Origin of the sequence: Bradyrhizobium sp. STM 3843 (genome assembly GCF_000239815.1) — a bacterium.
Lineage (GTDB): Bacteria > Pseudomonadota > Alphaproteobacteria > Rhizobiales > Xanthobacteraceae > Bradyrhizobium.
On record NZ_CAFK01000011.1, the window covers coordinates 1 to 44,803 of the forward strand.

The window sequence follows — 44,803 nt, forward strand, 5'->3', positions numbered from 1 at the left end:
ACTCATCTAAGTTAAAGGATAGAGAGGCTCGGCCTCATTGGCTTCCAGCCGCCTTGCCGAACCGAGATTTGCTGAAGCGGGGGAAATGGCGGAGACGGAGGGATTCGAACCCTCGATAGGGCTTTACAACCCTATAACGGTTTAGCAAACCGCCGCCTTCAGCCACTCGGCCACGTCTCCGGCTGTGGTCGGTATGCCCGAGGCCGCGCCGCGCCGCAAGCGGCAGATTGTGGACGAGTCGATTTCCTAGGGCCGAGCGAGCGGCAAAGGGCGCAACTTCGCCATTTGCCGCTTGGCGTCCCTATCTCACATCCCGACGGTCTGGCGATGACCTTCGAGATAGACGCGCTCCGACGGGGTGGGCCGATCCAAGCCCCACATGGCGCGGTGCCAGAATGGATACAGCGGGTGCGGACGGCCGGCCGCCTCGATGCGCGCGGCCTGCTCGGGCGAGAGCGTCAGGTCATCGGAGGCGAGATTGTCCGCGAGCTGCTCTGCGGTGCGCGCGCCCAGCACGATCGAGTTGATGCCCGGACGGTCGCGCAGCCAGGCCAGCGTCACCTGCGGGACGGACCGCCCGGTTTCGGCGGCGACCTGCTCGACGGCCTTCAGCACCCGGGCGAAGCGATCCCAGTCGGAGACGAACGGCTCCTTCCAGCCTTCTGCGCCCTGGCGCGTCCCTTGTGGCGCGGCGCCGTCCGCCTTCACCCTGCCGCCGAACAGCCCTTGGCCGAGCGGGCTCCAGATCATCGCGCCGATGCCGAACTCTTCACCGGCCGGGATCAGCTCATATTCGGCCTCGCGCGCCTCCGGCGTGTAATAGATCTGATGCGCGACCGGCGGCACCAGTCCCGGCTGTTTCGCGATCATGGCTGTCTTCGCCAGCGACCAGCCGCTGTAGTTGGAGATGCCCCAGTAGCGGATCTTCCCGGCCTTCACGAAGCCGGACATGGTCTCGACCGTCTCCTCGATCGGCGTCACGCCGTCCCACTGGTGGATGAAATAGAGATCGAGCCAGTCGGTGTTGAGCCGCGCGAGGGTGCCTTCGAGCTGGCGCGTGAGATGGACGCGCGAGGCGCCGCCGCCATTGGGCCCCTCCTCGACTTCCGAACGTCCTTTGCTGAACACGAGCACCTTGTCCCGCTTGCCCGCCAGCGCCGCGCCGAGCACCTTTTCCGCATCGCCCTTCGAGTAGAGATTGGCGGTGTCGAATGCGTTGACGCCGGCGTCGATGGCCATGTCCACCAGCCGTCTGGCATTGGCAACGTCGAGATTGCCCAAGGCTTCGAAGCCGTGGGTGCCCGCAAAGGTCAGCGTGCCCAGAATGTAGCGCGAGACCTTCATGCCGGAGTGACCGAGGGGAACATAGTCCATTTGTGCGCCTTCCGCTGCTCGAGTGATCAGGACATCCAATGCACAGGAGAACGCTCGGTTCGTCGGTTGTCACTCAACGAAAGCTTGAGCGCAGATCGGCCGGCTCGGGTTCCGCCTCTCCTCCCCGGCAAACGGCCTTCGCCATCGCGTGGCGCATGACGTCCCAGATGCGCGGATTGCCGGATTGCGTCACGTTGACGCGAAGGAAGCCAGCGGCGGTCTGCGACACGCTGAAGACATTGCCGGGAGCGAGCACGACGTCCTCAGCGAGTGCCGTTCTGGCCAAGGCCGCGGAGTCGCATCCTTCCGGTAAACGGCACCAGAGATGAAAGCCGCCGCGCGGCATCAGCCAGGGCTCCATCCCGAGCGCCTGCAATGCGCGCGTCGTGTCGCGCATCGCCCGCGCAAGCTTCCGCCGCAGCTCATCCATATGCTTGCGATAGCCGCCGCCGGCCAGCACGTCGGCAATCACGGCTGTCGCGACCGGGCTCGGGCCGCCGAAGCTGGTTGCAAGCTGAAGATCGACCAGTCCCTCGACCCAGTCCGCCCTGGCGGCGATATAGCCACAGCGCACCGATGCAGAGAGCGTCTTGGAAAAGCTGCCGATCCGGATCACCCGGTTGAGGCCGTCGAGCGCGGCAAGCCGCGGCGAAGGCTCCGGCTCGAAATCCGCGAAGATGTCGTCCTCGACGATCGTCAGCTCATGCGCGGCAGCGGCGATCAGGAGCCGATGCGCCGTCGATAGCGACAGCGTTGCGCCGGTGGGGTTATGCAGCGCCGAATTGGTGACGTAGAGCCGCGGCCGTTCGGCCGCAAGGATCGCTTCGAAGCGCGCGATCTCCGGCCCCGATGACGTGTAGGGCACGCCGACGATCGTCACCTGATGCGCACGCAGCAGCGCCCTGAAATTGAAGTAGCAGGGATCGTCGACCAGGACCGTATCGCCGGGCCGAAGCAGGAAGCGGCAGACCAGATCGATCGCCTGCGTGCCCGAGCCCGTCAGCAGCAACTGGTTGGCCGCAACGTCGAGCCCCTCTTCGGCAAAGCGGGCCAACAGCAAGCGGCGGAGCGCCAGTGAGCCGCGCGTGCCACCGTAGTCGACGAGCAGCGCATCCTCGGCGCGCGCGACGGTCCGCAGCGCCCGGCGCAACAGCATGCTCGGCATCAACTCCGCCGGCAGCCAGCCGCAGCCGGGCATCAGAGCGTTGGGCTCCGCCTCGAGCGATTGCCGCGAGACCCAGAACGGATCGACCGCACGATCGCGACGGGGCTCCGCTTCGGCAAGCAGCAGCGGCAGCGCCGCTGCGGTCGCCGAGACATAGAAGCCGGAGCCGCGGCGGGCGCGGATCAACCCTTCCGCGGCCAGGCGCTCATAAGCCTCGACCACGGTCGACGGCGAGATGCCCATGGTCGCGGCAAAGCGGCGGACCGACGGCAGGCGATCGCCGGCACCAAGCGTGCGGGCCGCCACACGGGCGCGGATCACCTTCATCACCTCGAGCGTCCGCGTTCCGCCTCGCCCAGGCCTGTCCATGCGCTCATCCAATTGTATGGGAATCCATATCAATACAGTTTTGCCAGATTGTATTGAATTGTGGCTGGTCGCGCCAGCCGAGAGACCGCAGGATCGTCTTGCAACAGGCGAGGCGACGAGATGACGAGCACTACAGACGGCTGGCGGGATGGGCTCCTCGGGGTCATCATTTTCAGCGCCTCGCTGCCGGCGACGCGCGTCGCCGTTGCCGGCTTCTCACCTCTGTTCCTGACATCGGCGCGCGCGGTCATCGCAGGCTTGCTGGGCGCGATGATGCTGCGATGGCTTCAGCCAACAAGACCGGCGCGGCGCGATATCGCCTCGCTCGCGATCGTCGCGACCGGCGTCGTCATCGGCTTCCCGCTCCTGACTGCACTCGCGCTTCAACACATCACGTCGGCGCACTCGATCATCTTCATCGGCCTGTTGCCGTTATCGACGGCGATCTTTGGTGTGCTGCGCGGCGGCGAGCGACCGAATTGGATGTTCTGGCCGTTCGCTGTGCTCGGCAGCGCTGTCGTGATGGGCTTCGCGCTCGCCGGCGACGACCGGACATCCGTCTCCGGCGATCTCTTGATGCTGGCAGCGATCCTGCTGTGCGGATTGGGCTACGCCGAAGGCGCCAAGCTGTCGCGCCGTCTTGGCGGCTGGCAGGTGATGTCATGGGCGCTGCTGCTTTCGCTGCCGATCACGCTCGCACTCGCCATCGCCGCCCTGCCCGCCTCCTGGGACACGATCGGTGGCGGCGCATGGACCGGGCTCGCTTATGTCTCGGTGTTCAGCTCGCTGATCGGCTTCATGTTCTGGTATCGCGGGCTTGCCGTCGGCGGCACCGCCAGCGTCGGCCAGCTGCAACTGCTGCAGCCGTTCTTCGGCCTCGCACTCGCCGGCCTGCTGCTCGGCGAGCCTGTGGCCTGGACCATGATCCTGACGACAGGTCTCGTCGTCCTCTGTGTCGCCCTGGCCAGGCGCTACGCTTGACGCGCTGGCGCCGTCAACCACGCCAAGCGCGACATCAGTCGAACAGCGTTCGCGTCACATTGACGATGAACGCAGCGGGCACGCCGATGACGGCGCCGATGAAGCCATAGATCAGGCTGCCCCAGACGGATGCAACCCCGCCCGGCCCCATCACCGCACCATACAGGACGCCGATGCCGCAGCAGACCAGCGTGATCGTCAGAAGCCTGCGGTCGTTGGTTGCCTCGGCGCGCAGCTTGCGGCGTTCGCGCGTGTTCTGAATGTACGGGCCGGAAGGTTCGGTCGAGCCGCAATGCGGGCAAGCCACGGCGGAGAAGGAGACCTGCTCCCCGCAATCGTGACAGTCGATCAATTCCCGGCCTTTGACTTGCCCCATCCGCACGACCTCGGTGCCGCCACTCACTTCGACCGACAGATAGGTCATTTGAGGGCGGCCTGCGAGGGCGCTCACCCGCACGCAGGTGTCGAGACGACGACGGAACAACACCGAGAAGCCCCAAGCCGCATCCGCCGGTCGCGCATGCGGCGGACTCGAGGCCCGCTCATCGGCGATGGCAGGCAGCGGTTGGAAACCGAGGCCGCGTCAGTGCGCGGTCATCCAGGTGCGGGCTTCGCGCAGAGCCTGCGCGATCTCAGCGGCCGACATCTGCTCGGCGATCTCGCGTCGCATCGTGATCGCATCGCTCCGGCCCTTCAGCGCGGCGAGATTGAACCATTTATGCGCAGCGATCAGGTCGACCGGACCCAGCCGGCCACTCGCATGCAGCATGCCGAGCTCGAACAGCACATTACCGTCGGCTGCCTGCTCGACCGCGGTCGCATCCTCGAGATTGAGTAGTCCTTGAAACATTGTCGCTCTCCATTTCGGAGGCGTCGCGCCATCGAGCGCGCGGCCCCCGTCCACTGTTCAACGCCGAGCTGGTCGCCCAGCTCATCCCCATGCCGTTTGCCGGCTTATGGGCGGAGCATGACCGATCAAGTTTGAAAGGCAGTTTAAGCATCGTGCTGAACGGGATCTGAATGCGCGGCACGGCGGAGTTCTGCGCCAGCCATCGAAGGCTTTGATCTGATTGGAATTTTCAGATGCGCGCGGCGGCCGATCGACACTGCCGGTTGGCAGACTGGTAACCATCGCGGATGGCAGCCTGACGCGCGCCGGCGAGTCTTGGGAGGCGCAAGCGACCGCGTGCGATCGGACGGAGAGACAAAGATGAAGGAAAGGGAGCACGCCGACAGCGCGGCTGCAAAAAAAACACGAGGGCGTCGGCGAACACGTCAGGACCAGATCACTTGGAGGCCACGCGGCTGAGCCGCGAGGCCATCCATGAGATTGCAGACCGAAACGCGGATCTGCACCGAACGAAGAAAACTCGTTTCTTCTACCGGACCGGCTTGCCGAAGCGACGAGGCTTTCGAAAGTTCGATCCGGCCGTCGACCTGATGTCTCGCCGACACCCTCTTCGTCGTGGACCTTAATGGCCTGAACCACTCATAACGAGCAACCAGGCCGGACGTTCCAACGACGCGCCGGCATCAAGCTGCCGGCTCATCTCGCGATGACCGCGAGATTTACTTCTTCTTGGCGACCTTCTTGGTCTTCTTCGCGGTCTTCTTCGCCGCGGTCTTCGCAGTCTTCTTCACTGCCTTCTTCGCCTTCTTCGCTTTCTTCGCCATGTTGCCCTCCGATGTGAGATGGCTTAGTCGCTGCGTGCACTCGGGAATCGAGATGCACTCCTTCCCGAATACACCAACGCAAAGAAAAAAACAGCTTCCGGCTTAAGGAAGTGTTGACACGCGAACGCGCGCGCGCGCGACGCAGTTCGCGAGACGAGCGGACGAGCAACGCGGGCGACGACGCGGGCCGCACGCGAATGCAAAATCATCGAACTAATAAAGAGCGCAGGAAAGGCCTTCACTGCAGGCATTTTCTGCAAGCCCTGCTGAAGCGGCGACACCGCGCGCAACGGCGTCGCAATCAAGAGACTCAGCCGAAGGAAGCCGCGCCCGAACACCGAGTCGGGAAATTTTGGCAACGAAAAAAATTTTCGTTGATAGGGTCGCGCGCTCGATCCGGACTTGATCCAGGGCTCATCAAAGGTGGCTTTTTTGCGAATCGCGCACGAGCGATTCGCAAAACGCGAGCCGCAACGACGCGATGGGCAACGCACGCGAGGCATTGGAACGAAGACGACGTCGTCATCCGACGCCGGCATTCGCATCCCATCAGGGAGGCGCGTGCACGGGCGTTGGCGTTCAGAGGAACGCTAGCCGGCCCTTCGACGCGGTGGAGCTTGGGGGTTTAACGTTCGCATCGCGACGATCCCGGCGGGCGGGAAGCGAACGTGCATCCGCTTCCCGTGCCGTCGTTTCAGATGCCGAGCTTGCTCTTGAGCAGATCGTTGACGGCCTGCGGATTGGCCTTGCCGCCGGAGGACTTCATCACCTGGCCGACGAACCAGCCGACCAGCTGCGGCTTGGCCTGCGCTTGGGCGACCTTGTCGGGATTGGCGGCGATGATCTCGTCGACCACCTTCTCGATCGCGCCGAGATCGGTCACTTGCTTCATGCCGCGCTGTTCGACGAGGGCGCGCGGATCGCCGCCTTCGGTCCAGACGATCTCGAACAGGTCCTTGGCGATCTTGCCGGAGATCGTGCCCTCGCCGATCAGCGCGATGATATCGGCGAGCTGGCCGGCCGAGACCGGGGAGGACGCGATGTCGCGGCCTTCCTTGTTGAGCCGGCCGAACAGCTCGTTGATCACCCAATTGGCGGCGAGCTTGCCGTCGCGGGCGCGGTCGGCAAGCTCCGAGAGCACGGTTTCATAGAAGGCTGCGCTCTCCCGTTCCGCCACCAGCACACTCGCATCATAGGCCGACAGCCCGAAATCGGCGATGAAGCGCGCCCTCTTCTGGTCCGGCAGCTCTGGCAGATGCGCCTTCAGCTCATCCACGAAGGACTGCGAGAACTCGAGCGGCAACAGGTCGGGATCAGGGAAATACCGGTAGTCATGCGCCTCTTCCTTGGAGCGCATCGAACGCGTCTCGCCCTTGTTGGGGTCGAACAGCCGCGTTTCCTGCTCGATCACCCCGCCGTCCTCGATGATCTCGATCTGGCGCCGCGCCTCGTGCTCGATCGCCTGGCCGATGAAGTTGATCGAGTTCATGTTCTTGATCTCGCAGCGGGTGCCGAGCGGTCCGCCCGGCTTGCGCACGGAGACATTGACGTCGGCGCGCAAGGAACCCTTCTCCATGTCGCCATCGCAGGTGCCGAGGTAGCGCAGGATCGAGCGCAGCTTGGTCACGTAGGCCTTGGCCTGCTCGGCATCGCGGATGTCGGGCTTGGAGACGATCTCCATCAGCGCCACGCCCGAGCGGTTGAGATCGACGAAAGACATCGAGGGCGATTGGTCGTGCAGCAACTTACCTGCATCCTGTTCAAGGTGCAGACGCTCAATGCCGATCGTGGCGGTCCTGCCGCCCTCGAGCTCGACGGTCACCTCGCCCTCGCCCACGACCGGCGACTTGTATTGGCTGATCTGGTAACCCTGCGGTAGGTCGGGGTAGAAATAGTTCTTGCGGTCGAACACCGAGCGCAAATTGATCTTGGCGTTCAGCCCGAGCCCGGTGCGCACCGCCTGGCGGACGCATTCCTCGTTGATGACAGGCAACATGCCTGGCATCGCTGCGTCGACCAGCGAGACATGGGTATTGGGATCGCCGCCGAACGCGGTCGAGGCGCCGGAGAACAGCTTCGACTTCGAGGTGACCTGGGCATGGATCTCCATGCCGATCACGACCTCCCAGTCGCCGGTTGCGCCCTTGATCAGCTTGCCGCTGGTTGCCGTCATGGCTCTCTAACTCCCAAGCAGTGCGGATGTGATCCGCTCCCATTCCACGTCCAGCGCATCCTTTGCGACCGGCTGTCCGGCCTGCCGGTACCAGTAGGATGCATTGCCGAGATCGCCTTCAATCCGATGCAGATGCGCGTGCACCCAGGCGGCCTCGCGCGTGTCATCGTCCTGCACGATCTTGTGCGCGCGATCCCAATCGCCTTTCGCCGCCCACCAGAGTCCGGCAAGCGGCGGCGTAACGTCAGACGCGGGCGCGTCGCCCGCGAGGCTGGCCTTGAATTGCGCGAGGTCTACCACCACCGGACCGGCGTGAAGCGTCCCGCCGCCTGCTCGATCACCTCACCAAGCGAGAACAGCGTCTCCTCATCGAACGGGCGGCCGATCAGCTGCAGGCCGAGCGGCAGACCCTGGCTGTCCTTGCCCGCGGGCACCGCGATGCCGGGCAGACCGGCCATGTTCACGGTCACCGTGAAGATGTCGTTGAGATACATCTCGATCGGATCGGCGCCGCCCTTCTCGCCGATGCCGAAGGCGGCGGACGGCGTCGCGGGGGTGAGGATCGCATGGATGCCCTTGGCGAAGCAGTCCTCGAAATCCTTCTTGATGAGGGTGCGGACCTTCTGCGCACGCAGATAATAAGCGTCGTAATAGCCGGCCGACAGCACATAGGTGCCGATCATGACGCGGCGGCGTACCTCGGCCCCAAAACCTTCGGCGCGGGTGTTCTCGTACAATTCTCCGATCGAGCGCCCGGGCACGCGCAAGCCATAGCGCACGCCGTCGTAGCGCGCGAGGTTGGACGAAGCCTCCGCCGGCGCCACGATGTAATAGGCCGGCAGCGCGTATTTGGTGTGCGGCAGCGACACCTCGACCAGCTCGGCGCCAGCCGCTTTCAGCCAGGCCGCGCCCGCTTCCCACAGCTTCTCGATCTCGGCCGGCATGCCGTCGAGGCGATACTCTTTGGGGATGCCGATCTTCATGCCCTTCACGGATCTGCCGATCGCGGCCTCGTAGTCCGGCACCTCACGATCGACCGAGGTGGTGTCCTTCGGATCGTGGCCGGCCATTGAGCGCAACAGGATCGCGGCATCGCGGGTCGAGCGCGCGATCGGCCCGGCCTGGTCGAGCGACGATGCGAAGGCGACGATGCCCCAGCGCGAGCAGCGGCCATAGGTCGGCTTGATGCCGACGGTCGCGGTGAAGGCCGCCGGCTGACGGATCGAGCCGCCGGTATCGGTCGCGGTCGCGCCCATGCAGAGCAGCGCCGCCACCGCGGATGCCGAGCCACCGGAGGAGCCACCGGGCACCAGCGTGGTGTTCGATCCTTCCCGCCGCCAGGGATTGCCGACCGGGCCAAAGCAGGAGGTCTCGTTCGACGAGCCCATCGCGAACTCGTCATTGTTGAGCTTGCCGAGCATCACCGCACCGTCGCGCCAGAGCTGCGAGGTGATGGTCGATTCATAGGTCGGCACGAAATTGCCGAGGATCTTCGAGCAGGCGGTGGTGCGCACGCCGTTGGTCGCGAACAGATCCTTGATCCCGAGCGGGATGCCGGCGAGCGGGCCGCCCTCACCTTTCGCGATCTTGGCGTCGGCCTCTTGCGCCATCGCGCGCGCCGCATCCGGCGTCTCCAGCACGAAGGCGTTGAGCACGCGCGCGTCCTCCATCGCCTTCAGATGGGCGTCGGTGAGCTCGAGCGAGGTGAAAGTCTTGGCCGCGAGACCCTTGCGGGCCTCGGCGAGCGTCTGCGAAGTCAAATCGGTCATTTATTGATCGGGCTGCAGAAGAATGGAGAAAGCGTCTTGTCGTTGGCAGGATCGTCCTGCTTCGCGCGTGCCTCGGCATTGACCTCAGCGTTGGCCTGGGCCTGAAGCGCATCGAGCACGGCATCGACCGCCTTGTCGGGATCGGCGGCCTTGCCCTGCCGCTCCATCGCGTCGAGGTAATTCATATAGGCCTGGTAGGCCTTTTCGTCGTCGCAGAGCAGACACATGGGTTTGACTCGGGTTTGGCTCGTCGGTTCGTTCCGGCGTTGCGGCTATTCCACGACTTTCGGCACCAGAAAGAAATGGTTTTCAGTCGCCGGCGCGTTCTTGACGATGTCGTCGGCGATCTCGCCGTCGGTCACCACGTCCTGCCGCTTCTTCATCTCCATCGGCGTCACCGAGGTCATCGGCTCGACGCCGTCGATATTGACCTCCGAGAGCTGCTCGACAAACGCCAGCATGGCGTTCAATTCGCCCTGCAGATGCGGAACCTCTGCTTCGGAAACAGCGATCCGCGCCAGTTGGGCAATACGGCGGACGGTGGCGGCATCGACGGACATTATATAAGGGCCTCGAACGGGGATACGAGCCCGCTCGTATAGCAGAGGCCGCTTTCGCGCTGCAACCGCGCGGGCCGCGCGCGGCAGCATCAACATCAGGCCGAGAGAGGAGAGGCTGTCCGTCAGCCCGCCATAAGGCGCAACCGCGCCTGCGCATCATGAGCCAATTTGCGCGTCAATTCGGCCGCCGGGAGCTCACGGCCGAGCGGCAGCGCCTGCCCGGCCCAGAGATTGGTAAAATCGACCTTCCCGAGCTTTTCGGCCGCCGTCTTCAGCGGCCCCAGCGCGGTGGCCGCATGCGGAAAGGCCGGCGCATCCGGCGAAATGGGGCCGACCTCGCGCATGACGCGGTTGGCGACGCCACGCGCGAGCCGCCCGGTCATCACATTGGTGATCACGGTCGATTCGTCGCTGGCCTGAGCCAGCGCGGCGCGCGCCTGTGCACTCACCTTGGACTCCGGACAGCGCAGGAATGCGCTGCCGATCTGCACGCCGGAAGCGCCGAGCGCAAAAGCGGCCGCGATGCCGCGCCCATCGGCGATGCCACCGGCCGCGATCACCGGGATCTTCACCGCGTCGACCACTTGCGGGACCAGCGCGAAGGTGCCGACCTGCTCGGCCAGCTTGTCGGTCAGGAACATGCCGCGATGGCCGCCGGCGTCCGCGCCTTGCGCGATGATGATGTCGGCACCGTTCTGTTCAAGCCACACGGCCTCGCGCACCACCGTCGCCGACGCCAGCACCAGCGCGCCGGTGGCCTTGACGCGCTTGAGCAGCGCCGGCTCCGGCAGGCCGAAATGAAAGCTGATGACCTCCGGCTTTAGCTCTTCGACAACGGCGCACATCGCGGCATCGAACGGCGCGCGGTTGGCGGCAGTGACCGGCGTGGCCGGGTCGAGCCCGAGTTCCTGGTAATACGGCGTCAGCCGCTGCCTCCACCCGGCCTCACGGGCCGGATCCGGTTCGACCGCCTCGTGACAGAAGAAGTTCATGTTGATCGGCGCTGCGACGCGCTGGCGGATGATGTTGACCTGCTCGCGCGCCTTCTCGGCGGTGAGCATCGCGCAAGGCAGCGAGCCGAGCCCGCCGCCTTCGGCGACGGCAATCACCAGTTCGGCGTCCATCACGCCGGCCATCGGCGCCAGCACGATCGGATGCTCGGTCTTGAAGAGATCGAGGAGACGGCGGTCAGGCCACATGCTCTGCTCCTTGGTGCTACTCGGCTGCGGTGAGCGAAGAGTTCCGACGCCCTTGCAGGATTTGATTGGTCTCGTCGGCAATGCGTCCGACGATCTCGGCGGCCGGCGGGATATCATGGATCAGGCCGACCGCCTCGCCTGCGATGATCGCGGCGACATCAAAATTGGCGGAGGCACGTGCGGCCATATAATCGGGCACGATCACGCTCCTTTGTTGTAGCAGGTCGATTTCCCGCCCCATCCAGCGGCGCGCGTGATCGTTGAGCAGACAACGCCCCGTGAACGGAGCCGGCCAGGTAATGTTGCGCGACAGATCGAAGATCACGCTGCGGATGGTCTCGCCCGACTTGGCTGCGCAGATCCGTCGCTTGGCCTCATCAGCACCATCGGCCTCCTGGCTGGCATAGAAGCGGGTGCCGAGCAGCACGCCGCTTGCGCCCAGCATGAGCATCGCCGCAAGGCCGCGGCCGTCGGCAATGCCGCCGGCGGCAACCACCGGCACGCGACCCGCTGCGAGATCGACGATCGCCGGCACGATGTTGAGCGTGGTCCGCGATGCGCCGTGGCCGCCGGCCTCGGTCCCTTGCGCGATCAGAATGTCAGCCCCGGCATCGAGTGCCTGGGTTGCCATCGTCTCGTCCTGGACCTGGCAGATCAGCAGCGCACCGGCCGCCTTGATCGCCGCGGCGAACGGTCCGGGATCGCCGAAGGACAACATGATCGCCCGCGGACGCGCGGCGATGGCGAGGTCGAGCAGTTCGGGTTGCTTCGCGAGCGACCAGGTGATGAAACCGATGCCGAAGGGCATAGAGAATCCCTTCAGCTTCGCGATCTCCCGTTCCAGCCAGCTTCGATCACCATAGCCGCCGCCGAGAATGCCGAACCCGCCAGCGCTGCTGACCGCGCGCACCAACCTTGAGCCGGCCACGATGTCCATCGGCGCCGACAGGATCGGATGGCGGACTCCAAGCTTCGTGGTCAGCGGTGTCGTCAGCGGCATGTGCGTCCTCCTGCGCTGGACGCCAAGACTAGGTCGCGCTAGCATTCTCTGGAAATGAATACTTGAGAACTCAGACATCACGAAATTGAAACGAACCTGATCGTGGAACTCTCCGACCTCGTGACCTTTGCGGCGGTGGCGCGTACCGGCGGTATCACGCGCGCAGCCGAAGCGCTCAATACCGTGCAGTCCAACGTGACCCAGCGCATCAAGGCGCTGGAGGCCGAGATCGGCACGGCGTTATTCGAACGTCACAGCCGCGGCATGACGCTGACGGGCGCCGGCCGCCGCTTGCTGCCCTACGCGCAACGGATGGCCGCATTATCGCGCGAGGCGCTGCTGGCGGCGCGCGACGATGGCGACGCCAAGGGGCCGCTTGCGATCGGCTCGATGGAGACCACCGCCGCGGTGCGGCTGCCTGCCGTGCTCGCAAGCTTCCATCGCCGCTTTCCAGCGGTCAGCTTGACGCTACGCACCGCCACCACGGCCGAGCTCGCGACCGCTGTGCTTGAAGGCTCGCTCGACGGTGCCTTCGTGACCAGCCCGATCGACCATGCCGAGCTGACGGGCATCACCGCTTTCCGCGAGGAATTGGTATTGATCACGGCGCAGCGTTTCGACAGCCTCGCCTCTTTACGCGCGGGCACCGCGGAATCCGGACCGACCGCGCTGGTCTTCAGGGTCGGCTGCACCTACCGTCACCGGCTGGAGAACCTGTTCGCGACGCTCGGCTGGCCATCGGCCGCGCGCTGCGAACTGGGGACGCTCGATGGCATGATCGGCTGCGTCGCGGCCGGGATGGGCGTGGCGCTGCTGCCGCGCACGGTGGTCGAACGCAGCGAGCTTGCTAGTGAGATCAGCATCCTCGCACTGGAGCCGCAGTTCGCCCGCGTCGAGACGTTGTTTATTCACCGGCGCAGCCTGCATCACCCCAGCGCGCTGGCGGCGTTCATCTCCAGTCTCGAGAGCGAAGAGAGCGAGATCGCGGCCTGAGCTTGACGTATCTCGTGTCCACTGTCCACGTGCATTCCCTGGCGGGGACTTTGCCTTGCGGGCATGGCGCGTGTTAAGCGCATCGCCATGCCCGCTCCCATTCTCCCCCTCGTCGAAGCCGCAGTGCACTGGCCTGAGCGCGGCGCGCTGATCGGCCTTGATCTCGGCACCAAGACCATTGGCGTCGCGGTGTCGGATCCGGACCGGAAGCTCGCCACGGGCGTGGAGACGATCCAGCGCAAGGCCTTCAAGGCCGATGCCGCGCGGCTGCTCGCGCTCGCCACTGAGCGCAAGGCGGTCGGTATCGTGCTGGGCCTGCCGATCAACATGGACGGCAGCGAGGGACCGCGGGCGCAATCGACCCGCGCCTTCGCCCGCAATCTCGCCGGCCTCACCGATCTGCCGATCGGCCTGTGGGACGAGCGGCTCTCGACCGCAGCGGTCGAGCGCGAGCTGATCGGCATGGATGTCAGCCGCGCCCGGCGCGCCGAGGTGATCGACACCCATGCGGCGATCTTCATCCTGCAGGGCGCGCTCGACCGGCTCGCCAAGCTGCGTCAGTCCGGGCAATAGAAGATGGGCGTGGTGATCGCGGCCCTGCTGCCGGTATTCCTGCTGATCGTGCTCGGGCTGATGCTCAAGCACAGCCTGATGCGGCTCGACACGCAATGGCACGGCCTGGAACGGCTGACCTATTATGTCCTGTTTCCGGCGCTCTTGGTGCAGACGCTGGTGAAGGCCGATCTCAGCAAGGTCCCGGTCGCAGGCGTCGGCGGCGCGCTGTTCCTCGCTGCGCTGGCGATGTCCCTGCTCTGCCTGGCACTCAGGCCGCTGCTGGCGCGTCTTTCGATCGACGGTCCTGCCTTCAGCTCGATCTTTCAGGGCGCCACGCGCTGGCAGACCTATGTCGCGCTCGGCGTCTCCAGCAGCCTGTATGGCGCCACCGGCCTGGCGCTGGCCTCGGTCGCGATGGTCGCGATCATCCCGATGGTCAACGTCTTCAGCGTTGCCGTGCTCGCCTCCTGCGCCTCATCCGGGAAGCGCTCGTTTGGCGAGATCGCGGCCAGCGTGCTTCGCAACCCGTTGATCTGGGCCTGCGCGATCGGGCTGCTGCTCAATGTCCTGCACGTCCCGTTGCCGAAGCTGTGGCATGATGTGGCTGACGCGCTGGCGCAGGCGTCGCTAGCGATCGGCCTGCTCGTCACCGGCGCCGGGCTGCATTTCGAGGGATTGTGGCGCGCCGGCACCGCGGCGACGGTCGGCGTGGTGCTCAAGCTCGTGGTGATGCCGGCGCTCGCTCTCGCACTTGCAGTCTGGTTCGGACTGTCCGGCCCCAGCCTCGTCATCGTCGCGGTCGCGTCCGCGGTGCCGACCTCGCCCAGCGCCTATGTGCTGGCCCGGCAGATGGGCGGCGATGCGCCGCTGCTCGCGCAGATCATCACCCTGCAGACGGCGCTAGCGGCGATCACGATGCCCGTCTTGATCGCACTGGTGAGCTGATCAGCCGTTTCCGCTCGCGAGCCACATGGTCTGCACGACAGCCGCGAAATTGTTCAGCCCGTGCAGCACGATCGTCACCAGCGTGGAATGGCTGCGATAGCGCAAATATCCGAACCACAGACCGAGCGCGAAGACTTCGAGGAAGAAGTACCAGTTGTATTGCATGTGCAGTGCGGTCCAGACCAGCGATGACAGCACGATCGCGCCCGGCACGCCGAGGCCTGTTTCCGACCAGCCGCGATAGAGGAAGCCGCGGGCGAACAATTCCTCCGAGATCGGCGCGGCAACGCAGAAGGCGATCACGAGCAGCCAGACCGTGCCGTCCCCTTGTGCCGTTTTCAGGACGTCGAGCATGAAGCCGGGCGCGACCTCGCGGCCCGTCACACGCGACATCAGGTCCCAGCCAACGACGATCACGACCATGCCGGCCATGCCGATCCAGACATAGGTCCAGGAGGTCCAGCGCAGCGCGAGATAGTCGACGAATCGCGTGCGCGTGTGCCGGACCGCCAGATAGACCGCGATCAGCACCGCCGGCAGGCCCATGATCACCGAGAGCGAGAGCGTGAGCCCCCGGCTCGCAACCTGGATCAACGCGCTGCTGTCGATCGGACCATCATGCAGCATCAGGAAATAACCGACCACGGCCACCTGCCCCGCGAACAACGCGACGAAGATCGCGATGCCCCACAGCGCAGTCAGCCAGAAGCCGAGCGTGCGCGGCGGACGGTCAGGATGACCGACGATGACGGGCTCATTGGCGGGAGTGAGTGAATCCATGACAGCGCTTTCAGGCGGGTTGATCACGGCAGCGCACGCTCCAGCAGCGCGCGCATGTCGGCGGGCTTGAGATCGACCGCGCCGTACATGCTGGGATGTGTGACGGCAAGGCGCGTCGCCGCGAACAGTTCGGCATGATCGGGCATGACCTCGTTCAGCGCGGCGCTGGCCGCGAGCAGCGCGAGCTTCTCCACCGCGAGCCGTGCGATCCGCTCGCTGTCAGGCCGGCGGAAAGCCTGGCCGATAAAGGCGACAGTTTCAGTGGCGCCCGGAAATCCCTTGGTATCCGCAGCAAGCGACATGAGGATCGCAGACGCAGCTTCAGCTTCCCGCGCGAGCGCCCGTAGCACGTCGAGGCACATCACATTGCCCGAGCCTTCCCAGATCGCGTTCACCGGCGACTCCCGGAAATGCCGCGCCAGAATGCCGTCCTCGACATAGCCATTGCCGCCGAGGCACTCCATGGCCTCGTACAAAAACGCGGGCGCGCTCTTACACACCCAATATTTGATGGCCGGCGTCAGCAGCCGCATATAGGCCGACTCTTTCGTATCAAGGGGCGCGCGATCGAAGGCACGGCACAGCCGCATCACCAGCGCGACGCTTGCCTCGACATGCAGCGCCATGTCCGAAAGCACCGACTGCATCAGCGGCTGGTCAGCGAGATGCTTCTGGAACACGCTGCGATGGCGCGCATGATGCAGCGCATGTGCGAGCCCCGAGCGCATCAGGCCGGCAGAGGAGATCGCGCAATCCTGCCGCGTCAGCTGCACCATCTGGATGATGGTTCTGATGCCCTTGCCCTCGTCGCCGACACGTTCGGCATAGGCGCCGACGAACTCGACTTCGGACGACGCATTGGAGCGGTTGCCGAGCTTGTCCTTCAGCCGCTGGAACTGGATCGCATTGACGGAGCCGTCGGGCGCGAAGCGCGGCGTGAAGAAGCACGTCAGGCCTTCATCCGCCTGCGCCAGCACCAGGAAGGCATCACACATCGGCGCCGACATGAACCATTTGTGCCCGGTGATGCGGTAACCATCGCTCGTGCGCTCGGCGCGCGTCATGTTCGAGCGCACGTCGGTGCCGCCCTGCTTCTCTGTCATGCCCATGCCGAGCGTCATGCCGCGCTTGCCCCACCACGGTGCGAAGCTCGGATCGTAGCTGCGGGTCGCAATCACCGGCATGGTCTTGCTCAGCAAGTCAGGCTGAGACGCGAGCGCGGCGACCGCGGCGCGCGTCATCGTGATCGGGCAGAGATGACCGCTCTCGACTTGCGAGGCGATATAGAATTTCGCCGCGCGCACCACCTCGGACGGTGCGCCGGCCGGCCGCCCGTCGGCCGTCCAGGTCGAGTTGTGCAGGCCGGCATGCGCCGACTGCGCCATCATCTCGTGATAGGCCGGATGAAACTCGACGACGTCGCGGCGAAAGCCCTTGGAATCATAGGTCCGCAGCTTCGGCGTGTTCTCATTGGCGAGCCGGCCACGCTCGGCCATCGCAGCCGAGCCCCAATGACGGCCGAACTCCGACAGCTCCTGCTCGACGCCCCCGCCGCCATTGGCCTTCACCGCCGCGACCAGCGGCTGGTCGGCCGTATACAGATCGACATCCTCGAACGGCGGCGACTGATTGAAGACCTCGTGGGTCGCGAATGCGGGCTGGGTCATGGCCGATGTCCTCAACGTAGGGCAATCAAATAGGGACGAAAAAGGTCTCTGACAGTCTCTCTGCGGTCATCCTTCGAGACGACCGCCTGCGGCGGTCTCCTCAGGATGAGGCTTTCCACGCGGCGAAATCTTAGACCCTCATGGTGAGGGCGCGGCAAAAGCCGCGCGTCTCGAACCATGAGGCCCCGATGGTCTAGTCCATATGCGAAAGCCCTAGTGCTCACCTGCATGATGTCGGCGCGGCTGAATCGGAAAATCATAGGCAATCGCGCCCGCGCCCGGCAGCGAAAAGTGCCACCACTCCTTGGCATAGTTCACAAAGCCTTGCCGCACCATGATGGCAACCAGCTCACTGCGCCAGCGGCGTTGCGCGGGCGTGATACCGTTGGCCGCGGTATGTGCCTTCACATCGGAACAGTCATAACCGGTGCCCATGTCGATGCTGCCTTCGGGCGCACGCTGCGCCACCGGCGCGGTGCAGTCCGCATAGGCCTTGCTCGGATCGAAAACGGCAGAATTGTCGGCCGCGAGATCGACCAGGGTCAGGTCGAGCGCGGCCCCGGTGGAGTGGCCGGAATGGCCGGCAATATAGCCAAGGCGGAACAGATCGGCCTTCGCCAGGGCCGGATTATACCTGCGCTCCGCCGCGGTCTCGACGCCGTTCTGCGCCCAGGCCATCATCTCGGCGACAGCGCGCGACGGCCGGTAACAATCGAGCATCTTCAGCGATAATTTGCGTGGCCGCAGCTCATCCTGGATCGCCTTGAGCCGCCGCGCGACCTCTGACATCACGATGCATTCGCCGGCTTCATAGCCCCGGAGCGGCCGCCCGACGAAATTGTTACTTCCGGCATAGCGGATGTCCTGGATGATGGTGGGATCGATATTGTGCAGATAGACGAAGTCGGCGGGCAGCGCGACGGCGGGAGCAGCGATGACGCCAGCGATCAGGAGCGCCACCGCCGAACCGATCGGGCGGCGAACCGACCGAACGGGGGATAACTCGGAACCCTGGCTTTCGCCCTTGCTCCCCGTGGAAACCGCCCCTATAGCTCTGGCTTTAATGACATCCTCATCGAAATCCACTTTCGTCCTCGGACACCGGCATTTGCTGGGAATCGAGGGCCTTTCCGCTGGCGACATCACCGGTCTCCTCGATCTCTCCGAGGAATATGTCGAGCTGAACCGGCAGGTCGACAAGAAGCGCACCGTGCTGCGCGGCCGCACCCAGGTCAACCTGTTCTTCGAGTCCTCGACCCGGACCCAATCCTCGTTCGAGATCGCCGGTAAGCGCCTCGGCGCCGACGTCATGAACATGTCGGTGTCGTCCTCGTCCATGCGCAAGGGCGAGACCCTGATGGACACCGCGGTCACCTTGAACGCGATGCATCCGGATATCCTGGTGGTGCGTCACCACGCTTCCGGCGCGGTGGAACTGCTGGCGCGCAAGGTTGACGGCTCCGTGATCAATGCCGGCGACGGCGCGCATGAGCATCCGACACAGGCGCTCTTGGACGCACTCACCATCCGCCGCAACAAGGGCCGCATCGAAGGCCTCGTGGTTGCGATCTGCGGTGACGTGCTGCATTCGCGCGTGGCGCGCTCGAACATCCTGTTGCTCAACACCATGGGCGCGCGGGTCCGCGTCGTGGCGCCCTCCACGCTGCTGCCGTCCGGTATCGAGCGAATGGGCGTCGAGGTCGCGCGCGACATGCGCGAGGGACTGAACGGTGCCGATATCGTGATGATGCTGCGGCTGCAGCGCGAGCGCATGAACGGCTCGTTCGTGCCGTCGTCATCGGAATACTTCCAGTATTTCGGGCTGGACCAGCGCAAGCTCGCTTACGCCAAGCCCGACGCACTGGTGATGCATCCCGGTCCCATGAACCGCGGTGTGGAGATCGACTCGATCGTCGCCGACGGCGCGCAATCCTTGATCCGGGAACAGGTGGAAATGGGCGTGGCGGTGCGCATGGCGGTGCTGGAAGCGCTCGCCCGCAACCTGCCCAACGCGTGAAAAGCTCAATCGGACGAAACGCCATGCTGACCGAACGTCGCCCGATCCTGCTCGCCAACGCCCGCGTGATCGATCCGTCACGCGATTTCGATGGTCTCGGCGATGTGCTCATCGCCGACGGCGTGATCCGTGATCTCAAACGCGGCATCGGTGCCGCCGGCGTGCCCGAGGGCACCGATGTCGTGAACTGCGCCGGCAAGATCGTCGCGCCCGGCCTGATCGACATGTGCGCCTTCGTCGGCGAGCCCGGCTACGTGCACCGCGAAACCTTTGCCAGCGCGAGCCAAGCCGCGGCGACCGGCGGGATCACCACCATCATCTGCCAGCCCGGCACCGAGCCGGTGATCGACAATTCCGCAACCGTCGATTTCGTGCTGCGCCGTGCCCGCGACACCGCGATCGTCAACATCCAGCCGATGGCGGCGCTGACCAAGGGCCTGCGCGGCGAAGAAATGACCGAGATCGGCCTGTTGAAGGCGGCCGGCGCGGTCGCCTTCTCCAATGGCGAGTCCAGCGTCACCAACGCGCTGGTGATGCGGCGTGCGCTGGCCTATGCGCGCGATTTCGACGCGTTGATCGTGCATCACGCTGAGGACCCCGACCTGGTCGGCGAAGGCGTGATGAACGAGGGCGAATTCGCCTCGCGCCTTGGCCTCGCCGGCATTCCGGCAGCGGCGGAAGCGGTGATCCTGGAACGCGACATACGCCTGGTCGCGCTGACACGCGGCCGCTACCACGCGGGGTCCTTGAGTTCGAGCGACTCGCTCGACGTGCTCAAGCGGGCGCGCGATGCAGGGCTCGCCGTCAGCGCTTCGGTCTCGATCAACCATGTCACGTTGAACGAGAACGATATCGGCCCTTACCGCACGTTCCTCAAGCTATCGCCACCGCTGCGGACCGAAATGGACCGTCGGGCGTTGGTCGAGGCGCTGGCCTCCGGTCTGATCGACGTCATCATGTCCGACCACAATCCGCAGGACGTCGAGGTGAAGCGACTGCCGTTCGCGGAAGCCGCAAGCGGCGCAATCGGGCTGGAGACCATGCTGCCGGCGGCCTTGCGTCTCGTGCACAATGGCGAGCTGACCTGGACGGCCCTGATCCGCGCGATGTCGACGCGTCCGGCCGAGTTGTTGGGCCTGCCCGGCGGAACCCTGCGCGCGGGCGCGCCGGCGGATATCGTGGTGATTGATCCGGACGTGCCCTGGGTGCTCGATCCGGCCGATCTGAAGTCCTTGTGCAAGAACACGCCGTTCGACGAGGCGCGGTTCACGGGACGCGCGGTGCGCACCATCGTCGGCGGCCGCACCGTGTACGAACACGTCTGACGCGGCGGGCGGGCAACGGAGTAACGTGTCATGGGACCTGAGGCCTTTCTCCCCATCGCCCTCGTCATCGGCTACCTCCTGGGCTCGGTCCCGTTCGGGCTGGTCCTGACCAGGCTGGCCGGAACACAAGACCTGCGCACCATCGGCTCCGGCAATATCGGCGCGACCAATGTGCTGCGCACCGGACGCAAAGGGCTTGCGGCGGCCACGCTGCTTGGCGACGCGTTGAAGGGCACGGCGGCGGTGGTGATCTCAGGCTATTTCGGCGGCCCCAGCGCGGCGATACTTGCCGGCCTCGGCGCTTTCCTCGGCCATCTGTTCCCGGTCTGGCTGAAGTTTCGCGGCGGCAAGGGCGTCGCGGTCTATATCGGCATCCTGCTCGGCCTGTTCTGGCAGGGCGCGATCTTCTTCTGCCTGGTCTGGCTCGCCACCGCCTTTGCGTTCCGCTACTCGTCGCTCGCGGCGCTGGTCGCAAGCGTGCTGACACCGATCATGCTGTGGGCCTTCGGCCATGCGGCGCTGGCTCTGCTGTTCACGCTTCTGACGCTGCTTCTGATCTACATGCATCGCGAGAACATCAAGCGGCTGCGGGCGGGCACCGAGAGCAAGATCGGCGCCAAGAAATAGCATCCGCATTCCTACGGGAAGCGCGCAACTTTTGGCCTTATTTGCCGCGGCAGCGCAGCAACACTTGCCGTCGTTCCTGTGCCAAGATCGCGCGAGACGCTGGTGGGAATCAGCAAGGCCTGCCATTCTGATTCCATGTGGTTACGCAAGAGCAATTCCGGCGGTTCATCGCAGGATGACCCGATCCAGCAGGAGCCGGTGCCGCAGCAGGCGGCCCCCATTCGCTCCAGCGCCAGCGCACTCCTCTCGGCCGCGCAGATCTGGTCGACGGAGGACACGACCACCGCCGCGCCACAGGTGACAGAGCCTGCGGTCACGGTCAGCGCGCCGCCGGTCGTGAAACCATCGCAGCCGGACACGACCGTTGTCGCCGAGATGATTTTGGCGACGGGCGCGAAGCCCGCGACCGCGGCGGAGCCAAGGCCTGCCGCGATCGAAACGCCTGCTGTGACCGAGGTGAAACCTGCGGCCGCGCCGGAAAAATCGCTAGCCGAGACCATCGCGACGCCGCAGCTCCCGCCGGCGCCGCGCGTCTGGCCGCCACGCAAGCTCTCGCTGGCGCTGCAGGGCGGCGGCACGTTGTCAGCCTTCGCCTGGGGCGTGCTGGAGCGCCTGTTGGAAGAGCCGGCCTGCGATTTCGACACGATCAGCGGTGCCAGCGCCGGTGCGATCAACGCTGCGCTGCTCGCCAGCGGCCTCGCCGAAGGCGGTCGCGAGGGCGCGCGCCAACTGCTCGCGCAGTTCTGGAATCGCATGACCAGCGAAGCCTCGTTCCGCTCGGTCATGCTGCTCGGCGGCTTCTCGCCGGCCAGCGCCTCGGTCTCGTTCGGCCCGCATCTGCGTGCCGGACGTTTCAATCCCCTCGACCTCGATCCGCTGCGCGACCTGCTTGCAGGGTCCATCAATTTCGACGCGCTGCAGAGCGCCGCCGCCCCGCGGCTGCTTATCGCGGCGACGCGGGTTCGCGACGGCGGCCAGCAGATGTTCCGCAATGCCGACATCACCCCGGACGTACTGCTGGCGTCGAGCTGTCCGCCCCAGGTCCACTGCGCGGTCGACATCGACGGCGATGCCTATTGGGACGGTGGCTACGGGGCTAATCCTCCGGTCGTGAGCGTGGCGCACGAATCCAGCGCCGCCGACCTGCTGGTGGTGCAGGTGACGCCGGCGCGCGACAACTACATCCCGGTGACGTCGGCTGCGATCGACCGGCGACTCGACCAGATCACCGCCAATGCCGTGCTCAATGCCGAGCTCGCAGCGCTGGAATGGGCCCGCAATGACGGCCTGCATCCGCCGCGGGTTCATCGCCTCGCCGCGGAGGACGAGATCGAAGGTCTCGCCCAGCGCAGCACCGCCGATCTCGGGCGCAGCTTCATCGCGATGCTGCATCAGCGCGGCCGCGACGCCTGCGACCGCTGGCTGCACCAGGCGCCGAACGGCACCACGCTTGTCACCCAGGAGAAGCGCCCGGCGTTCCCCTCGACGGATGCCTTGACCGAGGTGTTGGCCTAACTCCAGGATTGGCGTAGCGCGCTCATCGCGCGATCCCCCTTCCCCACGCGCGCCGGTTGTTCCATGCTGGAGCCAACCGGAGACGCGGACGTGGATGCAGTCAGCACGATCATCGAAATCAGCGAGGCCGAGCGGCTCGACCGACTGCGGCTGATCCGGTCCGACAATGTCGGCCCGCGCACCTTTCGCTCGCTGCTGCTTCATTTCGGTAGCGCGCGGGCTGCGCTGGAGCGGCTGCCGGATCTGGCGCGCCGCGGCGGTGCTCGGGCATCGGCGCGGATCTGCAGTGCTGATGACGCCAAGCGCGAGCTTGCGGCCAGCCGCAAGCTCGGCGTCAGCCTGCTCGCGCCCGGAGAGGCCGGCTACCCGCCGCGGCTCGCGACGCTGGACGATGCGCCGCCACTGCTTGGCGTCCGCGGCCACAGCGACAGCCTGATGCGGCCACTGATTGCCATTGTCGGCTCGCGCAATGCCTCAGCCGCAGGACTGAAATTTGCCGGGCAGCTGGCGCGCGAGCTCAGTGACGCCGGCTTCGTCATCATCTCGGGTCTTGCCCGCGGCATCGACCAGGCGGCGCATCGCGCCAGCCTTACGGGCGGCACGATCGCGGTGCTCGCCGGTGGTCACGATTGCATCTATCCGCCAGAACACGAGGACCTGCTTGCAGCCATCGTCACCGGGCATGGCGCGGCGATCTCCGAAATGCCTCTTGGCCATGAGCCTCGCGCCCGCGACTTCCCCCGGCGCAACCGGCTCATCTCCGGTTCTGCGCTGGGCGTGATCGTGGTCGAGGCGGCGCACCGCTCCGGCTCGCTCATCACCGCGCGGATGGCGGCCGAACAGGGCCGCGAGGTGTTCGCCGTGCCCGGCTCGCCGCTCGATCCGCGCGCGGCCGGCACCAACGATCTGATCAAGCAGGGCGCGACCCTGGTCACCGAAGCCGCCGACATCATCCGCGCCGTGGCGCCGATCATGGGCCGACCGCTGCAGCTGCCGCTGCGCGAAGACGAGGAGGAGCCGTTCGCACCGGATCCGGAGAGCTACGACCGGGATCAGATCATCGGCCTGCTGGGGCCGGCCCCGGTCTCGATCGACGACCTGATCCGGATCAGCGGCTTGGCGCCCGCCGTGCTGCGCACGGTGCTGCTCGAGCTCGAACTCGCCGGCCGGCTCGAACGTCACGGTGGGGGACTGGTGTCACTCGCCTAAAGCGCGATGAGATTAGGATGAATCGTCATCGCGCTTTAGATTATTGTTTGGCATGATCTCCGCGCAAACGCGTTCCGCATTTGTCGCGAGGGAAAACCGCTTCGCACTTTTCCGGATCATGCTCTAAGCGCCATCCCTGTGCGCTCACCGCTTGTCATTGCGCAGATCGAAGCGCAGACGCGCGTCCTCGATCCGGTCCTGGTGCGCGATCGCCCATTCGCCCAGGGCCTTGACCGGACCCGATAAGCCTCGTCCGAGATCGGTCAGCTCATAGTCGACGCGCGGCGGGATGGTCGGAAACACGGTCCGCGTCACCAGCCCGTCGCGCTCCAGGCCACGCAAGGTCAACGTCAGCATCCGCTGCGAGATGCCGCCGACCAGCCGCTTGAGCTCGTTGAAGCGCTTCGGCCCGTCACCCAGCATCATGATGACGAACACGCTCCATTTGTCGCCGACCCGCGCCAGGATCGCGGCGACGCCGCGGCAGTCATGGTGGTCCGGCGACGGTGAATCAGCGGGAACTTGGATGTGCTCAGGTTTCACGGATGTGCCCGGGTTTCAAAATTGTGCGTTCTTGTGCGGTTCGCGAGCAGTCACGCATATAGCGTCGGTTACAAACCTATACCAACCAACCTACACCAAGGTGACTGCGATGACAAAGCTCCTCCACATCGATTCCAGCGTGCTCGGCCCCTATTCCGTCAGCCGGCAGGTATCGGCGGCGATCGCCGAACGGCTTCAGCAGGCGGTTCCCGGCCTTCAAACCACGTACCGCGACCTCGCCACGGCGCCGCTCACCCACTTGTCGGGAGCGCATCTGGCTGCCGCCCAGGGCACGGCGCCGGCCGATCCCACGGTTCAGCAGGATCTTGCGGCGGGTCACGCCGTGCTCGAGGAATTCCTCGCCGCCGATATCGTCGTGATCGGCGCTCCCATGTACAATTTCTCGATCCCGAGCCAGCTCAAGGCCTGGATCGATCGCGTCGTGGTCCGCGGCAAAACCTTTAGCTACGGCCCGAACGGCCCCGAGGGTCTCGCCGGCGGCAAGCGCGTGATTATCGCCGTGTCGCGCGGCGGCTATTACGGCGCGGATACGCCGATGGCGGCACTCGAGCACCTCGAGACCTATCTGCGCGCCGTGTTCGGCTTCATCGGGGTCAAGGATCTGGAGTTCATCGCCGCGGATGGCATCCAGGTCGGGCCCGAGCACCGCGAGAAGGCCGTCAAGAGCGCGCTTGAGGCCGCAGGCAATCTGCAGGCGGCGTGAGCACCCTGGCTGCCGCTTCGCCGAGGCGGCAGCCAGTCCATTCCCGACAGCGGTGAACTCGTCCTACTGCGTCACAAGAGCGACACATCGTCTCTTTCGCCGTCTCTTTCGCCGTCATTCCGGGGCGATGCGCCAGCATCGAACCCGGAATCTCGAGATTCCGGGTTCAGCCCTGACGGGCTGCCCCGGAATGACGGCGCTTGTTACGCAGGTAGGACTAACTCAGTCCCAGATCAGAGGCGCTCCGAGCAACAACAGGCCGAGCGAGACCAAGAGACCGAAGGCGGAAAAAAGCAAAATCGAAAGCAGACTATCCCAATCGGATCGCGCGGCCGCCGCCTGGTTTGAGACCGTGGCGGATACGGGCATTGAGGCAGACACGCGAGCGGCCTTTGCCATAGCAACTCTCCGAAATATTCATGCGTCAAATATCCCAGCCTGCTCGGGGGTCGGTGCGATCGCGATAAAGGTTCAAGTGAGACGCAAATTCAGCAAAGGAAAGCTCAATGTGCACGCGGGCGTGCACACCGAGCGGAGCCTGCGGTGATTCCGATCAGCCGCGATAGATCGGCGCGCCGGCCGGCGCGGCGCTCGCGCCGCCATCGACAAAGAGCTCCTGGCCCTGGATGTGCGCGGCTTCGTCGGAGGCGAGAAACAGCACGGTGTTGGCGATGTGCTCGGGCTCACCGATATGGCCGAGCGGTGTCGAGCGCGCGATCCGCGCTTCGAACGCCTTCTCGGCTTCGGGAGTGGCGATCGCCGCACCCCAGATCGGTGTCCGGATCGCGCCGGGCGCGACCACATTGACCCTGATCCCGCGCGGTGAGAGCTCCGAGACCAGCACCCGCGCGATCGCGCGCACGCCGGCCTTGCTCGCTGCATAGGCGGCATAGCCCGGATGGCCGAGCGCCGAAATCACCGAGCCGTTGAGAATGATCGAGGCGCCGTCGCTCAGATAAGGCAGTGCCGCCTGGACCGTGAAGAAGACGCCGGTGAGATTGGTCCTGATCACTTGCTCGAAGGCCTCAAGCTTGGTGCCACCAAGCGGAGTCTGACCGGGGATGCCGGCATTGGCGAACACGATATCGAGCCTGCCGAATTGAGCCGCCGCTGTCGCGATGGCCTCCTCGGTGGCAGCGATGTCGGTCGCATCGGCAACCAGGGCGAGCGCGCGAGAGCCAAGCTGCTTGGCAGCGGCCGCGAGCCGATCAGCATCTCGACCGGTGATCGCCACAAGTGCGCCTTCCTCGATAAATCGTCTGGCCGTGGCCAGCCCAAGTCCGCTGCTCCCGCCGGTAATCAACGCGGTCTTGTTCGCCAGTCTCATGCTTGGCTCCATCTGGTTGCATTATTAAACTTCTTGAGCCATCTAGGCCTTGCGGTTTAATAATGCAACCACAATATCGTGATGGGCGCCCGCTTGCTGAAACGGCAACGAGCGCTTGGGTCTGGAGAAAGCGGCGTCATGGTCAAACGCACAAGCCTTGAGGGCAATGGCTGCCCGGTCGCCCGGTCGCTGGATGCGATTGGAGATTGGTGGTCGCTTCTCATCATCCGCGACGCGTTCGTCGGCCGTCGTCGCTTCGGCGAGTTCCAGCGCAGCCTGGGCCTGGCCAAGAATATCCTGACCATCCGGCTCCGTGCGCTGGTGGATCGCGGCATCCTGACCACCGAGCCGGCTTCCGACGGCAGCGCCTATCGCGAATACGTGCTCACGCCGAAGGGCCGCGGGCTTTTTCCGATTCTCGTCGCTTTGAGACAATGGAGCGAGGAATTTGACCAACGGCCGGAGGAGATCGCGACTATCCTGGTGGATCGCGAGACAGGACGGCCCGTACAAAAGCTTGCGCTATGCGCGCAGGACGGACGATTGCTCGGTCCCGCCGACACCACGTTGCGGCCCCGCACCGGCTGAAGGACACCCAACCGTCAGGATGGCTTGCGGCCATTGCGCAGCCGCGCGTACTCCTCAGCCTCGAGATGCGCCATGCGTAAGAGGTAGTCGAGCATGCTGAGGCGATGGCGGCGAGCCAAACGCGCCAAGCTCGCGGTCGTCGTCGCAATGAATGCGATCGCCTCGTCCACACTTATCTCGTCCGAGTCGTCATGGGGTCGGGAGCGCCGTCCTGCACCCGCGGATGACGTCTTTCGCTTTCGCGCTGGCTTTGTCAAAAAATTGATCCAAATTCGAGTATCCAGCAAAAATACCCCTAAAAAGAGTGCAACTCCAGGACGGTTCTCTGCAACCCTCTTTATACGTCGTGGGCGTTCTCGCCTCGACTTTCAACATCGTTCGATTTGACAGGAACCGTCTCACCACCCATGTTCGGGTCAACGAGGCCTTTGGCGAATCCGCGAAATTGGCTTCAATCTTTCCCGTAAGCCACTGGAACTACATGAATATCGTCATTGTGGAGTCGCCGGCGAAAGCCAAGACGATCAATAAATATTTGGGCTCCTCCTATGAGGTTCTAGCCTCGTTTGGCCATGTTCGCGACCTCCCGGCGAAAAATGGATCGGTCGATCCGGACCATAATTTCCGAATGATCTGGGAGGTGGATCCCAAGGCCGCCGGCCGGCTGAACGAGATTGCCAAGTCGCTGAAGGGGGCGGACCGGCTAATCCTGGCCACCGACCCTGATCGCGAGGGCGAGGCGATCTCCTGGCACGTCCTGGAGGTGCTGAAGGAAAAACGCGCGCTCAAGGATCAGAAGATCGAGCGGGTGGTCTTCAACGCCATCACCAAGCAGGCGGTCTCGGAGGCGATGAAGCATCCGCGCCAGATCGACGGCGCACTGGTCGACGCCTATATGGCGCGCCGGGCGCTGGACTATCTGGTCGGCTTCACTTTGTCGCCGGTGTTGTGGCGCAAGCTTCCGGGCGCCCGCTCGGCGGGCCGCGTCCAGTCGGTCGCGTTGCGGCTGGTCTGTGACCGCGAGCTCGAGATCGAGAAATTCGTTCCCCGTGAATATTGGTCGCTGATCGCGACGCTGGCCACGCCCCGCGGCGACAGCTTCGAGGCGCGCCTGGTCGGCGCCGATGGCAAGAAGATCCAGCGGCTCGACATCGGCACCGGTGCTGAAGCCGAGGACTTCAAGAAGGCGCTGCAGGCCGCAGCCTTCACGGTCACGACCGTCGATGCCAAGCCGGCGCGCCGCAATCCGCAGGCCCCCTTCACCACCTCGACCCTGCAGCAGGAAGCGAGTCGCAAGCTCGGCTTCGCGCCGGCGCACACCATGCGGATCGCCCAGCGGCTCTATGAGGGCATCGATATCGGCGGCGAGACCACCGGTCTCATTACTTATATGCGAACCGACGGCGTGCAGATCGCGCCCGAGGCGATCACGCAGGCCCGCAAGGTGATCGGCGAGATCTATGGCAACGCCTATGTGCCGGACAGCCCGCGCCAGTACCAGACCAAGGCCAAGAACGCGCAGGAAGCGCACGAAGCCATTCGCCCGACCGATCTGTCGCGGCGGCCGGCCGAGCTGCGCCGACGGCTCGACGACGACCAGGCCAAGCTCTATGAGCTGATCTGGACCCGTACCATCGCCAGCCAAATGGAATCGGCCGAGCTCGAACGCACCACGGTCGACATCACGGCCAAGGCCGGCTCCCGCACGCTGGAGCTGCGCGCCACCGGCCAGGTGGTCAAGTTCGACGGCTTCCTTGCGCTGTACCAGGAAGGCCGCGACGACGAGGAGGACGAGGATAGCCGCCGCCTGCCCCACATGAGTCAGGGCGAGCCGCTGAAGCGGCAGGATCTGTCCGTGACCCAGCATTTCACCGAGCCGCCGCCGCGGTTTTCGGAAGCCTCACTGGTCAAGCGGATGGAGGAGCTCGGCATCGGCCGGCCCTCGACCTACGCCTCGATCCTGCAGGTGTTGAAGGACCGCGGCTATGTGAAGCTGGAGAAGAAGCGTCTGCACGGCGAGGACAAGGGCCGCGTCGTCGTCGCCTTCCTGGAGAACTTCTTCCGCCGCTATGTCGAATACGACTTCACCGCCGATCTCGAGGAGCAGCTCGACCGCATCTCCAACAACGAGATCTCCTGGCAGCAGGTGCTGAAGGATTTCTGGCGCGACTTCATCGGCGCGGTCGACGACATCAAGGACCTGCGCGTCGCGCAGGTGCTGGATGTGCTCGACGAGATGCTCGGCCCGCACATCTATCCGCCGCGCGCCGATGGCGGCGACGTCAGGCAATGTCCGACCTGCGGCACCGGACGGCTGAACCTGAAGGCCGGCAAGTTCGGCGCCTTTGTCGGCTGCTCGAACTATCCGGAATGCCGTTACACGCGGCCGCTGGCGGCCGACAGCGAGGCCGCCGCCGATCGCGTGCTGGGACAGGACCCGGAGTCCGGGCTCGACGTCACCATCAAGGCCGGCCGCTTCGGCCCCTATATCCAGCTCGGCGAGCAGAAGGATTATGCCGAGGGCGAGAAGCCCAAGCGCGCCGGCATCCCGAAGGGCACCCAGCCATCGGATGTCGACCTCGAACTGGCGCTGAAACTGCTGTCGCTGCCACGAGAGATCGGAAGGCACCCGGAGACGGGCCTGCCGATCACGGCCGGCATCGGCCGCTTCGGGCCGTTCGTGCGCCATGACAAGACCTATGCGAGCCTGGAAGCCGGCGACGAGGTGTTCGACGTCGGACTCAACCGCGCGGTGACCTTGATCGCGGAGAAGGTCGCCAAGGGCCCGAGCAAGCGCTTCGGCGCTGATCCGGGCAAGGCGCTCGGCGACCATCCCTCGCTTGGTGCGGTCGCGGTGAAGAGCGGGCGTTACGGCGCCTATGTCACTGCGGGCGGCGTCAACGCTACGATTCCGTCCGACAAGGAAAAGGATACGATCACGCTGCCGGAAGCGATTGCGCTCCTGGATGAGCGAGCCGCAAAGGGCGGCGGCAAGGCGAAAAAGGCCAAGGCGGCAAAGCCTGCCAAGGCAGCCGGCAAGGCCGGCGCCAAGACCAAAACCAAGGCTAAGGTTGAGACCAAGGCTGAGGCCGAAGCCGAGGGGGATGACGGCGACACGCCGAAGCCCGCCAAGAAGGCTGCGGTCAAGAAGGCTGCAGCCAAGCCGAAATCAGACTCCACCAGCAAGGCGCGTGCGCCGGTCGGAAAGGCCGCCAAGACCTCGGCGAAACCGTCCTCCGCCCCGAAAGCGCCTGCGAAGAAGAGCGCCGGCAAGGCCCGCGGATGAGAAAATGACCCAAAAGCGCGACATCGGCTTCCCCCCGCGGGAGGCCATCGTCGCCTTCATCCGCGCCAACCCGGGCAAGGTTGGCACCAAGGAAATTGCGCGCGAATTCGGCCTGAAGAACGCCGATCGCGCCGAGCTGAAGCGGATTCTCCGCGACCTCGTCGACGAGGGTGCGGTCAAGAAGAGCGGCCGCCGCAAGATCACCGAGACCGCCGCCCTGCCCGCGACGCTCATTGCCGATATCACCGGCCGCGACAGCGACGGCGAACTGATCGCAACGCCGGCCGAGTGGGACGAGGCCGAGCAGTCCGAGCCGCCACGCATCCGCATCCACACTCCTCGTCATGCCCGCCCCGGTGCGACCGCCGGCGTCGGTGATCGCGCCTTGGTGCGGGTCGACCCCGTCGAGAGTGCCGACGGCGTGACTTATCGCGGCCGCGTCATCAAGGTGCTCGACCATGCGAAGCATCGCGTGCTCGGCATCTTCCGTGCGATGTCCGGCGGCGGCGGACGGCTGATCCCGGTGGACAAGAAGCAGGCCGGCCGCGAGCTCAGCATTGCGCCCGCCGACAGCCGCGAGGCCAAGGACGGCGATCTCGTCAGCGTCGACCTGCTCCGCGGACGCGGCTTCGGCCTGCCCGCCGGCCGCGTCAAGGAACGCTACGGCTCGATCGCGAGCGAAAAGGCGATCAGCCTGATCGCGATCCATGCGCACGAGATCCCGCTCGATTTCTCATCCGCAGCCCTGCAGGAGGCGGAAGAGGCAGAGCCCGCGACGTTGAAGGGACGCGAGGACTGGCGCGAGCTGCCGCTCGTCACCATCGATCCGCCCGATGCCAAGGATCATGACGACGCGGTTCATGCCGAACCTGATCCCGCTCCCGACAACACGGGCGGCTACGTCGTTCACGTCGCCATCGCCGACGTCGCCTACTACGTGCGGCCCGGCGCGCCGCTCGATCGCGATGCGCTTCGGCGCGGCAATTCGGTGTATTTCCCGGACCGCGTCGTGCCGATGCTGCCCGAGCGGATCTCCAACAATCTCTGCTCGCTGGTGCCGGGTGAGCCGCGCGGCGCGCTGGCGGTGCGGATCGTGCTCGGCGCCGACGGGCGCAAGCGGTCGCACTCCTTCCATCGCGTCCTGATGCGCTCGGCGGCGAAGCTCGCTTATGTGCAGGCGCAAGCTGCGATTGACGGCAAGCCCGACGACATCACCGGTCCCCTGCTCGAGCCTATTCTGAAGCCGCTTTATGCGGCCTATGAGGTTGCCAAGCGCGGCCGTGATGCGCGCGATCCGCTCGACCTCGATCTCCCCGAGCGCAAGATCCTGCTGAAGGCGGACGGCACCGTCGACCGCGTCGTCGTGCCTGAACGGCTGGATGCGCACCGGCTGATCGAGGAGTTCATGATCCTCGCCAATGTCGCAGCCGCGGAGATGCTGGAGAAGAAGGCGCTGCCGCTGATCTACCGTGTGCACGACGAGCCCACGGTGGAGAAGGTCCACGCGCTGCAGGAATTCCTGAAGACGCTCGACGTGCCGTTCGTCAAGTCCGGCGCGCTGCGGCCCTCGCTGTTCAACCGTGTCCTGACCTTGGTCGCCGGCCAGGACTATGAGCAGCTGGTCAATGAGGTCGTGCTGCGCTCGCAGGCGCAGGCCGAATATTCCGCGGAGAATTACGGGCATTTCGGCCTCAATCTGCGCCGCTACGCGCATTTCACCTCGCCAATCCGCCGCTACGCCGACCTGGTCGTCCACCGCGGCCTGATCCGCGCGCTGGGCCTGGGCGACGGGGCCCTGCCCGACAGCGAAACGGCTGAGAATCTTGCCGAAATAGCCGCGCAGATTTCGGTGACCGAGCGCCGCGCCATGAAGGCCGAGCGCGAGACCGCCGACCGCCTGATCGCCCATCATCTCGCCGATCGCATCGGCGCCACCTTCCAGGGGCGCATCTCCGGCGTCACCCGCGCCGGTCTCTTCATCAAGCTCGATGATACCGGCGCCGACGGGCTGGTCCCGATCCGCACGCTCGGCACGGAATATTACGATTACGACGAAACCCGTCATGCGCTGATCGGCCAACGCAGTGGTGCCATGCACCGGCTCGGTGACGTCGTCGACGTGCGTCTGGTAGAAGCTCAGCCTGTGGCGGGCGCCTTGCGCTTCGAACTGTTGACCGAAGCCGATGTGCTGGTCCCGCGCCAACGGCGGCGCGACACCCCCCATGCGCGCGAAAGCGTCAGGGGCAAGCCGAAGCCCAAAGCGAAAAAGACCAAGGACAAAGCGTCGAAGCGTGCGAAGGCCGCCCGCAACAAACGCGGTGAGAAAAGCGCGAAGCCGACGACCAAACGCAAGTCCGGCACATCGAAGAAAGGCAAGTCATGGACGCCATGAGCACGACGCCGACCAGCGTGCGCCCGCAGAATTCAGCGGCGACAACGTGGACCCGCGAGGCGGGTCTCGCCGAGAAGCGCGACCTCTGGAGCGCGATGAAGCGCGGCTGTCGCGGCCGCTGCCCGCGCTGCGGCGAAGGCAAGCTGTTTCGCGCGTTCCTGAAGGTCGCCGACGCTTGCGACAAATGCGGCCAGGATTTCTCGGGCCACCGGGCGGACGACCTGCCCGCCTATCTCGTGATCGTCATCGTCGGCCACATCGTGGTGCCGCTCGCGCTCTATATCGAGACCAACTATTCGCCGCCGGTCGCGCTGCAGCTTTCGATCTATCTGCCGCTGACGCTGTTCGCCTCGCTGGCGCTGCTCCAGCCGGTCAAGGGCGCCGTCGTGGGTCTGCAATGGGCCTTCCACATGCATGGCTTTGACGACAATCCCGCCGAAGGCATTCCGCCGGTTTGAACGACAACCAAGAATGAAAAAGGGATGGAAATGACGGAGGTGGCAGAGGCCGCAGCTTCGGCTAAGCCGGAGCAGAAGGAAGCGGATCACCATCCCTATACCAAGCCGAGGGATGCGGCGACCCTGATCCTGATCGATCGCAGCGGCACTGTGCCGAAGGTTCTGGTCGGCAAGCGCCACGACAAGGTCGTGTTCATGCCCGGCAAGTTCGTCTTTCCTGGCGGCCGGGTCGAGAAGACGGACCATCGGATCCCTGTGGCCGCGCCGATGCCCGAGGCGCTCGAGGCCAACCTGTTCAAGGGCCGACCACAGACCTCAGCCTCGCGCGCCAAGTCGCTGGCGATCGCTGCCATCCGCGAAGCCTGTGAGGAGACCGGGCTGTGCCTGGGCCGCAAGATCGAGGGCAAGGTATCCAACCTCGACGGACCCTGGTCGCCGTTCAGTGCAGCCGGCCTGTTGCCCGATCCGTCCAGCCTGTTCCTGATCGCACGCGCCATCACCCCGCCCGGCCGCATCAAGCGTTTTGACACCCGTTTCTTCACGGCGGATGCGTCGGCGATCACGCATCGCGTCGAGGGCGTGGTGCATCCGGACGCCGAGTTGGTCGAGCTGGTGTGGGTCGAACTCGGTTCGAAGCCACTCGCCGATCTGCACCCGATGACCAGGAATGTGCTGAACGAGCTGGACAAGCGGCTCGCGACCGGTCCGCTCCAGCATGACGCGCCGGTGCCGTTCTTCCATTTCTATGGCGGCCGGATGCATCGGGACGTGCTGGACTGATCAGCCATCGGCGTCGTCATCATCGGGCTCGGTGCCGACATAATCCTTGGCTGGAATTTTGAGCGCGATCGCGAGCTGTTGCGCCAATGCGTTGGCCTCTTCGCGGGACGCGAAGCTCCGGAGATTCAGCGGCTCGACGCCTTTGCCGCCACACAGATTGACGTCATACATCGTTGCGCTGACATCGCCGTCATCGGTGATGCTGATCAGGTTGTAGTTCGACAGCCGGCGCGCACGCCTGACATGCAACGGCCCAAAAGCCTTGGTGATGACGACTTCGCCGGCGCCGGGGCACACGGTGACGAAGCCGCGAAAGGTCGCAACAAGGAGGCCCGGAATGATGACCGCGACCCCAAGAGCGGCAAAGACGGCGATACCCGCCCACTCGTCTCTGGCATCGCCAGGGCTTGCCAGCACATCGCTAAGACCAAGCGCCACGTTCCACAGCAGGTAAGCGCCGGCCGCAATCAGCGGCAACGCCAGCAGCCGGCCCAGCAAAGGGACCGGTAATCCAACGCGAATGATATCGCCCGTCGCTGCACCTGCCATGAAGCCCTCCCTGAAATTCAGGCAGTTTGTCGTCCGGATCTTGGGATCGGTTCGACATCGCTCAGCCGGCGGAGGAATCCGCGGGAAGCAAATTGGAGCTTGCCGAGCGCTCCCAGGTCAGTCCTGAATGACCGCGGTGGCTTCGATCTCGACTCGCGCCGTCGCGGGAATGAGGCCGGCAACCATCACCAATGTGCTCGCCGGCCTGATGGCCGCGAAAGCTTCGCCATGCGCCCGCGCGACGGCGTCGATGTCGGCTCTGTCGGTGATGTAGACCACCGTGCGCACCACGTGGTGCAGGCCGCTTCCCGCCTCTGCCAGCGCGTCCGCGATAATGGCGAGCGCCCCGGCGGCCTGATGATAGGCATCCCGCTCGAGATCGGCCCCGCGCGCCGTCGTTCCTGAAACGAAAACCTGGTCGTCGACGCGAACCGCGCGGGCATAGCCGAAAATGGTCTCGAACGGATAGCCTGACGAAATCGTGAGCTTGTCGGACATTTCAATTCCCACTGACGCGTGCGCCGACGAACAACTTCCTTCGCCGGGCGATCAAATTGCAAAATTCTTACCTGGCCTGGCGATTGGCTGATCCCCGCGCAGTTCCCATCTATTTGCGACAGCAACCACGCGGATGACAGCGATGGCCCCAAGTCGATCGGCTCAACGTCAACTCAAGCTCGGCGCCTTCATGCGCCCGGTCTCGATCCACACCGCCGCCTGGCGCTATCCCGGAGCCTGGCCGGACGCCAATTTCAACTTTCAGCACCTCAAGGACCTGATCCGCAAGCTCGAGGCCGGCAAGTTCGACGCCTTCTTCATGGCCGATCACCTGGCCGTCCTGAACATGCCGATCAATGCGCTCAAGCGCAGCCACACCGTGACCTCGTTCGAGCCGTTCACGCTGCTCTCGGCGTTGTCGGCCGTGACCGAGAATATCGGGCTGATCGCGACCGGCTCGACCACGTTCGACGAGCCCTACCATGTCGCCCGGCGCTTCGCCTCGCTCGACCACATCTCCGGCGGCCGTGCCGGCTGGAATATCGTCACCACCTCCAATCCGGACGCCGCGCTGAACTTCGGTCTCGATGATCACATGGAGCACGCCGAGCGCTACAAGCGCGCGCGTGAGTTCTACGACGTCGTCACGGGCTTATGGGATTCCTTCGCCGACGACGCCTTCGTGCGCGATGTCGAAAGCGGCCTGTTCTTCGATCCCGAGAAGATGCATGTGCTCGACCACAAGGGCAAATATCTCAAGGTCCGCGGTCCCCTCAACATCGCCCGCCCCGTCCAGGGCTGGCCGGTGATCGTGCAGGCCGGAGCGTCCGAAGACGGCAAGCAGCTGGCGGCCGAAACCGCCGAGGCGGTGTTCACCGGCGGTGGCAGCCTGGCCGACGGCCAGAAACTCTATGCCGATATCAAGGGGCGGATGGAGAAGGTCGGCCGCGATCCGGAGCACCTGAAGATCCTGCCCGGCGCTTTCGTCGTGGTCGGCGACAGCGTGGAGGAAGCCAAGGAGAAACGCGCGCTGCTCGACAGCAGGGTGCATTACGACAGCGCGATTGCGTCGCTCTCGGTGATCCTCGGCACCGATGCCTCCGGCTTCGATCCGGACGGACCGTTACCGCCGATTCCGGAGACCAATGCCTCCAAGAGCGGCCGCCAACGTCTCATCGACGTGGCCGCGCGCGACAACCTAACCGTGCGGCAATTGGCCCAGCGCGTGGGCGGCTATGGCGGGCTGTCCTTCGTCGGCACGCCCAAGACCATCGCCGACCAGATGGAGGAATGGCTGACAGGCCGCGGCAGCGACGGCTTCAACATCATGTTCCCGTATCTGCCCCAGGGCCTGACCGATTTCGTCGACAAGGTGGTGCCGGAACTGCAGCGCCGGGGGATTTTCCGCAAAGAGTATGAGGGACGGACTTTGCGGGAGAATCTCGGCCTGCCACGGCCCAAAAACCGATTTTTCGCGGGCTGAGGGGTAAGATTCTGACGCCCCAACCTTGACTTTGGGGCTTGGGCGGGTAGGTTGCGCGCCAACTGCGCCCCCTCTTTGGCCGGCGCCCTCTCCCATCGATCCAAAGGTTTTCACGATATGGCCAAAGCGGTCACCATTAAGGTCAAGCTCGTGTCCTCGGCCGACACCGGCTTCTACTACGTTGCCAAGAAGAACTCGCGCACGATGACCGAGAAGATGGTCAAGAAGAAGTACGACCCGGTCGCGCGCAAGCACGTTGAATTCCGCGAAGCCAAGATCAAGTAAGATCGCGGACGCTGACTGACTTCCTGCGGGGCCTCAACGGCCCCGTTTTTATTTTTGGCTTTGCCTTTGTTCGTTTTGACTTGCCGGGCGCGAGCTTGTGGGTCGCGGCCCGCCACGATCTGCTTTCACCCTTCTCCTCTACCGCGTTCAGATCTCGCCGCGTTCAGGTTCCTGCACCTGCAACCCATTGGAGAAATTTGTTCATTTTCTCCACTTAAGGAAGCGTCAACCAAACATTTGCAATTGGCGCGTACCAAATGGGCAGCCCGGGAAATGGGCTCCCCTGATTGCTTTGGCCGCATGGACGCTCCCGATGAACGACGCAACGACTCTCCAATCCCGACTTGATTTCATCGGTATCGATCGCACCACCCGTGAGGCGCTGCGCGAGCTGCGCCCGCTGATCGGTCGCGTGCTGCCGAGCATCCTCGACCAGTTCTATGCCCACGTCACCAAATACCCGCAGCTCGCCAAGCTGTTTCCGAACCAGGCGGTGATCCGCCACGCCAAGCAGGCGCAGATCGATCACTGGACCTCGCTGGCGAGCGCGAAGTTCGATGACGCCTATGTGAAGTCGGTGACGCGGATCGGCAAGACGCACGAACGGCTCGGCATCGAACCGCGCTGGTACATCGCCGGCTATTCGATGATCATGACCGGTCTGCAAAAGGCGATCGAAGCCGAAATGGCGAAGGGCTGGTTCGCCGGACAGGGCGCGCGGGAGAAGAAGGCGCAGTTGCAGACTGCCATCACCCGCGCAGCGATGCTCGACATGGACCTTGCGATCTCGGTGTATGTCGACGCTGCCAAGCAGGAACAGCATGAGCTGGTCAGCAAGATGGCCGACGAGTTCGAGGCGACCGTCGGGCAGATCATCAACAAGGTCTCCACGGCCTCGCATGAGCTCGAGGCGTCCGCCACGACCTTGAGCAAGACCGCGGAGAACACCCAGGTGCTGTCGACCAGCGTGGCGTCCGCTTCGACCGAGGTCTCGACCAAGGTTCAGTCGGTAGCCTCCGCCACCGAAGAGATGGCATCCTCCGTCAACGAGATCGGGCGTCAGGTCACGGAATCGACCGGGATTGCCGAAGAAGCGGTGCGCCAGATCGAGCAGACCGATGCCGGCATCAGCGAGCTCTCCCGCACCGCCGAGCGCATCGGCGACGTGCTCAAGCTGATCACCTCGATCGCCGCCCAGACCAATCTTCTAGCTTTGAACGCGACCATCGAAGCGGCCCGCGCCGGCGACGCCGGCCGCGGCTTCGCGGTGGTCGCCTCCGAGGTCAAGGCGCTGGCGTCGCAGACGGCCAAGGCCACCGAGGAGATCGGCCAGCAGATCGAGGGCATCCAGAGCGCAACCCAGACGTCGGTCGCCTCGATCAAGCGGATCGGCGGCACCATCAAGCAGATCTCGGAGATCGCGGCCGGCATTGCCGCTGCGGTCGAGCAGCAGGGCGCATCCACCGGGCAGATCTCCCGCAACGTCCAGGACGTCGCCACCGGCACCGCGCGGGTCGCCACCAATATCGGTGATGTCAGCCAGGGTGCGAGCGCGACCGGCAAGGCATCCTCCCAGGTGCTGACCGCAGCCCACTCGCTCTCGCAGGACAGCACTCGCCTCAAGGCCGAGGTCGAGAAATTCCTCAAGGGCGTGCGCGCGGCCTAATCGTCATCCCTCCGGACAGATCGACAGCCGGCCCGGATCGCTCCCGCGCCGGCTGTTTTGTGTCGGCTCACGTTTGAGCCACACATTGGCTCGCAAAGCTGACTTCCGCTATGCTGCTGGTTTTACCGGACAGCAATGGTCACGGGTGGTTATCTCCGGCGCGACAGACCGGGAGCGACACCATCGTGGATTGTGGTTGGGGAAAGCCATGGCGAGCTTCGTTCAGTTCTTGCAGCAATCTGGTGTGTATGCTGCGCAAAGCTTCATGATCGTTCCGCGGGGAGGCTTCAACCTGGTCTGCCTCCGCGACAGCAAGGATGTCCACCTGGCGTATGATCGCGATCGGTTACAGGTCGAGGACGTGCGCCTCGATCAGGTCGAACGCGTCGCACAGGACTACATCAAAACCCGCTATGGGGAGCAAAAAAGCCAGGAGCGCGACGATCAGTTGCTTCGTCTGCGTACCGCGCTGTACGCCACCGCACCGCCGGAGGCCTCTGCACGCGGCCTCAAGGTTTCGGCCAAAGGTACCGGTATTCCCCAAATCAAAGCGACGCGCGGCAACACAGAGATCAGGTTGGACGTTGCCATTCTGCCGCGCAAAGACTTCAAGATCGCGTTCAAATTCCTCAAGCAGCTCGATCAAACGGGCAAAGTGATCAACGCCACGAAATGGACGCCCGATGACGTGCCCTGGTTCCTCACCAGGCTGAACTGGACATTCGGGGCGCAGACCAACATCTTTTTCACCTCGGTCGAGGCCTCGTGGATTACGGTCCAAAAAGCTCTGGGGCCAAAAATCTCGCGAGATGCTTTTCGGAAGGACATCGTGCCATTCAAGAGGCGTGGCGCCGATCTCACATGCTTTCTCGTCGGCGACTATGATGCGATGGCGAATGAGGCGGCTGGAGAATACCTGCCTGATGAGCAGGTATTCGTCGTTGTCGACCAGGGCAATCCACCCGTGTTCGACCGTGGCGAAGCGTTCATTGGCGTCATGGCGCACGAGATCGGTCACTTCCTGCTCCACAAGCGCAACCTGCCTGGGAGTGGACACCATGACCGCAGCGGCATTTTGCTTTCGAGTGGCATGGAAAGCCTTTCCCTGGACAAGCAACTCGTCACTGATCTCACGGCGTGGTGAGAGCGCCGGTGCCCAGCATCCGCCCGGCACGCGTTGGCGTCATGGTCCGCACAGGCAGTTGGTCGATGTCGAGCGCCTGTTGAAGCGCCTGCGTGGGCGCTGGACCGCTAGCGCTTTTGATCGATCAGGTGCATGTCGCTCAGCGTGTTCGGAAGGCTGCGGACGAGAAGATCAACGAGCGCCCGACGCAACCTCTCGTCTGGCTCATCGACATTGGCATCGATCACGAGGCTGGGGCCGGTGAGCCGGACGCTCGATGCATCGTCAGACGGCCCGGCTGCCCGTTTCTCGATGATCTCAAACGTCCTGCCGTCGACAACTCTGATCTCGTAAAGCGCGTGGAGCACGCTGAACGATTCCAGAACCGCGCTGTAGGTGACCAGGCCCACGCCTTCCAGCTTCCGATTGCCGCCACCGAAATTGGCTTTGGCCTTGGTAATGACGATGTAGGCATCGAGTCCTTGTGGGGATATCCCGGTCTGAACGAGCTGCTTGAACGGATCGCGGCGGACGAGATCGACCGCAGGGATCACCGAGTCCTGGATCGCCGCGAAAGTAGTACGCGAATAGGTGACCGGCTGCACCTGGAAGCGGACACTCAGCGCCTCCCTCACCTGTTGCACGATCAGGTCATCGAGCCCCCAGGACGCGATCGGCACGCTTCGAGAGCTGTTGTTGAGGCCGGTGAGCCCTGCCCTTGTCATTGTGAATTGATCTCCGAGCGCCGAAACGATCCCGACGGTCTTGACCGATTTGAGCTTCTCGTCCCGGGTCTCAAACAGCGCATGAGCACCACTGCTGAGGACAAGAAGGATGGCGAGCGACATACAAAGCAGGATGACCGTCGCCATCCAAGCGTATCGGCCGGCGGTGTGCATCGCGCCCCCTCACCTGATCCTGAAATCAAAGGCATAGGATGCGCCGAGGCCGACTGTGGTCTGGTTCACCGACCCGCGCGCCGTCACCAGCGGGCTTTTTGCGGCGTCGCCGAGCAGCCGGTCATATTCGACGTAGGAATGCACCTCCCACTGCGGATTGATGCGATATTTCACCTGCAGGCCAGCGCCGACCGAGTGTGCGCCGCCCTTGGCATCGAACACCGGAAGTCCGCTCGCCATCGCTTGAACGGTATCGACATTGTAATAGGGCGAGACCGCCTTGGTGCTTTCCCACGTGAAGCGCGGGCCGCCGGACACGGTGATCGCCCGCGTCACCGGTACGATGAAATCCGCGGAGAAATCGGCGACGACGCCCTGGTGGCCGCCAAAGCCCCCACGGGTCTCGTTGCGCACGCGAAACCAGTCGACAGGAAAATATTCGATGAAGCCGCCGAGCTCGAACGCGGCCTTGACATCGCCGAGACCGTTGAGCTCGGCGTAGTTGCCCGCCTTTCGTGACGGCACGAACTTGGCCGCAGGGCCCGCGCGCAGATTGCCGAAATCGATCAGGGCGATGCTCGCGTTGTCGCGCGGGCTGCGAAACTGATCCACCGAGCCCGCTCGCCGGATCGAGAAAATCGGGACCGGGCTGAACAGGCTGTGGTTCGCCCCTTCGAAAGCCGGCCCGTACCGTCCCTCCGCACCGATCATGACGGTCCAGTTGCCGGACACCGGCGGTAGCAGCGGCAGCTCAAAAGGCGGCGCCGGCAAGGTGAATGCGGTCTGGGCCGATGCGCGGTCACAAGCGGCCAGCATCGCGTTGAGGGTTGCGGCGAGGAGAGTTCGGCACGCGCCGCTCGCGAGCATGCGGAGAACGGCTTCGACGTTATGCTTCATTGAAGGGACCTTTGACGGCCGACCTCTTGGGCGAGGCCAGCTGGTACGGATTCGAGCCCTCCCCAAATCGCCGGCCAAGATTGCCCCAAGATTGCCCGCCGCAATGTCCAGCAATGACGCAAGCGCGCGGCCACCAAACATTGCCCGAACATTGCCTGAGCCGAAACCGATTGCTTTTTCTGCAAGGCTGATGGCCAATCAGCCTGTCGCTTGCGCTCGTTAGTCCCGCTGCGTAAGGAAAGCTGTCCGGCCGAGTCCCAGCGCCACAATCGGGCCAAAGAGCAAGTGTCACGATCCCCTGGTTTTATTGCCGTGGTTTTATTGATCGCCTGATGCAAGGAAGACTCATCGTGCGCTCCCTCGTGATCGAAGACGAACCGCAGATCGGCGCCTATGTCAGTCGCTTGCTGACGCAATTGCACGGCGTGGTCGATACGGTCGGATCGGTTTCGGACGCGCGGCACGCATTGAAGAACTTCAAATATGATCTGGCGATCGTCGACCGCATGCTGCCCGATGGCGACGCACTTGCGATCGTCACGGCATTGAGCCAGTTGCCGGAGCGGCCGGCGATCATCATGCTGACCGCGAAAGACGCGAAGGAAGACGTGATCGAGGGCCTCAACTGCGGAGCGGACGACTATCTCGGCAAGCCATTCGAGCCCGATGAGTTCATCGCCCGCGTGCGGGCGGTGCTACGACGGCCGCGGCTCCTGGTTCAGCCGGCATTGTCGTTCGGAAACGTCGAACTTCATCTCGGCAGCAACGAGGCCGTCGTGGCTGATCAGAAGGTCTTGCTGCGACGGCGCGAAGCCCTGATCCTCGCGACTTTGTTGACGCGGCGCGACCGCGTCGTCACCCGCGCGGCGCTGATCGAGGAGATCTATGGCTTCGACGACGAGATCGAATCCAACACGCTGGAGGCGCAGGTCTCGCGTCTGCGCAAGAAGCTGTCCGAGCTCGGCGGCAATGTCGAGATCCGCAGCATGCGCGGCATCGGCTATCTGCTCAGGATGGCGCAGAGCCGATGAAGTCGATCGCCCGGACGTTTACGCTCTCGCTCGGCCTCGCCGCAACGGTCCTCTTTCTCGCCACCATCACCATTGCCGTCTGGCAATCCCAGCTGCGCGAATATGAGCCGGTGGTGTGCCGCGTTGCTGCGGGTGTTCTCTACGACGCTGCGGTCGTCGATCCCGGCCACGCGCTGACCATTCGCTCCACACGTGGCGTCGAGCAGCTGAAATCGATCAGCCCCAATCTCTGGTATGTCGTGTCCTACGAGAAGCAGATCACCGAGTTCGGCGGTGAGCACAGGCCGGCGCTGCCGTTCTCGCTGCCCTATGGCGGCCCGATTGGCTTCTCGGTCCTCAACACGCTCGACCAGAACTCCACGTTCTGCCTGGCCGTGATCCCATGGGGCCCGTCCGATCTGGTGATGATGGTTGGTGGAGCGCAGGTCCGCTTCGGCCAGATGCTGATGTCGTTCGTTGGTCGCAATATCTTCCCCCTGTTTCTTGTGGCGCTCGCCTTCGCGTCGATGGTGTTGATCGGCGCATGGTTATCAGGACGGTTCGTGGGGCGTGGGATCGATCGCGTGACGCGGCGCGCGCTCGCGATCGACCCGTCGGCGCCGCAGGGATCGATTTCGCTTGATGAGGTCCCGATCGAGCTGAAGCCCCTGGTCGAGGCGCTGAACCGCGCCTTCGACGAGATCAACGCCTACATCAAGATGCAGCGCCGCTTCCTCGGCAATGCAGCCCATCAGCTGCGGACGCCGCTGACGCTGCTGCGTGCCAGGATCGAGGATGTCGCCGACCCTCCATTGCGGATCGCGCTGGTGCGCGACATGCGCCGGCTCACGTCACTGGTCTCGGCCATGCTTGACCTGGCACGGCTGCAAAATCATGCGATCGAAAAAGGGCCGATCGATCTAGCTGATGTGACGCGGGACGTGCTTGCCGATTTCAGCCCGTCGGCGCTGGATGCGGGGATCGAATTGTCGCTCGAGCAGCCCGAGGAGGACGGCACGGTCGTGCAAGGGGTCGAAGCCGCCGTCCGCAGCGCGCTGGCCAACCTGGTCGGCAATGCCTTGATTCATGCGAGGGGCGCCAGACGCGTCACGGCGACGCTCCATCGCGGCCGCGTGTCGATCAGCGATGACGGAGCTGGATTCTCGCCGGGCGATGAGCGCCAATTGATCGAGCCGTTCCAGACCGGCAACGCCGCCGAAGGCGGCGCCGGCCTCGGCCTCTCGATCGTCCAGGAGATCATGGCGGCCCATGGCGGGGAGTTCATCATCACCTCGACACCGGGCGGCGGCACCACCGCCAGCCTGCGCTTTCCCGAAGCGACGGCCAGAGCGATGAGTGACAACAGATCCGGCAATGTGGAGACCGCCTGATTTGCTGGAGCCCTCGGCAAAGCAGGCGATGATCGGCTTCTGCCATTAGCGATTTCATCATCTCGGCCGGGACGCGACCCGACTTCTGTTTCTCGTAGACTCGAGGGCTGACCCCAGCCCTCTCCCATCACAGCGGTCAGTCAGCCTCGATATGGTTGCGAATGCCCTCAGCCGTTTGCCGGATCGCGGCCTCGGTCGAAGGAATGTTGCGCAGCGCGTTGAGCAGGACGAAGTCGTGGATCGTGCCGTTGTAGCGCACGGCATCGACGCTCACCCCGGCCTCCTTGAGCTTGCGCGCATAGGCCTCGCCTTCGTCGCGCAGCGGATCGTTCTCGGCCGTGATGACGAGCGCCGGCGGCAGGCCTTGCAGTTGCGCGAGGCTGGCACGCAGCGGCGAGACGTAGGGGTTCTCCCGGGTCTTGGCGTCGGGCGCGTAGCGATCCCAGCCGTATTTCATGAAGTCGCGCGCCAGGAAGCGGCCCTTGCCATAGCTCAGATAGGATTGGCTATCGACGCTGGCGTCGGTCGCCGGAATGAGCAGCACCTGATAGCTGATCTTCGGTCCCTTGCGGTCCTTGGTCATCAAGGTCAGCGCCGCGCTCATGTTGCCGCCCACTGAATTGCCGGCGACAGCGATCCGGCTGCCGTCCGCGCCAAGCTCACCGGCATGCGCGGCGACCCATCCCAGGGCGGCATAGATCTCGTCGAGCTGGGTCGGATAGACCGCAGCGGGCAGCGGCGTATATTCGACGAACACGCCCACCTGCCCCGACCCGACGACCAGGTCGCGCAGCAGCCGCTTGTGGTTGTCGAAGTTGCCGGCGATCCAGACGCCGCCATGGATGAAGAGCAACACGCCGGGCTTGCCGGTCATGCGCGCGGGCGTCATGATGTAAAGCTTAACACGCCGGCCATCCTGGGTGATGGTCCGCTCGGTCGTGGTGACGCCGGACATGTCGACCGGCGTCTGGCTCTGCAGCCCGCTCAGGATCTCCTGCGGCTTCGGC

Annotated in this window: 44 protein-coding genes and 1 tRNA gene; 21 read left to right on the plus strand and 24 right to left on the minus strand. The window is 64.7% G+C overall.

The window, feature by feature from the left end; all coding sequences use genetic code 11:
- Positions 1 to 86 precede the first annotated feature (86 nt).
- From BRAS3843_RS02090 to BRAS3843_RS02100, 3 genes are all read right to left on the minus strand, one after another.
- A tRNA-Ser gene (locus BRAS3843_RS02090) sits at positions 87 to 180 on the minus strand.
- Between the two features lie 126 nt (positions 181 to 306).
- Positions 307 to 1,374 (minus strand): aldo/keto reductase, encoded by a 1,068-nt coding sequence (locus BRAS3843_RS02095; RefSeq protein WP_008967037.1) that lies wholly within the window; start codon positions 1,372 to 1,374, stop codon positions 307 to 309.
- A 73-nt stretch (positions 1,375 to 1,447) separates the two neighbouring features.
- Positions 1,448 to 2,908, minus strand: a complete 1,461-nt coding sequence (locus tag BRAS3843_RS02100) for a PLP-dependent aminotransferase family protein (protein WP_008967038.1) — start codon at positions 2,906 to 2,908, stop codon at positions 1,448 to 1,450.
- 120 nt (positions 2,909 to 3,028) lie between these two features.
- Between BRAS3843_RS02100 and BRAS3843_RS02105 the strand changes: the two genes are divergently transcribed.
- Positions 3,029 to 3,889: a DMT family transporter gene (locus BRAS3843_RS02105; protein ID WP_008967039.1), complete on the plus strand. Its 861-nt coding sequence runs from the start codon at positions 3,029 to 3,031 to the stop codon at positions 3,887 to 3,889.
- A gap of 34 nt (positions 3,890 to 3,923) precedes the next feature.
- Here the strand turns inward: BRAS3843_RS02105 and BRAS3843_RS41965 are convergent, their stop codons facing one another.
- The 10 genes from BRAS3843_RS41965 to BRAS3843_RS02150 form a co-directional block, all read right to left on the minus strand.
- Complete coding sequence (locus BRAS3843_RS41965; protein WP_008967040.1) at positions 3,924 to 4,313, minus strand: hypothetical protein; 390 nt, start codon at positions 4,311 to 4,313, stop codon at positions 3,924 to 3,926.
- Positions 4,314 to 4,472: 159 nt separating this feature from the next.
- Positions 4,473 to 4,739 carry an SEL1-like repeat protein gene (locus BRAS3843_RS02115; RefSeq protein WP_008967041.1) on the minus strand — a complete coding sequence of 89 codons (267 nt, stop codon included), beginning with the start codon at positions 4,737 to 4,739 and terminating at the stop codon, positions 4,473 to 4,475.
- A gap of 847 nt (positions 4,740 to 5,586) precedes the next feature.
- The gene (locus BRAS3843_RS41970; RefSeq protein WP_139024694.1) at positions 5,587 to 6,102 is read right to left on the minus strand and encodes a hypothetical protein; all 516 of its coding nucleotides are present in this window, start codon (positions 6,100 to 6,102) and stop codon (positions 5,587 to 5,589) included.
- Between the two features lie 155 nt (positions 6,103 to 6,257).
- Complete coding sequence (gene gatB / locus BRAS3843_RS02120) at positions 6,258 to 7,736, minus strand: Asp-tRNA(Asn)/Glu-tRNA(Gln) amidotransferase subunit GatB (protein ID WP_008967044.1); 1,479 nt, start codon at positions 7,734 to 7,736, stop codon at positions 6,258 to 6,260.
- Between the two features lie 6 nt (positions 7,737 to 7,742).
- Positions 7,743 to 8,039 carry a hypothetical protein gene (locus BRAS3843_RS02125; RefSeq protein WP_008967045.1) on the minus strand — a complete coding sequence of 99 codons (297 nt, stop codon included), beginning with the start codon at positions 8,037 to 8,039 and terminating at the stop codon, positions 7,743 to 7,745.
- The gene (gene gatA / locus BRAS3843_RS02130) at positions 8,030 to 9,505 is read right to left on the minus strand and encodes an Asp-tRNA(Asn)/Glu-tRNA(Gln) amidotransferase subunit GatA (RefSeq protein WP_008967046.1); all 1,476 of its coding nucleotides are present in this window, start codon (positions 9,503 to 9,505) and stop codon (positions 8,030 to 8,032) included. Before gatA ends, BRAS3843_RS02125 begins: the two co-directional genes overlap by 10 nt.
- Entirely contained in the window at positions 9,502 to 9,732 is a 231-nt protein-coding gene (locus BRAS3843_RS02135) for a hypothetical protein (protein ID WP_008967047.1), read from the minus strand. Before BRAS3843_RS02135 ends, gatA begins: the two co-directional genes overlap by 4 nt.
- Positions 9,733 to 9,777: 45 nt before the next feature.
- Positions 9,778 to 10,065: an Asp-tRNA(Asn)/Glu-tRNA(Gln) amidotransferase subunit GatC gene (gatC, locus tag BRAS3843_RS02140; protein ID WP_008967048.1), complete on the minus strand. Its 288-nt coding sequence runs from the start codon at positions 10,063 to 10,065 to the stop codon at positions 9,778 to 9,780.
- A gap of 122 nt (positions 10,066 to 10,187) precedes the next feature.
- Positions 10,188 to 11,264 (minus strand): nitronate monooxygenase family protein, encoded by a 1,077-nt coding sequence (locus BRAS3843_RS02145; protein WP_008967049.1) that lies wholly within the window; start codon positions 11,262 to 11,264, stop codon positions 10,188 to 10,190.
- 16 nt (positions 11,265 to 11,280) lie between these two features.
- Positions 11,281 to 12,264, minus strand: a complete 984-nt coding sequence (locus tag BRAS3843_RS02150) for a nitronate monooxygenase (protein ID WP_008967050.1) — start codon at positions 12,262 to 12,264, stop codon at positions 11,281 to 11,283.
- A 102-nt stretch (positions 12,265 to 12,366) separates the two neighbouring features.
- Here BRAS3843_RS02150 and BRAS3843_RS02155 point away from each other — a divergent pair, with 102 nt between their 5' ends.
- The 3 genes from BRAS3843_RS02155 (at position 12,367) to BRAS3843_RS02165 (ending at position 14,757) form a co-directional block, all read left to right on the plus strand.
- Positions 12,367 to 13,257, plus strand: a complete 891-nt coding sequence (locus BRAS3843_RS02155) for a LysR family transcriptional regulator (RefSeq protein WP_008967051.1) — start codon at positions 12,367 to 12,369, stop codon at positions 13,255 to 13,257.
- A gap of 87 nt (positions 13,258 to 13,344) precedes the next feature.
- Positions 13,345 to 13,830, plus strand: a complete 486-nt coding sequence (gene ruvX / locus BRAS3843_RS02160) for a Holliday junction resolvase RuvX (protein ID WP_008967052.1) — start codon at positions 13,345 to 13,347, stop codon at positions 13,828 to 13,830.
- 3 nt (positions 13,831 to 13,833) lie between these two features.
- Positions 13,834 to 14,757 carry an AEC family transporter gene (locus BRAS3843_RS02165; protein ID WP_008967053.1) on the plus strand — a complete coding sequence of 308 codons (924 nt, stop codon included), beginning with the start codon at positions 13,834 to 13,836 and terminating at the stop codon, positions 14,755 to 14,757.
- On the opposite strand, the gene BRAS3843_RS02170 is transcribed toward BRAS3843_RS02165, so the two are convergent.
- From BRAS3843_RS02170 to BRAS3843_RS02180, 3 genes are all read right to left on the minus strand, one after another.
- Positions 14,758 to 15,564: a type II CAAX endopeptidase family protein gene (locus BRAS3843_RS02170; RefSeq protein WP_035980585.1), complete on the minus strand. Its 807-nt coding sequence runs from the start codon at positions 15,562 to 15,564 to the stop codon at positions 14,758 to 14,760. It lies immediately after the preceding gene.
- On the minus strand, positions 15,561 to 17,204 hold the full coding sequence (locus BRAS3843_RS02175) for an acyl-CoA dehydrogenase family protein (RefSeq protein WP_008967055.1): 1,644 nt from the start codon (positions 17,202 to 17,204) through the stop codon (positions 15,561 to 15,563). The genes BRAS3843_RS02170 and BRAS3843_RS02175 overlap by 4 nt, the downstream gene beginning before the upstream one ends.
- Positions 17,205 to 17,417: 213 nt before the next feature.
- Positions 17,418 to 18,164, minus strand: coding sequence for a M15 family metallopeptidase (locus tag BRAS3843_RS02180; RefSeq protein ID WP_008967057.1), 747 nt, complete (start codon positions 18,162 to 18,164; stop codon positions 17,418 to 17,420).
- Positions 18,165 to 18,267: 103 nt separating this feature from the next.
- Here BRAS3843_RS02180 and BRAS3843_RS02185 point away from each other — a divergent pair, with 103 nt between their 5' ends.
- From BRAS3843_RS02185 to dprA, 5 genes are all read left to right on the plus strand, one after another.
- The gene (locus tag BRAS3843_RS02185) at positions 18,268 to 19,221 is read left to right on the plus strand and encodes an aspartate carbamoyltransferase catalytic subunit (RefSeq protein ID WP_008967058.1); all 954 of its coding nucleotides are present in this window, start codon (positions 18,268 to 18,270) and stop codon (positions 19,219 to 19,221) included.
- A 23-nt stretch (positions 19,222 to 19,244) separates the two neighbouring features.
- Positions 19,245 to 20,546, plus strand: a complete 1,302-nt coding sequence (locus BRAS3843_RS02190) for a dihydroorotase (RefSeq protein ID WP_008967059.1) — start codon at positions 19,245 to 19,247, stop codon at positions 20,544 to 20,546.
- Between the two features lie 30 nt (positions 20,547 to 20,576).
- Positions 20,577 to 21,173 carry a glycerol-3-phosphate 1-O-acyltransferase PlsY gene (plsY, locus tag BRAS3843_RS02195; RefSeq protein WP_008967060.1) on the plus strand — a complete coding sequence of 199 codons (597 nt, stop codon included), beginning with the start codon at positions 20,577 to 20,579 and terminating at the stop codon, positions 21,171 to 21,173.
- Positions 21,174 to 21,308: 135 nt separating this feature from the next.
- Positions 21,309 to 22,688 (plus strand): patatin-like phospholipase family protein, encoded by a 1,380-nt coding sequence (locus BRAS3843_RS02200; RefSeq protein WP_008967062.1) that lies wholly within the window; start codon positions 21,309 to 21,311, stop codon positions 22,686 to 22,688.
- A gap of 63 nt (positions 22,689 to 22,751) precedes the next feature.
- Positions 22,752 to 23,897, plus strand: coding sequence for a DNA-processing protein DprA (dprA, locus tag BRAS3843_RS02205; RefSeq protein WP_035980587.1), 1,146 nt, complete (start codon positions 22,752 to 22,754; stop codon positions 23,895 to 23,897).
- Between the two features lie 144 nt (positions 23,898 to 24,041).
- Here dprA and BRAS3843_RS02210 read toward each other — a convergent pair whose 3' ends face one another.
- On the minus strand, positions 24,042 to 24,440 hold the full coding sequence (locus tag BRAS3843_RS02210; RefSeq protein ID WP_008967064.1) for a helix-turn-helix domain-containing protein: 399 nt from the start codon (positions 24,438 to 24,440) through the stop codon (positions 24,042 to 24,044).
- Between the two features lie 109 nt (positions 24,441 to 24,549).
- Here BRAS3843_RS02210 and BRAS3843_RS02215 point away from each other — a divergent pair, with 109 nt between their 5' ends.
- Positions 24,550 to 25,164 carry an FMN-dependent NADH-azoreductase gene (locus BRAS3843_RS02215; RefSeq protein WP_008967065.1) on the plus strand — a complete coding sequence of 205 codons (615 nt, stop codon included), beginning with the start codon at positions 24,550 to 24,552 and terminating at the stop codon, positions 25,162 to 25,164.
- Between the two features lie 553 nt (positions 25,165 to 25,717).
- On the opposite strand, the gene BRAS3843_RS02225 is transcribed toward BRAS3843_RS02215, so the two are convergent.
- Positions 25,718 to 26,491: an SDR family oxidoreductase gene (locus BRAS3843_RS02225; protein ID WP_008967066.1), complete on the minus strand. Its 774-nt coding sequence runs from the start codon at positions 26,489 to 26,491 to the stop codon at positions 25,718 to 25,720.
- A 138-nt stretch (positions 26,492 to 26,629) separates the two neighbouring features.
- Here BRAS3843_RS02225 and BRAS3843_RS02230 point away from each other — a divergent pair, with 138 nt between their 5' ends.
- On the plus strand, positions 26,630 to 27,079 hold the full coding sequence (locus BRAS3843_RS02230) for a helix-turn-helix domain-containing protein (RefSeq protein WP_008967067.1): 450 nt from the start codon (positions 26,630 to 26,632) through the stop codon (positions 27,077 to 27,079).
- Between the two features lie 14 nt (positions 27,080 to 27,093).
- On the opposite strand, the gene BRAS3843_RS41250 is transcribed toward BRAS3843_RS02230, so the two are convergent.
- On the minus strand, positions 27,094 to 27,249 hold the full coding sequence (locus BRAS3843_RS41250) for a hypothetical protein (protein WP_008967068.1): 156 nt from the start codon (positions 27,247 to 27,249) through the stop codon (positions 27,094 to 27,096).
- Positions 27,250 to 27,560: 311 nt separating this feature from the next.
- Between BRAS3843_RS41250 and topA the strand changes: the two genes are divergently transcribed.
- The 4 genes from topA to BRAS3843_RS02250 are packed head-to-tail and all read left to right on the plus strand — an operon-like array spanning position 27,561 to position 33,995.
- On the plus strand, positions 27,561 to 30,365 hold the full coding sequence (topA, locus tag BRAS3843_RS02235) for a type I DNA topoisomerase (RefSeq protein ID WP_008967069.1): 2,805 nt from the start codon (positions 27,561 to 27,563) through the stop codon (positions 30,363 to 30,365).
- A 4-nt stretch (positions 30,366 to 30,369) separates the two neighbouring features.
- Positions 30,370 to 32,757: a ribonuclease R gene (rnr, locus tag BRAS3843_RS02240; RefSeq protein ID WP_008967070.1), complete on the plus strand. Its 2,388-nt coding sequence runs from the start codon at positions 30,370 to 30,372 to the stop codon at positions 32,755 to 32,757.
- Positions 32,754 to 33,215 carry a DUF983 domain-containing protein gene (locus tag BRAS3843_RS02245; protein ID WP_008967071.1) on the plus strand — a complete coding sequence of 154 codons (462 nt, stop codon included), beginning with the start codon at positions 32,754 to 32,756 and terminating at the stop codon, positions 33,213 to 33,215. The genes rnr and BRAS3843_RS02245 overlap by 4 nt, the downstream gene beginning before the upstream one ends.
- Before the next feature lie 30 nt (positions 33,216 to 33,245).
- Entirely contained in the window at positions 33,246 to 33,995 is a 750-nt protein-coding gene (locus BRAS3843_RS02250) for an NUDIX domain-containing protein (RefSeq protein WP_008967072.1), read from the plus strand.
- Here the strand turns inward: BRAS3843_RS02250 and BRAS3843_RS02255 are convergent, their stop codons facing one another.
- Together BRAS3843_RS02255 and BRAS3843_RS02260 are read right to left on the minus strand one after the other, a co-directional pair.
- On the minus strand, positions 33,996 to 34,544 hold the full coding sequence (locus BRAS3843_RS02255; protein WP_008967073.1) for a hypothetical protein: 549 nt from the start codon (positions 34,542 to 34,544) through the stop codon (positions 33,996 to 33,998).
- Positions 34,545 to 34,661: 117 nt separating this feature from the next.
- A complete protein-coding gene (locus BRAS3843_RS02260) occupies positions 34,662 to 35,042 on the minus strand; it encodes a Rid family hydrolase (protein ID WP_008967074.1) in 381 nt (126 codons plus the stop codon).
- A 142-nt stretch (positions 35,043 to 35,184) separates the two neighbouring features.
- Between BRAS3843_RS02260 and BRAS3843_RS02265 the strand changes: the two genes are divergently transcribed.
- The 4 genes from BRAS3843_RS02265 (at position 35,185) to BRAS3843_RS02280 (ending at position 39,620) form a co-directional block, all read left to right on the plus strand.
- Positions 35,185 to 36,525: an LLM class flavin-dependent oxidoreductase gene (locus tag BRAS3843_RS02265; protein WP_008967075.1), complete on the plus strand. Its 1,341-nt coding sequence runs from the start codon at positions 35,185 to 35,187 to the stop codon at positions 36,523 to 36,525.
- Between the two features lie 117 nt (positions 36,526 to 36,642).
- Positions 36,643 to 36,810 (plus strand): 50S ribosomal protein L33, encoded by a 168-nt coding sequence (rpmG, locus tag BRAS3843_RS02270; protein ID WP_008960778.1) that lies wholly within the window; start codon positions 36,643 to 36,645, stop codon positions 36,808 to 36,810.
- Between the two features lie 313 nt (positions 36,811 to 37,123).
- A complete protein-coding gene (locus tag BRAS3843_RS02275; RefSeq protein WP_008967077.1) occupies positions 37,124 to 38,476 on the plus strand; it encodes a globin-coupled sensor protein in 1,353 nt (450 codons plus the stop codon).
- Positions 38,477 to 38,561: 85 nt separating this feature from the next.
- Positions 38,562 to 39,620, plus strand: a complete 1,059-nt coding sequence (locus BRAS3843_RS02280) for a hypothetical protein (protein ID WP_175361066.1) — start codon at positions 38,562 to 38,564, stop codon at positions 39,618 to 39,620.
- 107 nt (positions 39,621 to 39,727) lie between these two features.
- On the opposite strand, the gene BRAS3843_RS02285 is transcribed toward BRAS3843_RS02280, so the two are convergent.
- Positions 39,728 to 40,471: a hypothetical protein gene (locus BRAS3843_RS02285; protein WP_035980596.1), complete on the minus strand. Its 744-nt coding sequence runs from the start codon at positions 40,469 to 40,471 to the stop codon at positions 39,728 to 39,730.
- A gap of 36 nt (positions 40,472 to 40,507) precedes the next feature.
- Entirely contained in the window at positions 40,508 to 41,395 is an 888-nt protein-coding gene (locus tag BRAS3843_RS02290) for a MipA/OmpV family protein (protein ID WP_008967080.1), read from the minus strand.
- Between the two features lie 350 nt (positions 41,396 to 41,745).
- Here BRAS3843_RS02290 and BRAS3843_RS02295 point away from each other — a divergent pair, with 350 nt between their 5' ends.
- Both BRAS3843_RS02295 and BRAS3843_RS02300 read left to right on the plus strand, forming a co-directional pair.
- Complete coding sequence (locus BRAS3843_RS02295) at positions 41,746 to 42,426, plus strand: response regulator transcription factor (RefSeq protein WP_008967081.1); 681 nt, start codon at positions 41,746 to 41,748, stop codon at positions 42,424 to 42,426.
- Positions 42,423 to 43,796 carry a HAMP domain-containing sensor histidine kinase gene (locus BRAS3843_RS02300; protein ID WP_008967082.1) on the plus strand — a complete coding sequence of 458 codons (1,374 nt, stop codon included), beginning with the start codon at positions 42,423 to 42,425 and terminating at the stop codon, positions 43,794 to 43,796. Before BRAS3843_RS02295 ends, BRAS3843_RS02300 begins: the two co-directional genes overlap by 4 nt.
- Before the next feature lie 136 nt (positions 43,797 to 43,932).
- Here BRAS3843_RS02300 and BRAS3843_RS02305 read toward each other — a convergent pair.
- On the minus strand, positions 43,933 to 44,803 hold an 871-nt coding region (locus tag BRAS3843_RS02305; protein ID WP_035980594.1), incomplete at its 5' end, for an alpha/beta hydrolase.

What these genes read in the sequence shown, in the direction of transcription:
- BRAS3843_RS02095 (WP_008967037.1), bottom strand. Translation starts at nt 1,374, where the DNA reads ATGGACTATGTTCCCCTCGGTCACTCCGGCATGAAGGTCTCGCGCTAC.
- BRAS3843_RS02100 (WP_008967038.1), bottom strand. Translation starts at nt 2,908, where the DNA reads ATGGACAGGCCTGGGCGAGGCGGAACGCGGACGCTCGAGGTGATGAAG.
- BRAS3843_RS02105 (WP_008967039.1), top strand. Translation starts at nt 3,029, where the DNA reads ATGACGAGCACTACAGACGGCTGGCGGGATGGGCTCCTCGGGGTCATC.
- BRAS3843_RS41965 (WP_008967040.1), bottom strand. Translation starts at nt 4,313, where the DNA reads ATGACCTATCTGTCGGTCGAAGTGAGTGGCGGCACCGAGGTCGTGCGG.
- BRAS3843_RS02115 (WP_008967041.1), bottom strand. Translation starts at nt 4,739, where the DNA reads ATGTTTCAAGGACTACTCAATCTCGAGGATGCGACCGCGGTCGAGCAG.
- BRAS3843_RS41970 (WP_139024694.1), bottom strand. Translation starts at nt 6,102, where the DNA reads ATGCCGGCGTCGGATGACGACGTCGTCTTCGTTCCAATGCCTCGCGTG.
- gatB (WP_008967044.1), bottom strand. Translation starts at nt 7,736, where the DNA reads ATGACGGCAACCAGCGGCAAGCTGATCAAGGGCGCAACCGGCGACTGG.
- gatA (WP_008967046.1), bottom strand. Translation starts at nt 9,505, where the DNA reads ATGACCGATTTGACTTCGCAGACGCTCGCCGAGGCCCGCAAGGGTCTC.
- BRAS3843_RS02135 (WP_008967047.1), bottom strand. Translation starts at nt 9,732, where the DNA reads ATGTGTCTGCTCTGCGACGACGAAAAGGCCTACCAGGCCTATATGAAT.
- gatC (WP_008967048.1), bottom strand. Translation starts at nt 10,065, where the DNA reads ATGTCCGTCGATGCCGCCACCGTCCGCCGTATTGCCCAACTGGCGCGG.
- BRAS3843_RS02145 (WP_008967049.1), bottom strand. Translation starts at nt 11,264, where the DNA reads ATGTGGCCTGACCGCCGTCTCCTCGATCTCTTCAAGACCGAGCATCCG.
- BRAS3843_RS02150 (WP_008967050.1), bottom strand. Translation starts at nt 12,264, where the DNA reads ATGCCGCTGACGACACCGCTGACCACGAAGCTTGGAGTCCGCCATCCG.
- ruvX (WP_008967052.1), top strand. Translation starts at nt 13,345, where the DNA reads ATGCCCGCTCCCATTCTCCCCCTCGTCGAAGCCGCAGTGCACTGGCCT.
- BRAS3843_RS02165 (WP_008967053.1), top strand. Translation starts at nt 13,834, where the DNA reads ATGGGCGTGGTGATCGCGGCCCTGCTGCCGGTATTCCTGCTGATCGTG.
- BRAS3843_RS02175 (WP_008967055.1), bottom strand. Translation starts at nt 17,204, where the DNA reads ATGACCCAGCCCGCATTCGCGACCCACGAGGTCTTCAATCAGTCGCCG.
- BRAS3843_RS02185 (WP_008967058.1), top strand. Translation starts at nt 18,268, where the DNA reads ATGACATCCTCATCGAAATCCACTTTCGTCCTCGGACACCGGCATTTG.
- BRAS3843_RS02190 (WP_008967059.1), top strand. Translation starts at nt 19,245, where the DNA reads ATGCTGACCGAACGTCGCCCGATCCTGCTCGCCAACGCCCGCGTGATC.
- plsY (WP_008967060.1), top strand. Translation starts at nt 20,577, where the DNA reads ATGGGACCTGAGGCCTTTCTCCCCATCGCCCTCGTCATCGGCTACCTC.
- BRAS3843_RS02200 (WP_008967062.1), top strand. Translation starts at nt 21,309, where the DNA reads ATGTGGTTACGCAAGAGCAATTCCGGCGGTTCATCGCAGGATGACCCG.
- dprA (WP_035980587.1), top strand. Translation starts at nt 22,752, where the DNA reads ATGCTGGAGCCAACCGGAGACGCGGACGTGGATGCAGTCAGCACGATC.
- BRAS3843_RS02215 (WP_008967065.1), top strand. Translation starts at nt 24,550, where the DNA reads ATGACAAAGCTCCTCCACATCGATTCCAGCGTGCTCGGCCCCTATTCC.
- BRAS3843_RS02225 (WP_008967066.1), bottom strand. Translation starts at nt 26,491, where the DNA reads ATGAGACTGGCGAACAAGACCGCGTTGATTACCGGCGGGAGCAGCGGA.
- BRAS3843_RS02230 (WP_008967067.1), top strand. Translation starts at nt 26,630, where the DNA reads ATGGTCAAACGCACAAGCCTTGAGGGCAATGGCTGCCCGGTCGCCCGG.
- topA (WP_008967069.1), top strand. Translation starts at nt 27,561, where the DNA reads ATGAATATCGTCATTGTGGAGTCGCCGGCGAAAGCCAAGACGATCAAT.
- rnr (WP_008967070.1), top strand. Translation starts at nt 30,370, where the DNA reads ATGACCCAAAAGCGCGACATCGGCTTCCCCCCGCGGGAGGCCATCGTC.
- BRAS3843_RS02245 (WP_008967071.1), top strand. Translation starts at nt 32,754, where the DNA reads ATGAGCACGACGCCGACCAGCGTGCGCCCGCAGAATTCAGCGGCGACA.
- BRAS3843_RS02250 (WP_008967072.1), top strand. Translation starts at nt 33,246, where the DNA reads ATGACGGAGGTGGCAGAGGCCGCAGCTTCGGCTAAGCCGGAGCAGAAG.
- BRAS3843_RS02255 (WP_008967073.1), bottom strand. Translation starts at nt 34,544, where the DNA reads ATGGCAGGTGCAGCGACGGGCGATATCATTCGCGTTGGATTACCGGTC.
- BRAS3843_RS02260 (WP_008967074.1), bottom strand. Translation starts at nt 35,042, where the DNA reads ATGTCCGACAAGCTCACGATTTCGTCAGGCTATCCGTTCGAGACCATT.
- BRAS3843_RS02265 (WP_008967075.1), top strand. Translation starts at nt 35,185, where the DNA reads ATGGCCCCAAGTCGATCGGCTCAACGTCAACTCAAGCTCGGCGCCTTC.
- rpmG (WP_008960778.1), top strand. Translation starts at nt 36,643, where the DNA reads ATGGCCAAAGCGGTCACCATTAAGGTCAAGCTCGTGTCCTCGGCCGAC.
- BRAS3843_RS02275 (WP_008967077.1), top strand. Translation starts at nt 37,124, where the DNA reads ATGAACGACGCAACGACTCTCCAATCCCGACTTGATTTCATCGGTATC.
- BRAS3843_RS02285 (WP_035980596.1), bottom strand. Translation starts at nt 40,471, where the DNA reads ATGGCGACGGTCATCCTGCTTTGTATGTCGCTCGCCATCCTTCTTGTC.
- BRAS3843_RS02290 (WP_008967080.1), bottom strand. Translation starts at nt 41,395, where the DNA reads ATGAAGCATAACGTCGAAGCCGTTCTCCGCATGCTCGCGAGCGGCGCG.
- BRAS3843_RS02300 (WP_008967082.1), top strand. Translation starts at nt 42,423, where the DNA reads ATGAAGTCGATCGCCCGGACGTTTACGCTCTCGCTCGGCCTCGCCGCA.